A 50,565-nucleotide genomic window follows, 5' to 3' on the forward strand; every position below is an offset into this window, starting at 1 on the left:
GACCAGACCGACATCGCGATCATCGCCGTGGACCCGGCCTACACCAGCCGCTGGGGCGCCCAGCACTGGCAGAAGCCCCTCACCGGCACCACGCGCAAGACGACCCGCCACGACGCTGCCGCCGTGGCGATCGGACGACGCGCCCAGGGACACCCGATCCGGCGACGGACGACACCGCCCCCACACGACCGGAGTGATCGTGTGGGGCATCGGACCGTCCAGGCCGACCGGCGTGCCGCTGGGCGTGAGGAAACCCGCCCTCCCGTTCCCGGACCACGCACCGGATGCGTGCCGCCGGACCGCGGAGCGAACGCGGGCGACCAGAACGCCCAACACCGTTCGGGGCGTTCGGCTGAGCATGAATCCTGGCAACAGGACTCACTCCTGCCCAGTCTCTAGGAACGGTGAGGGACTGCGGGCCGCTCAACTCGTAGGTGGCCCCCGCGTGTTCGGCCGTCGAGGTCAGTGCCGGAGCCGCGATCTCCGCCAGGTCCGCCGGGTCGATGCTCGCCGCCGGGCGGTCCGCGAAGGGGATCGCCACCTCGTCGCCGGCCCGCAACTGCCCCGCCCACTGCAGGGCGTTGGACATGAAGCGGCCGGGGCGCAGCAGGGTCCAGGCGAAGCCGCGGGCCGGGTCGGTCACCGCCGCCTCCGCCGTCCGCTGCCAGCGGGCGATCGGGTCGTCGCCCGTCCCGCCGTCCAGGACAGCTTCACGACTCGGCTCACCCCCGCCCGATGCGCCGCCGCGGCGAGCGCGAGGTCGTGGGTGGGTTCGGGAGCCGTGCCCACCGCCTGCGCCGACATCAGGAAGACGCCGTCCACGCCCGCGAAGGCCGCCTCCAGGCTCGCCGGGTCCGCCGCGTCTACACCGCCTCGGCGCCCGCGGGAAGCCGGGCCTCGGCCGGCCGCCGGGTCATCGCGCGCACCGGCTCCCCGGCCGCCGCGAGCCGCCGTACCAGCTCGCTTCCCACATGGCCTGTCGCTCCGGTCACCAGGATCATCGCCGTCTCCCCTCATGGATGCCTCACGGATGCCTCATGGGCGACTCGTGGACGACCCCAGCCTGCGCGCGACGGCGGCGGCCGGCGTCGCACCGGGGGAGGCGGTGCGGCTGCTCCCGCGGGAGTAGCCGGGGAGAAATGTGGCATTCAGGCATATTCTGAGACCGTGCATCTCTGCCTGTCGATCTGGAGAAGGTGAGTGCGATGCGCGTACTGCTCAAGGTGTGCATGGACACGGAGAAGGCGAACGATGCCATCAGCCACGGCACCCTGCCGAAGCTGATCGAGCAGTCGATGGAGCAGATCAAGCCCGAAGCGGCCTACTTCACCGCCGAGGACGGCCAGCGCACCGCCTACCTGGTCTTCGACATGCAGGACAGCTCACTGATGCCGGTGATCAGTGAGCCGTTCTTCATGAACCTGGGCGCGAAGATCACGTACACCCCGGTGATGAACTACGACGACGTCCAGAAGGGCCTCGCCCAGCTCGGGCGTTGACCGTCGATCGCGTCAGCTGAAGATGATCATCGAGCCCTGGGCGAGACTCCGGGTCGCCGCCGCGTGCAGCCCCAGCCAGACATGGCGTTCGCGGGCGAAGGGACTGGGGTCGTACGGCGCGGGAACGGCCGGCTCCTCCAGCTCCGTGGGGGCGCGTGGCGGCTCGGGGGGCGCCGGCGGGTTGGCCGGGTCGATGCCGATCACCGGGGCCACGAACTCCAGCTCCCGCAGCAGGGCCTGAGAGGATCCCAACGGGCCACCGCCCGCGAGGAGTTCGTCGTTGGCCAGGGGATGCGGGAAGTCGACGGGGACGTACGCGCCCGCGTGGTCGTAGTGCCAGACCAGATGGGACTGCTGGGCCGTCGCCTCGAACATCTCCAGCAACTGCTCGTAGTCCCCGCCCAGTTCGTCCACGGGGGTGACCGGGAGCCCGCACACCTGGAGCAGATAGGCGCGGCGCAGGAAGTGCAGCGCGTCGTAGTCGAAACCGGCCACCGGGGCGACCTCGCCGGACAGTCCCGGCATGTACTGGTACACCGGCACCGGCGGCAACCCGGCCTCGGTGAGCACCTTGTTGTATTGCGCGAGTTCCTCGGCGAACGGGTTGTCCGGGGTGTGGCACAACACGTCGACAAGCGGCACCAGCCACAGGTCACAGGCCAAAAGACAGCTCCTCGGATACTCGCGGTGCGCGGATATCGTCACACGGTGGTCAGGGAAGGGTAGTCGCTGCGGCCCCGGGTCGGGGCCCCTTGTGCGGGTCGTGGTGGTCCCTTACCCCTGCCGGGGGCCGTCAGTCGGCGGTGAGGCCCTCGATGAGGGTCAGATAGTGGCCGTTGTAGGCGGTGAGGAGTTCGCGGGCGGCCGCGGTGTCCTGCCGGTACAGGGCGTCGGCGACCTCGGGGTGCGCGGACCACAGGCTGCCGCGCAGATCGGTGAGCCGGCGCAGGTGCTGGACCGTGCACACCCAGGTCTGCACGCGTAGCCGGTGCAGGAAGTCGGCGAGGTAGGGATTGCCGAACAGGACGCTCAGTTCGCGCCAGAAGCGCAGGTCGTAGCCGATCAGCACGGTCAGGTCGCCTGCGGCGGCGGCCCGCTGGGCCTCCTCGCCGCGCCGCCGTACGCCCGCCACGGCCGCCGCGGTACGGGGTTCGTCGAGCTCCTGGAGGATGCGGTGGCCGGCGTCGAGCGCCTGGAACATGCCGTCCGTGACCAGGCTGCGGGCCTCGATCATGCCGCGGAAGTCGTCGAGGGAGTACTCGTGCACATGGAAGCCGCGGTGCTGGTCGGCCTCCAGGAGCCCCTGCGCGGACAGGTCCACGAGGGCCTCGCGGACCGGGGTCGCGGAGACGCCGTACTGCTCGGCGATCTCCTTGACGGTGAACTCCTGCCCCGGCTGGAGCCGCCCGGCCAGTACCTCGTCGCGCAGCGCGTCCGCGATCTGCTGCCGCAGCGTGCTGCGGGTGACGGCACCGTTGCCGCTGCTGCCGGGCATGGTCGGGGCGCCTCTCTCGCGCAGGTGCAAATGGCGTGCTCGTACATATGTCTACGAGCACGCCACCTTACGCGTTCGGAGGCCGGGAGGATTTACTCCGTGTGTTCGTCCGCCACGCAGAGCGCGGTGTCCAGGGCGGCGAGCCCCTCCTTCAGCTCCGCCTCGCTGACGTTGCACGGCGGCACGACATGGGTCCGGTTCATGTTGACGAACGGCCAGATGCCCTGCTTCTTCGCGGCGGCCGCGAACGCGGCCATCGGGGCGTTCGCCTCACCCGCCGCGTTGTAGGGCACGAGAGGCTCGCGGGTCTCCTTGTCCTTCACGAGTTCAAGGGCCCAGAACATGCCCACACCGCGCACCTCGCCGACGCTCGGATGCCGCTCGGCGAGCTCCCGCAGCGCCGGCTCCAGGACGGCCGTACCGAGGTGCTTGGCGTTGTCGACGACCCCTTCCTCCGCCATCACGTTGATGGTCGCGACGGCGGCGGCGCAGGCGAGCGGGTGCCCGGAGTAGGTCAGCCCGCCGGGGTACGGCCGCTTGCCGAAGGTGTCGGCGATCTTCTGCGAGATGGCGACACCGCCGAGCGGCACGTATCCGCTGTTGACGCCCTTGGCGAAGGTCATGAGGTCGGGCGTGACGTCGAAGAGGTCGGCGGCGAACCACTCGCCGGTGCGTCCGAACCCGGCCATGACCTCGTCCAGGACGAAGACGATGCCGTACTTGTCGCAGATCTCGCGGACCCCGGCGAGGTAGCCGGGCGGCGGGACCATGATTCCGGCGGTGCCGGGGATGGTCTCCAGGACGATCGCGGCGACGGTGGCCGGGCCCTCGAAGGCGATGGTCGTCTCCAGGTGCTCCAGCGCCCGCGCGGTCTCCTGCTCCTCGGTCTCGGCGTAGAAGCGGGACCGGTACAGGAAGGGCGCCCAGAAGTGCACGACCCCGGCGGAGGCGCTGTCGGAGGCCCAGCGCCGCGGGTCACCGGTGAGGTTGACGGCCTGCTGCGTGCCGCCGTGGTACGAGCGGTAGGCGGAGAGCACCTTGGGCCGCCCGGTGTGCAGCCGGGCCATGCGCACGGCGTGCTCGACGGCGTCCGCGCCGGCATTGGTGAAGAAGATCTTGTCCAGGTCCCCGGGCGTCCGCTCGGCGATCAGCCGGGCCGCCTCGGAGCGGGCCTCGATCGCGAAGGCGGGCGCGAAGGTCGTCATCTTCGCCGCCTGCTCCTGGATCGCGGCGACGACCTTCGGGTGCTGGTAGCCGATGTTGGTGTAGACGAGCCCGCTGGTGAAGTCGAGATAGCGGTTCCCGTCGTAGTCCCAGAAGTACGAGCCCTCCGCACCGGCGACGGCCAGCGGGTCGATGAGCTCCTGCGCGGACCAGGAGTGGAACACATGAGCACGGTCCGCGGCCTTCACGGCGGCGCCGACCTCTGGGTGTGGCTGAGGGGTCATACGAGTGAGCGTAAATGTCCGCGATGCGGAAGCGGTATCGGCGTCCTGTCTGTGGACGGGGGCATTACGCGACAGGGTGTCCAGGGCCGAACGATTGACAGCCTACTGTCGAAATGACAGCATGTTGTCATGAATGCCAACCCCGTGCACCACGCCGTGTACGACACCTATGCCGACTGGGAGACGGGACACGCCACGGCCTACCTCGCCCGCGCCGGGTACGAGATCCGCACGGTCGGCCCGTCGCGCGAGCCGGTGACCTCCATCGGGGGCCTGCGGGTGCAGCCGGCATGCGCCCTGGACGACGTACGGCCCTCCGAGAGTTCCCTGCTGATCCTGCCGGGCGCCGACCTCTGGGACGCCGGCGACGACCTCGCCCCCTTCGCCCGCAAGGCGCGGGAGTTCCTCGACGCCGGGGTTCCCGTCGCCGCGATCTGCGGGGCCACCGCCGGGCTCGCGCGTGAGGGGCTGCTCGACGACCGGGAGCACACCGGCGCCGTGTCCTTCTATCTGGCGGCCACCGGGTACGGCGGCGGCGGGCGGTACGTCGACGCGGACGCCGTGACCGACGGCGGGCTGATCACCGCCGGACCCACCGAACCCGTCGCGTTCGCCCGGGAGATCTTCCGGCTGCTCGGGATCTACGAGGGCGAGGTGCTGGACGCCTGGTACCGGCTCTTCCACGACTCCGACCCGCAGGCCTACGCCGTGCTGGAGAAGGCGACCGCGCGGTGAGCCGGGAGCGGCAGGAGCTGCTCAGCCGCAGCGCGCTCGGGGTGTTCCGGCTCAACGGCCGGTTCCTCGCCGTCGCCGAGGAGCTGGCGCGCCCCGCCCATCTCACCGCCGCCTGGTGGCAGGTGCTCGGCGCGGTGCTCCCGGAGCCGCTCCCGGTCGCCGGGATCGCCCGGGAGATGGGCATCACCCGGCAGAGCGTGCAGCGGATCGCCGATCTCCTGGTGGAGCGGGGACTGGCCGCTTACCGGCCCAACCCCGCCCACCGGCGCGCCAAGCTCCTCGCGCCGACCGAGGAGGGACGGGCCGCCGTACGGCGGATCGGTCCGGGGCACGCGGCCTTCGCCGACCGGCTCGCGGAGGCCTTCGGGGAGGCCGAACTCGCCGAAGCCGTAGGGGTGCTGGAGCGGCTGTCCAAGGTGCTCGACCAGATCTCGACGGACGGCGGACGGACGTAGACACTGGTCTTCTGTCGCGCAGGTGTGCGGGCGCGCGGTCTCGGGGGAGGGCCTGCCATGGAGGAACACGGCTCCGCCGACCCGGCGGACGGCGAGGGACGGGGTCATGCCCGGGAGCGCCCCTCGCCCGGCACCTATCTGACGCCGTACCCGTCGGAGCCGGGCCCCTTGCCGGGGGACCGCAGCCGTGCCGTCACGCTGGCGCTCCTCGCGGTCGCGCTCGTGGTGGCGTTGGGTGCCGGCGGCTCGGTCTACGCCGTCCTGGACGACGAGAGTCCCGGCGCGGCGCCGACGGCCCCTCCTGCCTCGCCCTGAAGTCCCCGTCCGCGTACGTCGGTTGAACGTCACGCGAACTTCGCCTCACCGTCCCGCCGGGTCCGCTCGCACAGCCGTACGGTGGTCGGACGAGCGAACTGCGGGAGTTGCGGGGGCACCCACAGTGCAGTGGTGGAGCGCGGAGAACGTCGTGGCGGTGGGGACCGCCGTCCTCGGTGTCGTCGCGTCCGGGGTCATGGTCTGGTACGAGCGCAGGGTGCCGCGCCGCTGGGGGCACCGCCCACGCCCTTAAGGCGGTGGGGGAGGATCGGCTACCGCGTGCAGATGGACAACCGCGGTGGGGGAGGATCGGCTACCGCGTGCAGATGGACAACCCGATCGGCGACGACGTCCGGCGGGGCCGGGCCAACGTCAGACTCGGGCTCTTCGACGAGGCTCCCGACATGTCGGACGCCACCCTGGTCCTCCTGCGCATCGAGAACGACGGCTCGCAGGGCATCGACCGCGACGACTACACGGGCCCCGAACGGCACGGCCTGACCGCGGTGTTCAGCGACCGGACCGTGCGCGGGGTCTCGGTCACCCAGCCGATCGACACCGACCACCTCATGGACCACTTCACCCCGGAACGGGGCTTCGGCTACGAGGGCAACCGGCTGCGTGTTCCCCGTGTCCCCCTCAACCGCGGCGAGCACTACAAACTCCTCGTGCTGCTGTCCGGCGGTGACGTGGGCCGTCCGATCCGGATGACTGGCGGCATCCGGGAGGGCGAGGTGCACCCCAACCGCGCCACCCCGGACGAGATCCCGCCCGTCCTCAGCCCGGCGGCACGGATCTTCACCGGGCTGCTCACCCATCCGTCCTGGTCCTCGCCACGATCGTGGTCGCCCGCGACGACACCCCGCCCCCGCTCGGCTGCGAGACGGGAAGCCTCACGGTGACCGGCTCCACCGCCTTCGCCCCGGTGATCGAGACGCTCGCGAAGGAGTACGAGAAGGACTGCGAGGGCGCGGACATCACGGTCGAGGCGCGCGGCAGCGAGGCCGGGGTGGCCGGGCTCGGCGCCAGCGGTGCCCGCTCGGCGAAGGAGGCGCGGTCCGTGATCGCCTTCTCGGACGGTCCGATGGGCGACCGGCTGGGCCTGCACGGCGAGAAGATCGCCCTGTCGGTCTTCACCCTCGTCGTCAACGACGGCATCGATCTCGGCGCGCGCGGGCTGACCCGGGCCGAGGTGGAGCGCCTGTACCGGGGCGAGGTCGGCCGCTGGAGCGACCTGAACGCCTCCCGCCCCGCCGGCCTCCCGCACCTGCCCGGCCTGCCGGTCGTGCTGGTGAGCCGGGACGCGTACTCGGGCACCCGGCAGATCTTCCAGGAACGGGTGCTCGCGGGTGCCTGGGAGATGACCCCCACGACGTCCCTGGACTGCGACCCGGTGAAGGACAAGGCGGTGGCCGCGGCCGCGCGTTCCGCCGTCACCCGCTGCGAACTCGCCTCCACCGAGGACGTGCTGGACAAGGTCGCCGCCCAGCCCGGCGCCCTCGGCTACAGTCGAACTCACCCTGGCCACCGGTCACAAGGGAGTGCGCCGGGTGCCGCTGGACGGTGCGGCGGCCTCGGTCGACCACCTGGGCCGGTACCCCTACCGCGGTGTCGAGTACGCCTACACCTACCGTTCCCCGGCCCCCGGTTCCCTCGCCGCCGGCTTCCTCGCCTACCTCGACGAGGGCACGAGCCAGGACGTGATCCGGGAGCAGGGGCATCTGCCGTGCCTGCGGGCGGCGACGCTGTGCGACTGACGGGTTGTCCCGACGACCGCCCCGAGGGTCGCCCCGAGCCGGCTCACCGGGGCTCCGGCGGCCGCTGCCGGGGCATGTTCGGGCGGGCCGGCGGGCCCGGGGGGAGCGGGAAGCGTCCCTGAGCGCCCCCGGAGTCCTGGCGTCCCCCGGACGTCACCGCGCCCTGGATGCCCATCGGCGCGGACCCGTTGCGGAACTCCACGATCCAGTCGGCCGTCTCCACCCGGATCAGCTCCGTGACGTCCTCCGAGAAGCGGCGCAGGACGCCCAGGCAGCGTTCGGTGGCCTCGGCGGCCGTGCCCTCCGTGGGGCCGAGCACCTCGCGGACGCTCTCCGAGGCCCAGTCGAACTGGAGGGCCTGGAGGCGCCGCTGCACGGCCTGCGCGGTGGCCACGTCCCTTATCCAGCCGGAGGTCACACCGAAGAAGCGGTCCACGGCCACGCAGGCCACCGCGAGGAGCAGGGCGAGATAGCCCCAGGGTGTGGCCCCGGCCCCCACCACTCCCGTCAGCCCCAGCAAGGGCAGCACGGCCCCGGTCACCGCCCCCACCGCGGCCCCGCCCCGCAGGGCCCGCGCACAGCGCCGTTTGCCCACCCGGTCCGCGAGATACCAGGACGCCGTCTCCAGCGCTCCGTGCTCCACCCACCGGTACAGCTCGTCCAGCCGTACGGCGGGCTCGCCCCAGTCACCGAGCGGAAACGTCCGCCCGGCCAGATCGGCCCGTCCGTCCTGAGGCGGGCCCTCGGGCTGCATCTCCGGCTGACCCACCCGGCGCTCCCTACTGATCGGTCACCCTGCGTGACGCCTGATGCTGATGTGCGGGGATCCTTCCTACCGCCCAATGGGTGGCGAAGGGGGTGCTTTGGTTGCTTTTCCGCTCGGAAGAGGGCCTTGATCAGGTATAGGACTCCAGGCCGACTCACTCGAAAGAGTGCTGGGGCGACGCCCGTCCCGACCACGTAGGCTCGTGCCAGGGAGGAAAAACCTCGCCCGCACAGCCGTACCGACACAGGAGCTGATCGTGATCCCCGGTGGTGGCCAGCCCAACATGCAGCAGCTGCTCCAGCAGGCCCAGAAGATGCAGCAGGACCTGGCGAACGCGCAGGAGGAACTCGCCAGGACCGAGGTCGACGGCCAGGCGGGCGGCGGTCTGGTGAGGGCCACCGTCACCGGTGCCGGCGAACTGCGTGCGCTGAAGATCGACCCGAAGGCGGTGGACCCGGAGGACACGGAGACCCTCGCCGACCTGATCGTGGCGGCCGTACAGGCGGCGAACGAGAACGCGCAGACGCTCCAGCAGCAGAAGCTCGGCCCGCTCGCCCAGGGCCTCGGCGGCGGCGGCATCCCCGGGCTGCCCTTCTAGGAGGGGCCCCGTCTATCTAAGGCGGGTGTCGGCCAACTAGCGTACGTACCGCAAGGAACCCAGGAAGGACGGCAGTCCGTTGTACGAAGGCGTGGTCCAGGACCTGATCGACGAACTGGGGCGGCTGCCCGGCGTCGGTCCCAAGAGCGCCCAGCGGATCGCCTTCCACATCCTCCAGGCGGAGCCGACGGACGTACGGCGTCTCGCGCAGTGCCTGATGGAGGTCAAGGCGAAGGTCCGCTTCTGCGCGACCTGCGGCAACGTGGCGCAGGAAGAGCTGTGCAACATCTGCCGCGACACCCGCCGCGACCTCTCCGTCATCTGCGTGGTGGAGGAGCCGAAGGACGTGGTCGCGATCGAGCGCACCCGGGAGTTCCGTGGCAAGTACCACGTGCTCGGCGGCGCGATCAGCCCGATCGAGGGCGTCGGTCCGGACGACCTGCGGATACGAGAACTTCTCGCGCGGTTGGCCGACGGGACGGTCACGGAGCTGATCCTGGCCACCGACCCGAACCTGGAGGGCGAGGCCACAGCGACGTACCTCGCCCGCATGATCAAGCCCATGGGCCTCAAGGTCACCCGCCTGGCCAGCGGCCTCCCGGTGGGTGGCGACCTGGAATACGCGGACGAGGTGACCCTCGGCCGCGCCTTCGAGGGGAGACGACTTCTAGATGTCTGACGCCGCACTGCACGAGACCGCCCAGGACCCCGACGACTTCGCGGTCCAGATCGCCGACCAGGTCGAGAGCTTCCTGGTGGCCGTCATGGAGGTGGCGAAGGGCGACGAACCCGACTCCGCCGTCCCCTTCCTGCTCCTGGAGGTCTCCCAGCTCCTGCTGGCCGGCGGCCGCCTGGGCGCCCACGAGGACATCGTCCCCGACGAGCGCTACGAGCCCGACACGGGCCCGGACGCCGACGTGGACGAACTCCGCGAGAACCTGGCCCGGCTGCTGGAACCGATCGACGTCTACTCCGAGGTCTTCGACCCCTACGAGCCCCGTAAGGCGCCGGTCCCGGCCCGTATCTCCGACGACCTGACCGACGTCATCACCGACCTGCGCCACGGCATGGCCCACTACCGCGCGGGCCGCACCTCGGAGGCCCTGTGGTGGTGGCAGTTCTCCTACTTCTCCAACTGGGGCTCCACGGCGTCCGCGACCCTGCGCGCGCTCCAGTCGATCGTGGCCCATGTCCGCCTGAACCAGCCCCTGGAGGAGCTGGACGGGCTCGACACCGACCAGGCGATGGGTGACGAGACGCTGGAGATCGAGGCGGGCAGGGTGATGGTGGAGGAGATCGCCGGTCCGCTGGGGCTGCACCAGCCCAAGTAGCGCCCATGTGACGGGTGTCATACGAGGTGGCTTCCAAAGCGGCGTAATGCGCGGGCACCTGGGGTGGTCTCACTGCACAACGGCCACACCCGGCCCGTGTCCCCGCCGACTTGGAGCCCCTCATGCACGTCACCCTCCAGCAGCCGACAGGCGCCCGCCTGATCACGGCCACGGGCCAGGAGCTCGCGATCCCGGCGACCCTGCGCTTCACCTCCGCCGACCCGCCGGCCGTGCACATCGACTTCCCGCCGCATGTCACGGTCGACGGCGAGGTCACGACGTGGACGTTCGACCGGGTCCTGCTGGGCGAGGGACTGCGGGCGCCGGCCGGCATCGGCAACGTCCGTGTCCGCCCGGCCGGTTCGGCCCACACCTATGTGGAGTTCCACGCCGCGCAGGGCGTCGCCGTCCTCAGATTCGTCACCGCGGACCTGACCCGCTTCCTGGCCCGCACGTACACGGTCGTCGCCGCGGGCGAGGAGACCGTGGGAGCGGAACTGGACCACGGGCTGGTGGCGCTGTACGGGGGGCGGGTGTGAGCCGCGGGTCGGGAGGCGCTCCGGGTGCGGGGACCGCTCACAGTGCCCACAGTCCCTTTCCGACGGCCGTGATCCCGCCCGTCAGGGCCAGCAGCAGGACGAGCAGACGGGCCCGCTTCTCCGGTATCCGGGATGCCAGCCCCCTGCCGATCAGTCCGCCCGCTCCCATCGCCGCGATCACCAGCACCCACTGGGACCCCCGCAGTCCCGGCACCCCGTTCGACGCCACCGAGAACGCGTTCACGATCACGCCGTAGAACATCGCGTTCGGGACGAACTCCCGTACCGTCCAGCCCGCGTTGACGGCGTAGAGGGAGAAAGGCGGGCCGCCGACCCCCGCCGCGGAGTTCATGAATCCGCCCGCCGCGCCCGCGAACACGGCACCCCGGGTGTCGCGCAGGGCAGCCACTCGGGCGCCCCGCATGACGAGCAGGACCGCCGTCGTCACCAGGGCACCCATCACCAACAGGAGCCAGGGCTGGGGGAGTCGGTGGGTCACCCAGGTGCCCGCCGGGACCGTGCAGGCCGCGGCCGCGCACAGCGGCACCATCGCGCGCGGCCGCACCAGGCGCCGGCCGCCGGCCAGCCCCACCAGACAGATCGCCCCGGCCGCGCAGTTGGCCAGGACGACACCTTGTGCCGGGCCGAGCAGCAGGATCAGCGCGGGTACGGCGACCAGGGCGAAGCCCATCCCCGTCAGCCACTGCACGCAGGAGCCCAGCAGCACGATCACCGTCAGAAGCACATCCGCCGTCACGGTCATGGTGTACCTCACCGCGCGGACGGACACGACGGGTGAACGCGGTCGTACTCCTTGGGCGCCAGCGGCACCTTCTCGCCGTCGAGACGGACCCGCGCGCGCTGATCACGATGATCGGCACGTCACCGCGCTCGCGCAGCACCTCGCACACGTGGAAACTTGATTCACTGTTGTCACAGGGCTCCCACACGGCCATGTGACGCGGTGCACTTTTCCCGAGGTCCGCGAATGGGCATGCGCTGACCTGGGCGTCCGAATCTCACGATGCGATACCGCGGAGGTGGATTTCGGGCGCTCGTTAAACTGAGCCGACACACACGGACTGAGCGAGGAGCGCACGTGGGCCTTGTCGTGCAGAAGTACGGAGGCTCCTCCGTAGCCGATGCCGAAGGCATCAAGCGCGTCGCCAAGCGAATCGTCGAAGCGAAGAAGAACGGCCACCAGGTGGTCGTCGTCGTTTCCGCGATGGGCGACACGACGGACGAGCTGATCGATCTCGCCGAGCAGGTATCTCCCATGCCTGCCGGGCGTGAGTTCGACATGCTGCTGACCGCCGGGGAGCGTATCTCCATGGCGCTGCTGGCCATGGCGATCAAAAACCTGGGCCACGAGGCCCAGTCCTTCACCGGCAGCCAGGCCGGCGTCATCACCGACTCGGTCCACAACAAAGCCCGGATCATCGACGTCACGCCGGGCCGTATCCGTACGGCCCTCGACGAGGGCAACATCGCCATCGTCGCCGGCTTCCAGGGCGTCAGCCAGGACAAGAAGGACATCACCACGCTCGGGCGCGGTGGCTCCGACACCACGGCCGTCGCGCTCGCCGCCGCCCTCGACGCCGAGGTGTGCGAGATCTACACCGACGTCGACGGCGTGTTCACCGCCGACCCGCGGGTGGTGAAGAAGGCGAAGAAGATCGACTGGATCTCCTTCGAGGACATGCTGGAGCTCGCCGCCTCCGGCTCGAAGGTGCTGCTCCACCGCTGTGTGGAGTACGCCCGTCGCTACAACATCCCGATCCACGTCCGGTCGTCCTTCAGCGGGCTGCAGGGCACGTGGGTGAGCAGTGAGCCGATCGAGCAAGGGGACAAGCAGGTGGAGCAGGCCATCATCTCCGGTGTCGCGCACGACACCTCCGAGGCCAAGGTCACGGTCGTCGGCGTGCCGGACAAGCCGGGTGAGGCCGCGGTGATCTTCCGCACCATCGCGGACGCCGAGATCAACATCGACATGATCGTGCAGAACGTCTCCGCCGCCTCCACCGGGCTGACGGACATCTCCTTCACGCTCCCCAAGGCCGAGGGCCGCAAGGCCATCGACGCCCTGGAGAAGAACAAGTCCGGCATCGGCTTCGACTCGCTGCGCTACGACGACCAGATCGGCAAGATCTCGCTCGTGGGCGCCGGCATGAAGACCAACCCGGGCGTCACGGCCGACTTCTTCACCGCCTTGTCCGACGCCGGTGTGAACATCGAGCTGATCTCGACCTCCGAGATCCGTATCTCGGTCGTCACCCGCGCCGACGACGTGGCCGAGGCCGTGCGCGCCGTGCACAGCGCGTTCGGGCTCGACTCCGACAGCGACGAGGCCGTGGTCTACGGAGGCACCGGCCGATGACCGTACGTCCGACGCTCGCGGTCGTAGGCGCGACCGGGGCCGTCGGCACGGTCATGCTCCAGATCCTGTCCCAGCACGCGGACATCTGGGGCGAGATCCGACTGATCGCCTCCCCGCGTTCGGCCGGCCGCAAGCTGGCCGTGCGCGGGGAGCAGGTCGAGGTGGTGGCCCTGTCGGAGGAGGCCTTCGACGGGGTCGACGTCGCCATGTTCGACGTACCGGACGAGGTGGCCGCGCAGTGGGCGCCGGTCGCCGCCGCGCGCGGTGCCGTCGTCGTGGACAACTCCGGCGCCTTCCGGATGGACCCGGACGTGCCCCTGGTGGTGCCCGAGGTCAATCCGCACGCGGCCCGGATGCGGCCGCGCGGGATCATCGCCAACCCCAACTGCACGACCCTCTCCATGATCGTGGCCCTGGGCGCGCTGCACGCCGAGTTCGGGCTGCGGGAGCTGGTGGTGTCCTCGTACCAGGCGGTGAGCGGCGCGGGCCGGGCCGGCGTCGAGACCCTGAGGCGGCAGCTGTCCATGGTCGCGGGCACCGAGCTCGGCACGCACCCAGGTGACGTACGGCGGGCCGTCGGCGACCACACCGGGCCGTTCCCGGAGCCCGTCGCCCTCAACGTCGTACCGTGGGCCGGTTCCCTGCGCGAGGACGGGTGGTCCTCGGAGGAGATGAAGGTGCGGGACGAGTCCCGCAAGATCCTGGGCCTGCCCACGCTGCCGGTCGCCGTGACCTGTGTGCGGGTCCCGGTGGTCACCGTGCACTCCCTCACCGTCCACGCCCGCTTCGAGGGCGAGGTCACCGTCCGCAAGGCGCGCGAGATCATCGCGACCGCCCCCGGGGTCGTCCTCTTCGACGATCCGGCGGCCGGGGAGTTCCCCACCCCCGCCGACGTCGTCGGCACCGATCCCACCTGGGTGGGGCGGGTCCGGCGGGCCCTCGACGACCCCACCGCGCTCGAACTCTTCGTGTGCGGGGACAACCTGCGCAAGGGTGCCGCGCTCAACACCGCGCAGATCGCGGAGCTCGTCGCCGCCGAGTTCGGGTGACGTCCGTCCGCCGCCGGATCTGTCGTACGCAGTTGTGCGTACCGGAAAAGTCCTGGCCATGGCCGGAACCCTTTGTAGGATCTGTGTGCGACATGTGGTGCGACTAATGGTCCGTACCACTTGATCCCGGCGCCTGGACGTCCGAAGATTTTCCTCCCCGCTCTCCGCAACCGTGCGAAGGGCGGGGAGCGTCTTTGCGAACGCCCTTTCAGGGGCGCGGGGATGCTTGCGAGGCGTGGGGACGCCTCGGCCATTCAGGACACAGGGGAAGAGCGGGTAGGCATGAGCGCGTTTGACGCACGGTCAGTTGTGCTGCCTGAGAGAAGATGGACGGCCGCGTACAACCCTCACCGGGGTGAGCGTGTCCAACTGTCGTGGCTCAGGTACTCGACTTCCCTGCCGCGCCGAGCGGCGCGGCTGTCCTCCGGCCCCGCAGGCCCGGGGCGCCCGGTGGCATGCCGGTGATCGCGCCCATGCCCGCAGCGCGGCCCGCCCGCATACCCAGTCAGCGTGACGGAGCCGAGTTCGCCGAGGACACCGCGGCAGCCGGAACCACCGTCGACCACCTCACCGAGACCTACCGGGCGCACTACCGCTCCCTGCTGGGACTCGCGGCCCTCCTGCTCGACGACACCGCCTCCTGCGAGGACGTCGTCCAGGAGGCGTTCATCCGCGTCCACTCGGCGCGCAAACGCGTCCGCGACCCGGAGAAGACGCTCGCGTACCTGCGCCAGACGGTCGTCAACCTCTCCCGCTCGGCCCTGCGCCGGCGCATCCTCGGACTCAAGCTGCTGTCCAAGCCGATGCCCGACATGGCGAGCGCCGAGGAGGGGGCCTACGACCAGCTGGAGCGCGACTCGCTCATCAAGGCCATGAAGGGCCTGCAGCGCCGCCAGCGCGAGGTCCTGGTCCTGCGCTACTTCGCGGACATGACCGAGGCCCAGGTCGCCGATACGCTCGGCATCTCGCTGGGCTCGGTGAAGGCGTACGGCTCCCGCGGGATCGCCGCCCTGCGGGTCGCGATGGAGGAGCCGGTGTGAGCGGCGAGGGTGATTCCGAGGGACGGCGCCACGAGCCTTACGCGTGGCATGAGCCGACCGGGGAAGGCAAGCACGAGCCGACCTGGGCGGCGCGGCAAGAGCACAAGCAATCGCACGCTGGGAACGGAACTGTGAATCAGGGCCCCGACGATCTGAGCTCCACGGGGGAGTTCGACTCGGACGAGCTGGCACTGCGACGACTGCTGCACCAGGCGGTCCAGGAGATGGAGCCGCGCGACGGCACCCTGGACCATCTGCGCAAGGCGGTGCCCGCACGACGGGCACGCAAGCGGCAGGCCGTCGTCGGCATGGCGGCCGCGGCCCTCTTCTTCGGGACCGCGATCCCCGCCGTCGTGCACGTCTCCTCCACCGGCACCAGTGCCAACACCTCCAACGCGGGGCACACCTCCCAGATGCAGGGCGGCGCGGGCCAGGGCAAGCAGGAGAACGGCGGCGAGTCCACCTCCGGCGGCTCCGCGGGCAAGACCGAGGACAAGGGCAAGGGCGGCTCGAAGGACCAGGACAAGGGCAAGACCGCGGGCGCGAGCACCGGCGCGAGCAGCGGCACCGACCCGTCGGCCACGACCTCCACGAGCGCAGCGGTCTGTACGGCCGCCCAGCTCGGCACCCCCACGGCGAGCACCGCCGTGCCCGACGCCTCCGGGACGGTCTACGGCACGTTCCACGTCACCAACGGCTCCACCGCCGCCTGTACGGTCACGGGGCCCGGCATCGTGACGACGAGCGCGCAGGGCGCGGCCGACAGCAGCAAGATCGGCGCGCTCCGGCACGTGTCCGGTGACGCGGCCTCGGCCGGGCTGCCCGACCCGTCCCAGGAGGTCTCCCAGCTGGTGCTCCAGCCGGGCTCCTCCTACGACGTGAAGTTCGCCTGGGTGCCGTCCGAGACCTGTCCCACCTCGGAACCCTCGACCGACCCCAGCCCCGATCCCTCGACCTCCCCGGACACCTCCACCAGCGAGGGCTCCTCCACCGGCGGCGACACCGGCACCTCCACCCAGCTCCTCACGGAGGGCGGCACCCTCGACGGCAGCGTCCTGGTGACGAACACGGCGGAGGGCGGCGGACCGTCGGTGTCCACGACCGTGTCCAACGCGTGCGCGGGAGTCGTGTACTGGACGGGCGTGCTCCCGTCGTCGTGAGGGGCGGCGCGGCCCCGGCGTGAACGGGCCTGGCGTGAACGGGCCTCGACGGGCGAAGAGCGTCGGGTGACGCCCGGGTTCAGGCGGTCGCCGTCTCCTGGGACTGCTCCTCGGACCGCTGCCCGTAGTCGTCCGGGACGATCCCCAGCTCCGCGTCCCGGATGGACTCCACCTCGCGGCGCACCAGACGGAACCACATGAAGACCACGAACCCGGCGAAGACGAACCACTCGCCGGTGTAGCCGAGGTTCTGGAAGGCCTTGAGGTCCAGCCCGCTGTCCGCGGGCGCCGTCGCGGGCACCGCCTTCATCCCGGAGTCACCGGTGTTGAGGGTGACCCACGCGTCGTACACGCCGTACGGCACCAGGTTGATCAGGGAGGCCGCGCTGATCGCCGAGGTCTGCCCGGCCGGAAGCCCGCCCCGCGCACTGACGCCGTTGTCCCCCGGGGTCTCCGACCCCTGGAGCGCGCCGGTCACGGTGACCTCGCCCTTCGGCGCGGCCGGGACCTTCGCCGGGTCGGGGGTGCCCGGCAGCCAGCCCCGGACCACCGGCAGGGCCTTGCCGCCGTCGGTGCGCAGCAGCGTCAGGACGTAGTACCCCTCGTGGTCGTCCACCTGCCGGTCGGGGACGAGCAGCTGCTTGTCGTACCGGCCGCTCGCGGTGACCTGCTTGCCGGAGGTCGCCTTGTCCACCGGCAGCAGCTCGGCCAGCGGCCGCGCGGCCTCCCGCTCGTCGGTGACGACCGACTGCTTCGCGTCCCGGCTCTCCGACATCCGGTCCTCGAACCGGCTCAGCTGCCACGACCCCAGGAAGATGCAGAACGGGATGGCGAGCAGCACGAAGACGTTGATGCCAAACCAGCGAGGTGTCAGCAGAAACCGGTACACACTCCCACGGTACGGGGCCGCTCCTGGGCGCCGGGGCGCGGGGTCAGTAGCGCTCGCTGAGGTGGTCGCGCCCCGCCGGGGGCTCGTACGGCTCCGGCCAGAAGTCGGTGACGGTGGCTATACGGCCGCTGCCGTCCCCGGTGAAGAACGAGATGCCGTACATCTCCTCCAGACCCACCGTGACGTGCACCCAGGTGACGACCTGGCCCGGCTCGGCGACGATCCGCTCCGTCCGCAGATGCCAGTCGCCCGGGTACTCGCGGTTGAACTCGACGTACCGCTTTCGTCCGCTGACGCGCTCGCGGGTCTGCGGCAGGGTGTAGACGACGTCCTCGGCCAGGGTGTCCGCGAACGCGGTCCAGTCGCGGGCCTCGGCGAGGGCCCAGAAACGCTCCACGGTCTCGCGCAGATCGGTCATGGGGACGAGTCTGCACCCCGCCACTGACAACGGGCCCGGGACGGCCCTTCCGACCTGGTCGCACCGGGTTCGGGTAAGCGGCTGGTAGAAGTTTTCCACAGGCTGGGGACCTCGTCTGCGGATTGTCTGTGAGGGCAGGCAGTATGGGGTCATGACTGAGAGCAACGGGTCCGCCGCGGCCGAGCGGAACGACGAGATGCCGGACTGGGAGAAGCGCTTCCGGGCGCCCCGGGTGTCGCTGCCCGACTGGGCGGAGGACGCCCCCGACCGCTCCCTGTTCGTCTCCAACGCCACGGGGACGTACGAGCTGTACGCCTGGGACCGGGCCACCGGCGTCCAGCGGCAGGTCACGGACCGGCCCAACGGCACCACGGACGGCGTGCTCTCCCCGGACGGCGCGTGGATCTGGTGGTTCGACGACAAGGACGGCGACGAGTTCGGCGTCTGGCGCCGCCAGCCCTTCGAGGGCGGCGCGGACGAGCTCGCCGCGCCGGGCCTGGACGCCTCCTACCCGGCGGGCGTGGCCCTGGGCCGGGACGGCCGTACGGCGGTCGTGGGCCGCTCCACCGACGACGAGGGCACCTCCATCCACCTGGTGCGCACCGGCGAGGAGCCGGTGGAGATCTACCGGCACCGTGAGTCGGCCGGCGTCGGCGACCTCTCCCACGACGGCTCGCTGATCGCGATCGAGCACACCGAGCACGGCGACGCGATGCACTCGGCGCTGCGCGTGGTGCGTCCCGACGGCAGGGCGGTCGCCGAGCTCGACGACACCCGGGGCGGCACCGAGGAGCTGGGCCTGGAGGTCCTGGGCTTCGCCCCGGTCGACGGCGACACCCGGCTGCTCATCGGGCATCAGCGGCGGGGCCGTTGGGAGCCGCTGGTGTGGGATGTGGCCACGGGCGAGGAGACCGACCTCGCCCTGGACCTGCCCGGTGACGTGGGCGCCGAGTGGTACCCGGACGGCACGGGCCTGCTCATCGCGCACAGCTTCGAGGCCCGCAGCGAGCTCTTCCGGTACGACCTGGAGAGCGGCAAGCTGGAGAAGGTCCCGACCCCGCCCGGATCGGTCTCCGGGGCGACGGCCCGCCCCGACGGCAGCGTGGAGTACCTGTGGTCCTCGGCCGCCGAGCCGTCGGCGGTGCGCTCGACGACGGGCGAGGTGGTCCTGGACCCGCCGGGTCTGAAGTCCCCCGGTTCGGTGCCGGTCCAGGACGTGTGGGTGGAGGGCCCGGGCGGCCGGATCCACGCCCTGGTCCAGAAGCCGGCGGGGACCACGGGACCGCTGCCGACGGTCTTCGACATCCACGGCGGCCCGACCTGGCACGACAGCGACTCGTTCGCCGCGGGTCCGGCGGCGTGGGTGGACCACGGGTACGCGGTCGTCCGGGTCAACTACCGCGGCTCCACGGGCTACGGGCGCGAGTGGACCGACGCGCTGAAGCACCGGGTCGGCCTGATCGAGCTGGAGGACATCGCGGCGGTGCGGGAATGGGCGGTCACGTCCGGCCTCGCCGACCCCGGCCGTCTGATCCTCACGGGCGGTTCCTGGGGCGGCTATCTCACACTCCTCGGCCTGGGCACCCAGCCGGACGCGTGGGCCCTCGGGATCGCGGCGGTGCCGGTCGCCGACTACGTCACGGCGTACCACGACGAGATGGAAGCGCTCAAGGCGATGGACCGGACACTGCTGGGCGGCACGCCGGAGGAGGTGCCGGAGCGCTTCGAGGCGTCGTCGCCCTTGACGTACGTGGACCAGGTGAAGGCCCCGGTGTACATCTCGGCGGGCGTCAACGACCCGCGGTGCCCCATCCGCCAGGTCGACAACTACGTGAAGCGGCTGGAGTCGAGGGGTGCGGTGCACGAGGTGTACCGGTACGACGCGGGTCACGGCTCACTGGTGGTGGACGAGCGGATCAAGCAGGTGCAGCTGGAACTGGACTTCGCGGAGAGGCACTTGGGATAGGCACGAGCGTGGGTTGGTGCGGGTGCGGGTGCGGGTGCGGGTGCGGGGTCGCGGGGGCCGGTCGCGCCTGTGCGGCGGGGCCGCACAGTGATGCAGCCCCGCGCCTCGCGCCCCGCACCCCTAACCGCGTGACCCGGTCCTGCGTCCGAGCAGTTCCGCCAGTCCCCGCCTGGTCGCCGCCAGCAGCACGCGGTCCGTGTCGCGCAGGACGTATGTGTCCGGCAGGTCCCACACCAGGGCGGAGTCCCCGCCGGTCGCCGTGTCCAGAGCCAGCACCCGCCAGAACCCTGCCCGGAACGCCTCCCCGACTGTTCTTCCCTCCAGTTGGGGATGGCCGCCCACGTCCACCGCCGCGAACAGCAGCACCCGCCGCTCGACCGGGAAAGCCCCCAGGATCTGGCGGCCCATCATCGCCCCGGCGAAGGCGGGGGCGGCCAGGTGGGAGACGCTTCGGCTGCGGGTGGAGGCCCGGGGGTGGGCGGCCCTCAGGGTCCGGTACACCGCCGTCGCGAAGTCGTCGTCGTACAGCCGCAGCACCACCCGCAGGTCGGGGCGGACGGCCCGGGCGTACAGCACGGCCTCCAGGTTCGTCGTGTCCGCGCTGGTCACCGCGAGCAGTGCGTGCGCGCGGTGGATCTTGGCGGCCTCCAGGACCCCCTCCTGGGTGACGTCCCCGAGCACCACCGGCACCCGCAGCCGCCGTGCCGTGGCGAGTCCGCGGGCCTCGGGGTCGGACTCGACGCACACCACGGGGATGTTCAGCTCCCGCAGCCGGGTCAGCACCCGGGTGCCGATCTTGCCGAGCCCGAGCAGCACGACGTGGCCGCCGAGGCCCCGGGGCGGTTTGCGCAGGGAGGACGTGGTGCGGAAGGTGCCGAGGGCCTCCAGGACCGCCGCGAGGAGCACCGGCAGGAGCAGCAGTCCGGCGAGTCCGGAAAGGAGTTGGAGGATCTGCCGTCCGACGGACTGGCCGATCGCGGGGTCGTCGATCGCGAACAGGTCGAGCAGGGTCAGATAGAAGGCGCGCAGCGGATGGATCCCGGTCACCAGCCACAGTGCGACGGCGAGTGCGACCACGCACCCGACCATCCCGGCCAGCGACCACCGCAGCCGCCGCGAGAACAGCGAGGCGAACCAGGGCATCACCCCCCGCCCGTCGGGCAGCGCGGGCCCGGCGTACGACACCTGCTCCAGGACGACGGTCGTACGTTCGCCGCCGTCCCGTACCGCCGCCGCGTCCGGCAGCAGGGTCGGGCCCTGGTCGCCGCCGAGCCCGGCGCTGTCGGTCGGCGAGAGCAGGGCGAGCGTGGCAAGACCCGGAGCGGCGCTCCCCCCGGCCCCGGCGGGCGGCCGTTCGACCGCTCGCAGCAGCAGGCCGCCGGTCTGGAGGACCTTGCTGGTGCCGGTGAGGGCGGTGGCGGCCAGTGCGGGCGCGGCGGTGTCGGCGTCGGAGAGCACGGTCGTGGAGGCGTCGAAGCCGGTTCCGTCGGCCGGGCCGCCGGTGGCCAACGTGGCGGCCTGGTCGAGGAGTTCCTCGATGTGCTGGCCCAGGCGCCGGTTGTAGAGCCGCAGGACGAGCCGCAGCCGGGGGTTGAGGCGGCGGGCGGTGAGGGCGGCGCGGATGTTGGTCTCGTCGTCGTCGTACACGAGCGCGAGGGCGTCCGCGCGTTCCACGCCCGCCCCGGCGAGGGCCGCCTCGTTGGGCTCGGCGGCCTCCATCAGCCGTATGCCGTTCGGGGGTTCACCGGCTGCGGTGACAGCGCCGCCGCCGTTGCCGGTCAGGCCGGCGGCCGCGGTCACCACCCGGTCGAGCAGCGCGGACGCGGACCGGGCCCGCACCACCACCGGCGGCCGCACGGTCCGTTCGGAGGCCGGGACGACGAGGGTGACCTGCTCGCCGTAGACACCTCTGAGTTCGGCCGCCAGCCGGTGCGCGAGGCCGTCGTCCCCGCACACCACCATGTGCGCGGCCGCGTCGCCCGGCGGCCCGGGACTCTGGTTCGGAAGGCTCCCCACGAGGGAGAAGACTGCCTCACCGGGACGGATGTCGCCACGTGGGGCAGTTGATGACCCCCCTCGGCCAAGAAATCCCCAAACCGTCGCGCACACTGAGCAATCGGACCTTCCCTGCCGTACGCACGGACAGGGAAACCAGCACCCACCTCCGGAGGGACCCCGGCCGTGTCCGTCACCAAAGCACCTCCGCCCACGCGGGACACCGGCGAGGACCCGCGCCCGGCGCCGCGGGCCGAGGCCGGCCGGCGGCTGAACTCCCCTCTCGTGCTGACCCTGCTCATGCTCCTGGTGGTGCTGTGCCAGGGGCCGATCCGCGGGGCGCTCGGCGCGCCGGTCATGCAGAGCTGGATGACGGTGTTCGTCGCCGTACTCGTCCAGGCGCTGCCCTTCCTGGTGCTCGGGGTGCTGCTGTCGGCGGCGATCGCGGTGTTCGTGCCGCCGTCGTTCTTCGCCCGCGCCCTGCCGAAGAACCCGGCCCTCGCGGTGCCGGTGGCCGGCGTGGCGGGCGCGGTGCTGCCGGGCTGCGAGTGCGCGTCCGTGCCGGTGGCCGGAGCGCTGGTCCGCAGGGGCGTCACCCCGGCCGCGGCTCTCGCCTTCCTGCTCTCCGCCCCGGCGATCAACCCGATCGTGCTGACGGCGACCGCGGTGGCCTTCCCGCGCGATCCCGAGATGGTGGTGGCCCGGCTGGTCGCGAGCCTGCTGGTGGCGTGCGCGATGGGCTGGCTGTGGCTGCGCCTCGGCCGCACCGACCTGCTGAAACCGCCGGCCCGTCACGCGTACGAGGGTCAGGGCAGGGGCGCCGCGTTCTGGGGCTCGGTCCGGCACGACGTGATGCACGCGGGCGGCTTCCTGGTCGTGGGCGCCATGGCGGCGGCGACCCTGAAGTCCGTCGTCCCGCAGGCGTGGTTGCGTACGGCGGCGGAGAACCCGGTGATCGCCGTGCTCGCGCTCGCCGCCCTCGCCGTGGTGCTGTCGATCTGCTCGGAGGCGGACGCGTTCGTGGCCGCCTCGCTCACCCAGTTCTCGCTGACCGCGCGGCTGACCTTCCTGGTCGTCGGCCCGATGATCGACCTCAAGCTGTTCGCCATGCAGACGGGCACCTTCGGCCGTGCCTTCGCCCTGCGCTTCGCGCCGGCCACCCTCGCCCTGGCGATCGTGGTGTCGGTCCTGACCGGGTGGGTGATGCTGTGAACCGGCAGGCCCAGTCGGCGGTCCTGTTCGTCCTGGGTGCGGCCCTGCTGCACGCGGGCCTCACCGACCTCTACCTCCGTTACGTCAAGGCAGGGCTGCGCCCGCTGGTCCTGGCGGCCGGGGTCGTCCTCATCGCGACGGCGCTGGCGACCGCCTGGTACGAGTGGCGGCACAAGGACCACGGAGAAGGCCCGGGAGAAGGGCATGGAGAAGGTCACGTCCACCGGGAACCCCGCGTCTCCTGGCTCCTCGTCCTCCCCCTCTTCGCCCTGATCCTCGTCGCCCCGCCCGCCCTCGGCTCCTACAGCGCGATGCGGACGGGTACGGCCCTGCAGCAGGCGTACGGCTATCAGAAGCTCCCCGCCGACGGACCCCTGCGGCTCGGTCTCGCCGACTACGCGGGCCGGGCCGTCTACGAGCACGGCCGGGGCCTGGCCGGACGGCAGATCACCATCACCGGGTTCGCCGCCCTGGACCGCTCCGGCGCTCCCTACCTGGTCCGCATGGCCCTCAACTGTTGCGCGGCGGACGCCCAGCCGGTCAAGGTCGGTCTGACCGGGCAGGTCCCGCCGGTCCTCAAGCCGGACGGCTGGCTCCAGGTCACCGGCACCTACACGGCCAAGCGGACCAAGGACTCGGTGAACGGCGGCCCGATCCCGTACCTCCAGGTCACGCGGGCCGAGCCGGTCCCGACGCCGCACGACCCGTACGACGAGACCTGGAACAACTGACGCCCAGCCCCTCGGTCGCGTCGCGCCGACCCGTCCGGCCCTTGCCGATGCGGGTGCCTCGCCCTAGCCTGCAATCTGACGACCCATCAGATACCGGCTAGGGGGCAGGCAATGGCCGTCACCACCGAGAGCGGAACCGGAACGGGACCGGGCACCGGGGACATCCCCAAAGTCATCAGCGTGGACGATCACGTGATCGAGCCCGCGCACCTCTTCGAGACCTGGCTTCCGGCGAAGTACCGGGACAGGGGGCCCAAGCCGCTCACCGCCGGCATCGGGGACCTCGCGTACGTCGGCGGGAAGTACCGGTTCACCACCGATCCGGAGGGCCAGCTCACGGACTGGTGGGAGTACGAGGGCGAGCTCTTCCCGTACAAGCGGATCATCGCGGCCGTCGGCTTCTCGCGGGACGAGATGACCCTCGACGGGATCACCCGCGAGCAGATGCGGCGGGGCTGCTGGGATCCCAAGGCCCGCATCGGGGACATGGAGATGAACCACGTCGAGGCCTCCCTGTGCTTCCCCACCTTCCCGCGGTTCTGCGGGCAGACCTTCGCCGAGGCCAAGGACAAGGAGGTCGGGCTCGCCTGTGTGCGCGCCTACAACGACTGGATGGTCGAGGAGTGGTGCGGGGACAGCGGGGGCCGGCTGATCCCGCTGTGCCTGATCCCGCTGTGGGACATCGAGCTCGCGGTCGCGGAGATCCGCCGCAACGCCGAACGGGGCGTACGGGCCGTCACCTTCAGCGAGATCCCCACCCATCTGGGGCTGCCGTCGATCCACTCCGGTTACTGGGACCCGTTCTTCGCCGCGTGCCAGGAGACCGGGACGGTCGTCAACATGCACATCGGCAGCAGTTCACAGATGCCGGCCGCGTCCCCCGACGCCCCGCCCGCCGTGCAGGCCTCGCTGTCCTTCAACAACGCCATGGCCTCGATGATGGACTTCCTCTTCTCGGGGGTCCTGGTGAAGTTCCCGCGGCTCAAGCTGGCGTACAGCGAGGGCCAGATGGGCTGGATCCCGTACGCCCTGGAACGCGCCGACGACGTCTGGGAGGAGCACCGGGCCTGGGGCGGCGTCAAGGACCTGATCCCGGAGCCGCCGTCGACGTACTACTACCGGCAGATCTTCTGCTGCTTCTTCCGCGACCGGCACGGCATCGAGGCCATCGAGACCGTCGGCGTGGACAACGCGACCTTCGAGACCGACTATCCGCACGTCGACTCGACCTGGCCGCACACCAAGAAGGTCGCCGAGGAGCATGTGGCCGGGCTCCCGGAGGACGTGATCTACAAACTGATGCGGGGCAACGCGATCCGGATGCTGGACCTCGACTTCGACCGGTAGCGGTCCGGTCCCTGGCGCCCGTCGAGGGCGGCCGGCGCTCGTGCCCGCGCCTCCGTCACCGCTGATCGGGCCTCAAGCCCCACCGTGTCGACACGCGCCCTCGCGCATGGGAAGTCCTACGCCTCACCGCCGTTCGTGTGTGCACCGCCCCAGCCCAGGACCTGCTCAGGAACGAAAAGACCCGACCGCTGGCGACGGGGGATGCACCAGCGGTCGGGCTGTGGCCAAGACTAACAAGGCAAATGGAACAGCGGGAGCGGACTGCTCAGCCGGGGTGAGAAGTTGTGATCGGGATCACGTAATGTGCTTTCAGTCGCAGGGAGGATCGTACGAGAGCCGAGGCAGGTACTCCGCCCATTCCTGGCGGGTCAGGACGTTGCCGGTCGTGGCGCAGATGTGGTCGATCGCCTCGTCGACGTCGAGGTCCCACAGCCGGATGGTGTCCGTGCCGCTGGAGATCCCGAGCATCCGGCTGTCGGGGCTGAAGGCAAGGAAGCTGCCGGTCTTGGCGCTGGGGCTCATCGACTGCCCGATGGGGGCGGCCGCGGACGGGTCCGCCACGTCCCAGAGCCGGACCGTGTTGTCGTTGCCGCCGCTGGCCAGCCTCGATCCGTCGCGGGTGTACGTCAGCGACACGACCGCCTCGGTGTGCCCGGTGAGGGGGGCACCCGTCTGCTCGGCGTGCGCGGGGTCGGCCACGTCCCAGAGCCGGACCGTGTCGTCGTCGCCCCCGCTGGCCAGAGTGTGCCCGTCCGGGCTGAAGACGAGCACGTTGACGGGCCCGGTGTGCCCGGTGAGCGGCTTGCCGAGCAGGGTCGGACGGGCCGGGTCCGTCACCTTCCACAGCCGGATCGTGCCGTCCGCGCTGCTGCTGGCCAGAGTGCGTCCGTCCGGGCTGAAGGTGAGGCCGTCGATGTATCCCCGGTGGCCGGCGATCGGGCCGTGGGAGACCGGGTGGGCCGGGTCCGTGACGTCCCACAGCTGGAGGCTGCGGCTGTCGTAGGCGGTGGCCAGGGTGCGTCCGTCCGGGCTGAACGCCAGCGCGTCCGGGCCCATGAACCGGGAGTGCAGGACGAGCGCCGGAGCGCGGGGGACGGGGTGGGCCGGGTCGGTGACGTTCCACAGCTGCACCCTGCCGGTGGTGAGCACCGCGAGAGTGCGGGCGTCGGGGGAGAACAGCACCTGGGAGAACGGGTCGCGCACCACGGGTGTGAACGGCTTGCCCAGGGCCACGGGCCGGGCCGGGTCCGTCACGTTCCACAGCCGGATCCGGCCGTCCCGCCCGGCCGTCGCGAGTACCTTGCCGTCCCGCCGGAACGCCCCGCTGCTGCCCACCAGGTCTCCCGCCGGGATCGACCACAGGCGCACCTTGCTGTCACCGCTGCCGGTCGCGAGCGTACGGCCGTCGGGGCTGAAGCCCAGCGCGTACATCTCACCGCTGCTTCCGGCCAGGGGCTCGCCGACCTGCGAGGGGTATGCCGGGTCGCTCACGTTCCACAGGCTCGCCGTGCTGTCCGCGCTGGCGGCGGCGAGCATCCTGCCGTCCGGGCTGAAGGCCACGGACCAGATCGGACCGGTGTGGCCGGTGAGCGGCGAGCCGACCTGACGCGGGTCGGCCGGGTCCCGCACGTCCCACAGCCGGACGCTGTCGTCCGCGCTGCCGCTGGCCAGCTCGGTCCCGTCCGGACTGAAGGCGACCGAGTGCACCAGACCCGTGTGCCCCTTCAGCACCCTGTCGTACGCCCGGGGCCGCCGCACATCGGTGGTGTTCCACAGGCGGACCGAGTCGTCGTCGCCACCGGCCGCCAGCGTGCGCCCGTCGGGGCTCCACGCCACGGACCGCACGGCGGCACCTGCACCGGTCAGGACGGTCGGCGGCCGCTGCGCGTCGCGCGTGTTCCACAGCCGTACGGTGCGGTCCTCACCGGCGGAGGCCAGCGTGCGCCCGTCCGGGCTGAACGCGATCAGGTAGATGGTCCCGCCATGGCCGGTCAGAGGAGCGCCGAGGGACTTCGGGTGCCGGGGGTCGGCGAGGTCCCACCGCCGGATCCTCCCGTCGTCCCCTGCACTGGCCAGCGTCCTGCCGTCCGGGCTGAAGACCGCGCTGCTCACCCAGCTCGTGCCGCCGGCGAGGGGTTTGCCCAGCGCCTTGGGGTGCCGGCGGTCGCTGACGTCCCACAGCCGGACGGTCCGGTCGTAGCCGGCGGTCGCGAGGAGCTTCCCGTCCGGGCTGAACGAGGTCAGGTACACCGCACCGGTGTGGCCGGTGAGCGGGGTGGCCAGGGGCGCGTTGACGATGGAGATCAGCCGGGTGTTGGTGCCCTCGTCGTCGGGCCGCAGACGGTGCGCGACCAGGTCGATCCGGGCGGACAGCGAGGGATCCGCGTACTGGACGCGGTCCGCCTCCGCGACGACCTGCTCGAACACGGCGTCGTTGCGCTGCTGCCAGGCCACCACCGCCGAACCGACGGCCACCATCGCGAGGACGACCAGCGCCGACACCGCGCCCCGGGCGATCAGGACCGTACGGCGGCGCAGCCGGACCGAGGCGGCCAGGAACTCCACCGCGCTGCGGGTCAGATAGGTGTCCCCGGCGGACTTCGCCCAGGTGCGGGCCTGTTCGAGCCGTGATCCCCGGTACAGGAGCGAGGAGTCGCGGTTCGAGCCCTCCCAGGAACGGCCGTCCTCCTCGATGCGCTGGCGCAGCAGATGGTCGCTGCGGTCCTCGTCGATCCACTCGCGCAGCCGCGGCCACGCCGTCAGCAGCGCCTCGTGGGTGATCTCCACGGTCTCCGCGTCCAGCGTCACCAGACGGGCCCGCACCAGCGCTTCGAGCGACTCCTCCGTCTTGGCCGGGTCCGTCGACTCGGCGGCCAGTTGGCGCCGGGTGCCGCGCCTGCGGGTGGCCTGGGTGTCCTCGCCGAGCCGCACCAGGCGCAGCAGCAGCAGCCGGGCCGCCGTACGCGCCGCCGGGTCCAGACCGGTCCAGGCCCGCTCGGCGGTCGCCGCCACCGCGCCCTGGATTCCGCCGGCCGCGCGATAGCCGGCCAGGGTCAGCCGGCCGGCCTTGCGGCGCTGCCAGGTCGCGAGCAGGGCGTGCGAGAGCAATGGCAGGACGCCCGCGTCATGCGCGCCGCGCGGACCGTCGGCGCCCACCTCGCGCACGATCAGCTCGGCGAGACCCGGCTCCAGCTCCAGGCCCACGGCCCGGGCCGGACCCGTCACGGCCTCGCGCAGTTCCCCGTCGGTGAGCGGTCCGAGCACCATGTGCCGGTGCTGGAGCGCGTCGGCCAGCTCGGGATGGTCGAGGCAGCGCTCGTAGAAGTCGGCGCGGATGCCGAGCAGGACCAGGGCGGGCGCGGGCGAGTCCGGGCCGGCGGGCGTGCACGCGGCGTGCAGCAGCCGGACGAACGTACGCCTGGCCGTCTCGTCCGAGCAGAGCGTGAACGCCTCCTCGAACTGGTCGACGATCACCACCGGCCGGGCGGTGGCGGCCTCGCGCTGAGCCCACGAGGCGACCGCTTCCCGGACGGCGTGCGCGGATTCGGGGGGATGGTCGATGTCCGGCCCGATCGTCTCCATGGCGGAGACGACGGGCTTCAGCTCGGGTATTCGGCAGGTCAGCTCCGTGAGCGGGTCGGCGCCCGGCACCAGCTGGACCGTCCGGCCGCCGTCCGCACCGGCACCGCCGAGCGCGCCCTCCTCCAGGGCGGTCACCAGACCGGCGTTGAGCAGCGAGGACTTGCCCGCACCCGAGGCGCCCACGAGCATCACCAGACCGCCGGTGCCGGTCTCGGCCGCCGAGCGGAGCAGCTTGACGAGAGCCTCCGTGCTCCGTTCCCGGCCGAAGAACCAGCGGGCGTCCTCCTGCCGGTAGGAGGCGAGACCGCGGTAGGGGCAGACTCCGGCCGGGGGCTCGGGCTGGGAGCCTTCGTCCTCGTCCGGCGCCACGGCCCGCTCCCACAGCCGCTGCCACTGGCCGAGGTCGTACAGACCGGCCGAGACGGGGGTGGGACTGATCCGCCGGGCTTCGGGAATGAGGATGTGCAGCACGGCCGCGAGGGCGGTGAACTGAGCGGGCACGTTCCGGGCCCGCCGCCAGTCGCTGATCCGCTGTGCGGAGACCCGGACAGGGCGCCCCCGCTCGTCCACCCGCTGGAGTCGGCCGACTCCCTCGGACACGCGCTTGAGAGGCGGATTGCCTGCCTCCCTGTACAACAGTGCGAGACGCTCCGCGAAGGCCGTACGTGCTCCTGAGTCGGAGCTCAAGGTCTTCCACCCCTTACTTCCCTCGCGGTTGAATCCGGACCGGAAAACTCACTTTATATGCCTGACCTGCGGTAACGCACTGGCTCCGGCACCGGAACCTCCTCTGTGGACCCCCTGGCTGGCAGGATCATGACCTGCGGCGCGGCCAGCGGGCGACGCCATGACAGGCCACCAGCCCGGCGCCCCGCACGCCAACCAGCGCGCCGTACGTTCTCGGCCACATTCCGCCCACGGTCACCCGCTTCCTCCGGTACCGGTCCCCACGAGGGGAGGGACCGGTACCGGACGAAGCGGGACGATCACTGTGCCGCCCCTACACTTGGTCCGACGTTTCGATGACGGGAGAGGGCTGTGGCGAAGATCGTCGGCGGTTTCCAGGACCCGCCGGCGGAGGTGCTCGCCGAGGCGGCCGCCGTGTTCGGGCTCCTCGCGTCCTCGGCCCGGCTGCACATCGTGTGGGCGCTGTCTCAGGGCGAGAGCGACGTCACCCACCTCGCCGACCGGGTCGGCGGCGCGCTGCCCGCGGTCAGCCAGCACCTGGCGAAACTGAAACTCGCCGGGCTCGTGCGTTCGCGCCGCGAGGGGCGCCGGCAGATCTACTACGTCGACGACCCCGACATCGTGACCGTGGTCCGCGTCATGGTCGGCCAGCTGACGGCCCGGGAAACCCCCTCCGCAAGCTCGGACCGACTGCGCGAGGCCGGTGTCTGAGCGGTCGGGGGCGCGAGGGGAGGACGGCGCCCCGTCTGCTGCGCCGGCTGGGCCTGCTGCTTCGGACGGGGCGGGGTCCGGCGGTGCCGTGGGGGATCGGGTCGGGTCCAGGAGTGCCGTGCCGGACGGACCGCCCGCTGAACCGGCTGGGGCGTTGGCTGAGCTGGGTGCCGGGGGCGGGGCGCTGTCGCCCGCGTCTGCTCTTGAGGCCGGGCTGCCGGGCGATTCGGCCGCTTCCGGCCCTGTGCCCATGGGTCCGGTTGGGTCGGTGTCCGGATCCTTCGTCGTGGTTCCGTCTGCGTCTGCTGCTGAGGATGGTCCGACGGGCGATTCGGCCGCTTCCGGCGCTGTGCCCGCGGGTCTGGTTGGGTCGGTGTCCGGGCCCTTCGTCGTGGTTCCGCCCGCGTCTGCTCCTGGGGCCGGGCTGACAGGCGATCCGGCCGCTCCCGGCCCACCGAGTCGCGCTGCCCCCACCCCCGTCCCCGCGCATCCGGTCGCCCAGGACACCGCGCCCGCTTCCTCCTCGCCCGGTCCTCCTGTCCTGCGTGCTCTTCCTCCCGCGGCCGGTGCGGTCGGCCCAGGCGGCACCCCCGTCGCGGGCCTCCTCGAAGTTCTCCGTCGGCTGGACAGTGGGCCGCGCGGGCTGACCGAGGGGCAGGCGGCGGAGCGGTTGGCGCGGGTCGGTGGGAATGTGGTTCCGGATGCCCGGGACCCCTCCTGGCCCCGCCTGTTCGCACGGAGTCTGCGGGACCCCTTCACCGCGGTGCTGCTCTGTCTGGGACTGGTGTCGGCAGCCGTCCTCGCCTGGGGCACCGCCTCGGTGATCCTCCTGCTGGTCGTCGTGAGCTGCGTCCTGCGGGCGTCCGGCGAACACCGGGCCGACCGCTCCACGGCCGGACTGCGCCGCCTGGTGGCGACCACCGCCACGGTCCAGCGCCGGACCGACGAGGACACGGCCCCGGTCACCCGCGAGATCCCGGTCGAGGAACTCGTCCCCGGCGACGTCGTACGGCTCGGCCCCGGCGACCTGGTCCCCGCGGACGTACGGCTGCTGCGGTCGACCGGACTCACCGTCCACCAGGCCGCGCTCACCGGCGAGTCCGCACCGGTGGAGAAGGACGCGGGGGACGACCCCGGGGACGGCGGTGTCCTCCAAGACCTCCGGTACTGCTTCCAGGGCAGCAGCGTCGCCTCCGGCAGCGCCACCGCCGTGGTCACCGCGACCGCCGGCGACACCCGTTTCGCCGCCGACCGCCGGCGCACCGGAAAACCCCCGGCGACCAGCTTCGAACGCTCCGTCCAGGGCGTCTCCTGGATCCTGATCCGGTTCGCGCTGCTGACCCCGCCCCTGGTCCTCATGGCCAACGCCGCCCTGCGCGGCCGCGGTCTGGAGACCCTCCCCTTCGCCGTCGCGGTGGCGGTCGGGCTGACCCCGGAGATGCTGCCGGTCGTCGTCACCACCTGCCTGGCCCGCGGTGCCGCCCTCCTGGCCCGTACCCACGGCGTCATCGTGCGACGGCTTCCCGCCCTGCACGACATCGGCGCCATGGACGTCCTGTGCGTGGACAAGACCGGCACCCTCACCCAGGACCGCCCGGTCGTCCACCGCGCGCTGGACGCGGACGGCCACGACGACCCCGAGGTACTGCGCTGGGCGGCGGCCGCCGCCTGGTGGTCCCTCCAGCTCGCCGACCTCCCGGCCCCCGACGCCCTGGACGAGGCCCTGCTCGCCGCCGCCGCCGCCGACGACGACGACGAGGACGAGGACGAGGACTCCCTCACGTCGTACGACGGTGTCACGACCCTTCCCTTCGACCCGGTCCGCCGCCTGGCCACCGTGGTCGTCCGCACCCCCGGCCGGTTCGGCACCCACACCCTGATCACCAAGGGCGCCGTGGAGGCCGTACTGGGACGGTGTGCGCTGTCCGACGACGAGCGCGCCCGGGTGCGCGACCTGGCCGACGCACAGGCCGCGGACGGGCTGCGCGTCCTCGCCGTCGCCACCACCGAACGCCCCGCCGGGGACCGCCCCCGCGAACGCGGCCTCACCTTCCGCGGACTGCTCACCTTCCGGGACGACCTCGCCCCCGCCGCCGCCGAGGCCCTCGCCGGACTGGCCGGGCGGGGCGTCACCGTCAAGATCCTCACCGGCGACCATCCGGGCACCGCGGTCCGGGCCTGCCGTGATCTGGGGGTCCCGGTGGCCGGTGTCCTGACCGCCGACCGCCTCGACACCCTCACCGACCCCGAGCTCACCGAACTGGCCCGCCGTACGACCGTCTTCGCCCGCTGCACCCCCGAGCACAAGACCCGTGTCACCCGGGCCCTCCAGGCCGGCGGCCACACGGTCGGCTTCCTCGGCGACGGCGTCAACGACCTGCCCGTCCTGCGCACCGCCGACGTGGGCATCGCCCCCCGCGACGCGGCCGGGGTGACCAGGGAGAGCGCGGACCTGGTCCTCGCCGGGAAGGATCTCACCGCGATCGGCCACGCGGTGGCCGCGGGCCGTCACGCGGGCGGCAACATCGCCACGTATCTGCGCATCACGCTCTCCTCGAACCTCGGCAACGTGATCGCGATGCTCTCCGCGGGCCTCCTCCTGCCGTTCCTGCCGATGCTCCCGGCCCAGGTCCTCGTCCAGAACCTGTGCTTCGACGCGGCCCAACTGGCCTTCGCCCACGACCGTCCCACCCGGGCCGCCCTGCGCCGGCCGAGCGTCCTGGACCCCCGCGAGCTGCTTCGGTTCATCGTCGGATTCGGTGCCCTGAACGCCGTGGCGGACCTGGCGACCTTTGGTGTCCTGGCCTTCGCCCTGCGGGGCCCGGGCGACGACGAGTCGCTGTTCCACTCGGGCTGGTTCACGGAGAACCTGCTGACGCAGGCCGTGGTGATGGTGCTGCTGTCCCTGGGCTCACCGGGCCGCGCCGGCCGGCGGCCGGGCCCGGTGACCTGGTCCGCCGCCGCACTGGCCGCGATCGGCCTGCTCCTGCCCGCGTCCCCGCCGGGCGCGGCCCTGGGCCTGAGCGCGCTGCCCGGCGTGTACTACGGACTGCTCGCGGCCGTCCTGGCCCTGTACGCCGTGGGCCTGCTGGCGGCGCGGACGCGCTACGAGCGCCGGCGCACGGTTGCGCTCCCGGAGACTGACGCCTCTCAGGGGCAGGCGATGTCGAAGCCGTAGCGCAGGGGTTCGTCCGTCACGCCGTGATCGAGCCGGTAGACGTAGACGCCGTCCACCCGCACCCCGGACGGCGCGCCCTCCGCCCGGCAGGGGTACGACACCTGCACGACCCGGGGCCGGTCCGCGACCTTGACCCGCATCCCGTCGGCCGGTCCGCCGTCGAGGACGGCGACTTCCCACCCGGTCACGTCGGCCGTCTCCACTGTCTCCGCTGCGTCCACGCCGACAGTTTAGAGGTTGCGCAATCGTCGTGGAGGGCTGATGCCGGGACGGGTGCGGCTCTCACATGCCGGATGCGGGCTCTCCCACTGCCGGGTGTGGGCTCTCCCACTGCCGGATGCACCGCGAACAGCCGGGCCGGGAAGCCGGAACCGGCGTACGGCTTGGGCCAGGTGGCGACGACGAGGGCTCCCGACTCGGGGAGCGGGCCGAGGTTGGTCAGCAGTTCGATCTGTCGGCGGTCGCGGGAAGGACGTACGCCTCCAGGACGTACGCCTCCAGGCCGTGGTCGCCCCGCGGAGGCGGCGGCTCCGGGGACCGTGTCGGCCTGCTCGTGGCCGATGGCGGTGACGCCCGCGTCCTCGAAGAGGTACGTCAGAACCTCGGCACATCGGCCGACCAGCCCGGTGCGCGACCGGTCCCCGCCTGGTCCCGGTTGGCCATCGCCACCGGGTGCGGCCAGCGACGGCTCCACCCGGTGCGCAGGGCGGCGAACGCCCCGGGCGGAAGGCATAGGTGAGGTCGGTGCGGACCGTGCCCTCCGTCAGCTCGCGGTACGCCGACCACAGCCGGGGTTCGCCGGAGGTCATCCGGCGTTCTCCAGCGCCGGGCGACGGGTGGCCTTCACGGGTGTGCCCTCCGGGTGCGCCGACGAGTCCGAGACCCCTTCCAAGCCCTGTCCCTGTCCCTGTCCCTGTCCCTGTTCGTCTGCATCTGCATCTGCCTCTTGCTCGCCGGTCCGGGCCGGAGCAGTGGCCGTCGGGCCCTTGCGGCGGGTCATCCCGACTCCCACGAGGACCACGGCCATGCCCAGTACGACCCGGACGCTGAGGCCCTCGCCCAGGACGATCGCGCCGAGGAGCACGGAGACCACGGGCAGCAGGTAGCCGACCACGGCGGCGTTGGTGGCGCCCTCGTCGTTGATGATCCGGTAGGTGAGGTGGAAGGTGATCGCCGTGCAGAAGACGCTGAGGACCAGGGCCGCGACCACGACCACCGGGCCCGGGTCGATCGACTCCAGGCCGCCGACCGGCAGCGCGACGGCGGTCAGCCCGCTCGCGGCGACCAGTTGGGCGGCCGAGAGCGAGATGGTGGGGGTGCCCCTGCGCACCAGGGTGCGGCCCATGTAGGTGAAGGCGACGGCGTAGCTGGCGGCCGCGCCGAGAATGGCGAGGGCTCCCCAGCCGGTGGCCCCGGCCGACTGCCACGGGGCGAGGATGAGGATCGTGCCGGTGAAGCCGAGCAGCAGGCCCGTGAGACGGACCGGGCGCAGTCCGCGTTCCGAGCCGAGGGCCAGGCCGAGGGCGATCGACCACAGCGGGGTCGTGGCGTTCAGGACCCCCGCGAGGCCGGAGTCGACGGTCTGCTGGCCCAGGCTGAACAGGGCGAAGGGCAGCGCGTTGCAGAAAAAGGCCGCGACGACGATGTGACGCCAGACGGTACGGCCACGCGGCAGGCGCCGACCCGACGCGTAGCAGGCGACGGTGAGGACGAGCGCGCCGAGGAGGCAGCGGACGAACGTGACCTGGAGCGGGGAGAGACCGCGCAGCGCCAGTTCGATCCAGAGAAAGGTCGAGCCCCACAGCAGGGCGAGCACGGCCACCCGCACCCCGCCCTGCAGACTCCGTGTCCCACTGCTCACGATGCTTCCTCCGTCCGGCCGACGTGCGGCCCTGGCCCTGTAGGTGGGCCGTTCCGTCCCGTTCTTCGACCATGCCCCAGGTGAACTGTGAGGACAAGCGAATGGTTCTACCTAGTCTGTTAAGCTGTGCTACATGCTTGATGTGAGGCGCCTCCAGGTTCTGCGTGCGGTGGTCACCAGCGGGACGGTCACTGCGGCCGCGGCCCACCTCGGCTACACACCGTCCGCCGTGAGCCAGCAGGTGGCGGCGCTGGAGAAGCAGGCCGGCACCGAACTGCTCGAACGGGTCGGGCGCGGGGTGCGGCCCACCCCCGCCGGTCTGCTGCTCACCGAGCACGCGGCCCTGATCAGCGCGGCGGTCGCCCAGGCGGAGAGCGCCCTCGCCGACCTCCGCGCCGGGCGTATCGGCACCCTGTCCGTCCGGTACTTCGCCACGGCGGGTTCCACGCTGATGGCCCCGGCCCTGGCCCGGCTCCGCGCGGAACACCCCGGGGTCCGGGTCGACCTCGAACTCGCCGACCCGGAGGACCCGTTCCAGGAGGTGGCCGGCGGCCGGGCCGACCTGGCCGTGGTGGTCCGGCCGCGGGGCCGGGTGGGCGACGGGTTCCGTCTCGTCCACCTCCTGGACGACCCGTACGCGGCCGTCCTGCCCCTGGGGCATTCGCTCGCGGGCCGGGAGGTCATCGACCTGCACGAGCTGGCCGGGGAGCAGTGGGTCGGCAGCGAGCCACCCGGCCCCTGCCTGGAACCGGTGATCGACTCCTGCGCGGCGGCCGGGTTCAGCCCCGACTTCGTCATCCGCAGCGAGGACTACGCCACTGCGCAGGGCTTCGTCGCGGCCGGCCTCGGCGTCGGTCTGATGCCGAGGCTGGGGCTGCGCGGCCGCCACCCCGGCGTTGTCGTACGTCCGGTCCGCAACCCCGAACCGGTCCGCGTGATCTCGGCGGTGGCCCGCGAAACCGCCCTCGACCAGCCCGCCCTCCGCGACCTCCTGTCAGCACTCCGGGACGCGGCAGCCACCGACCCACCCACAGGTCCTGCGGCGCACTGACCCCGGCCGGGTGCCCATCCGCACCCGGCCCGGCTCCGTGGAGCCGCGTGGGTCAGGCGCGAGGTCGCGGGGGGTGGTCGTGGTGGTGGGAGCGCCGGCCAGGGTTACGAGGCTGGTGAAGGTCTCGCGATCCTGCCGGCGGGCGCTGCCCCGCACGCGGCCGGGGTCCGTGAGGCGTTCGGTCACCAGAAGGCAGAAGGCAGAAGGCAGAAGGCAGAAGGCAGAAGGCAGAAGGCAGAAGGCAGGAGGCGTCCCTCTCGGCGTACGGGACGACGTCCGAGTCCATGCCCCGTGACGGCCATCGGGTGTGGATGCACGGTGGCCAGCGCGGCGGCCTGGCGGGCGGCCTACGGGGGCAGCAAACCGGGGTCGTGGTCCACGAGGGGGTCGAAGAGCACCGGGTGGGTGGTGTCGACTCTCAGCTGCCAGTGGGCGGGCCGGTCGGTCGCGGCGAGCACCACGTCCTCGAAGCGGTCACGGCCGAAGGGCGACAGACCTGCCGACGGCGGCAGCGGTACGGCGCGCGCTCCGCGCAGCCGGTTGTAGACCGTGCGGTCCTGGATGGTGAAGCGCGAGTGGGCGGTGGCCAGGTGCCGTCCGTCCCGCTCGACCTCGACGGCGGAGGCGCGGTCGCGCCGGTACGTCACGTCGTGGCAGCTGATGTGCGGCTCCAGCTCGGCCCGGTCGCCGTCGGCCTGCGCGGCCGCGAGGTCGAGCGTCCAGCTGAAGTCCTTCCACAGCGGCTGATGTCCGAACAGCACGTGGTAGGCGCCGTGGGACAGCAGGGGCAGCGTCTCGCGCACGGTCTCACTGAGCAGGAGCGGCTCGTACAGGCCCAGGCGGCTGACGAAGAACCGGTGCGCGGCGGCCCGGCGGCCGTCACCGTGAAGGTGTCGGGCCCGGTCCGTCGCCAGCTGCGGAGCAGCATTTCGTCCTGGTCAGTCTTTTGCGTGCCATAGGCCGAACCCGAGGCACGGCCTGGCAGTCGAACCGCCTTGCCTTCGACAGTCTGGTGGTGGCAACCCTGTGCGGCTGACCCTGCCTGACCGAAAACCACTCAGGGATCCGATCCACCAGGCGGATAGGCCCCCCGAACAGCGCGGGTTTCGAAGGGGCGCGGGGAGCGGGTTGGTTCCCAGATGGCTCAGGCGTCCGGACTGGCTGGGCCTCGCCGCGCAGGGCGTGGCCGACCCGAGGGGGCGGCGTTGTTCAGTCTTTGTGTCGCCCGGACGTCGATCGTTGCGATCCTCGATGGCCTCCAAGACCTGCTGACCTGCTGACCTGCTGAACTGCTGGACCGGCCTGTGCACCATGTGCCACCAGCCTTTGGCCCGACCCTGGACCACACACCAATCAGCGAGATCCCCCCGACCTGACGGAGTCCGACCAAGCCGAGAGCCCCTGTTCCCTCAGGGCCGCCGCCGCCGCCGTCCGTTCGGCCACGGCCGCGTCGGCGTCGGTCACCAGGACCCGGGCGCCCGTCGCGTCGGTGAACTCCGTATTTCTCGAAGCGCTTCGTATCGCTCATGAGCCGAACCGGCTGCCGGAACGATCAGCCGGGCCGACACCCCGGCAGGCATGGGCGGCCCGAGCGGCGATGCAGTCGAACCTTGACATTACGTACTAAGTGTCGTATGTATGGATACATCGTAAACTTACGAGCGCAGTGCGGATGGGACGGTGAGAAGGCAGCCCTCCAGCCGCACGGAGTGCGTGGTGATCGACATGACGACGAGTTGCGACCGGCCCTTCCCGAGCCCCCTTCGCCGGCAACCCGAGCCGGGAGCCCCGAGGGTGACGGCGCTCGTACCCGCCTACAGGGAGACGGACTCGCTCCCCCAAGTCCTCGATGCGCTGCAGACGCAGACACGTCCCGCGGACCGCATCATCGTGACTCTGGATCCGCACCAGGACAGCGGTCGAACCGAAGAACTGGAGCGAATTGCCCGAGAGGCGGGCGCCGAAGTCTGGCATTCGGTCGGCAACAGGCATAAGAAGGCCGGCAATCTCAACGGAGCGCTGGACAGATTGCTGCCGAACATGGCAGACGGCGACGCAATCCTCATCCAGGACGCCGACACCTATCTGGATCCTCACTTCATCGAGGTGACCACCCGGAAGTTGGGGCAGGGCTACGGCGCCGTGGGCGGGAACTTCCGGGGTCGTGCGGGCGGCAGGCTCTGTGGCGTCTTCCAACGCAATGAGTTCGCCCGGTATGCCCGGGACACGGCTCGAAAGAACGGCAAGGTACTTTGCCTGACAGGCACCGCCTGCCTATTCAAGGCCGCCGCTCTGAAAGGTGTGCTCGCCGCCCGAGAATCTGGTCTTCTGCCACCGGCCGACGGAGTGTACGACACGAAGGCACTGACCGAGGACAACGAGCTCACGCTCGCTCTGAAGCATCTCGGATTCCGCATCGTCGCTCCGGCCCGCGCGACCATGAGTACTGAAGTCATGGAAACATGGCGAGCCCTTGCGAAGCAGCGGCTTCGCTGGAAGCGCGGAGCGCTCGAGAATCTGATCGGCTACGGCGTGACTCGTTACACCGCAGAAGGTTGGGGCAGGCAGGTCGTGGCGTTCCTCGGGGTATCCGTGTCGACCGTATATGTAGGTTCGGTCCTGTGGTTTCTCGCTACTGGATCGGGCCTGAGAATTGCTCCGTTCTGGATTGCCTTCACCGCCTTCTACTCGATTGAGCGGGCGATCACCGCAAAATCCAGGGGTTGGCGTGTGTCGATTGCCTCGATGCTGGTCATACCGGAATGGTTCTACGACCTGTTTCTGCAGGGAGTGCACCTCCGTGCGCTCGTCGATACAGCTCTTCAACGAGACCGAAACTGGTAGTTCCAAGCAGTCCCCGGAAAGGGACCGAACAGACAGAGGAGACGATCATGGCAAACTATGCAGGCGCAGGGGCCACAATGGGCGGAACCAGCGGGGCAGGGGTTCTGCCCCTCACGGGCGGCCCGGGAAGCATCTGGTTCTGGATCGTCGTGTTCGTTCTGATCTCGTCGGGATTCGCTGTGCTGCGGCTGTTTCCCCGAAAGGTCAAGGACGACTCCTGACCGGGGTCGCACATGAAAAAGGCAAGTCAACTTCTGGGTATCGGCCTGATACTCGTCGGTTTGCTCCTGGGAGGCTTCACGCTTCTCAAGACCTGGCACTCGGACAATCAGTACAGAGCCATCCAGCAGACACTGCACAAAGAGATCAAGACGTCGGCCGAGGCCCCTCACGAAGGCGGCGCGCTCGCGACGCTGAGGATTCCTCGATTCGGCTCGGGCTATGACCCCGTGATCGTTGAGGGCGTGTCTCAGAGTGCTCTTGCGAAGGGCCCCGGGCACTTTCCGGGGACGGCCATGCCGGGCGAAATCGGCAACTTTGCGATTGCCGGTCACCGCACGGGGTGGGGGCAGCCGTTTCATCGGCTGCCGGACCTGACAAAGGGCGACGAAATCAAGGTCTATTGGCACCGTAAGGCATACACCTACCGGGTCACCCGGACCGAGGTCGTCAAGCCCTCCGACGTCGGCGTCGTGCTTCCCGTTCCCAACAGGCCGGGTGCCAGGCCGGACAAGGCTCGGATCACGCTCACCACCTGTACGGACCGCGGTTGGAACGGAACATATATCCACCGGCTCGTCGTATGGGGCGAGCTGGAGAAATGATCACTAGGTGGCATCGACCCCGGCGCCGCGTCGAGCCTTGAGGAGGCAGGCGAATGGCGAACGAATCAGCCGCCGGCGCGGATCGATCCGGCGACCGCGGGCGTCCTGCGAGGCTCAGCCGTGAGCGTGTCCTGGCCAGCGCTTTGGAACTGGTTGATCGCGAAGGCCTCTCCGCACTGAGCATGCGTCTCCTGGGAGCCGATCTCGGGGTGGAGGCCATGAGCCTGTACCGCTACGTGCCCGGCAAGGAAGCCCTGGTGGACGGGCTGGTCGAGGCCCTCTACCTGGAATTGGAGGACCGCCTCGACCAGGCGCCCGTCTCGGCCGCGGCACCGACCGCCGGTGACTTCGAGCAGCGAGCCGACCTGCAACGCATCGCTCTGACCATGTACCAGGTCTGCATCGACCACCCCCAGGTGGTGCCGCTGCTGTCCACCCGCATGATGGCGGTCCCGCTGGCCCGCAGGCCGCTGCCCGTCCTCAGGGATCACGAACGGGTGCTCACCCTGCTCCGCGACGCCGGACTGGACGAGGCCCAAAGCGCCACAGTCCTCCGCGCCTTCACCGCCTGGGTGCTCGGGTATACGTCGGTGGACCTGCGCGCCATGGTGGACAATCCAGAGGAACCGGACCCTGCGTTCCGGTTCGGCCTGCATCGCCTTCCCGCCAAGGACCTGCCCAGGCTGCGCGAGAGCACCCCCGCCCTCGCCGAACGCGGCGGCCCGGAAGGTCTGGCAGCCGGATTGGACGCACTGCTCGACCGCTTCTCCGGGCCACACGAGTAAGTCCCCGACCAAGCACGCACCGGCGGCATGCGGGTCACCGATATCCGGTCGTGCCCGCCGGTTTGCCCGCGTCCTGCACCTCGACGAGGTAGCGCAAGGAGTCGGGGCGGCTGCCGTCGAGGTCCGTGAAGCCGTAGAGGGACCAGCCGTTGAACTGCGCCACGTCGCGAGGGCGACGGCGCGCCCCACGAAGCGCGGCGGGAGCACCACACCGCGACGTGCGGGATGCCGAAGATCAGGAAGAGGGGGACACGGAAGACCAGGAGGAGGGCGACGCGGTGGCCTGACGGAATTCGGTTGGCCCCCTGTTTGGCCCTCCGGGCACGGAAGAGGGCACCTACTCAAGTAGTAGATGCCCTCTGACCTGTGTCGGGGTGGCGGGATTTGAACCCACGACCTCTTCGTCCCGAATGAGGATCGGTTAATGATCTTTCCTGCCCGGATTGTGTTTGCGCAGGTCAGGTGGGTGGTCCCGGTTGGTCTCGGGTGGTGTGGAGGGGGTTTCGGGAGTGGGTCGGCTCCCAGATGGCTCCCAGAAGCGCCGGGGGTACCGATCGATCTGCAGGGTGTCCCTGGGGGCGCGTTTGTGTATGCGGTGGCCCGTCTCGGCGGGATGGCGTGTGACCCGGGCGAGTCAGCCAGGCCGCTTCGTGAGACAGGCGGTCGCGCTCTCAGGCGTGCAGGTGAAGCGCGAGCAGGCTGGTTGCGCGGTCGAGCAGCCAACGCAGGGTCGCCTCACCTACTCCTCCTCGAGCAGTACAGCCTCAGCGATCTTCTGCGCGATGTCCTCCACAGAGTCGTATTCGGTGCTGAAGCCCGCCTGGTCGCGGAGGAAGCTACTGAACTTCCCGACATCCCCGAAGCTCACGCCGTGGAGTACGGGGATAACCGTGTCCTTGTGCAGCAGAGCGCCCAGCTCGCGCTCGGTCCAGAAGCGTCGCCCCAGGTACGCCTCGGTAAGCAGCGCCACACCGGCTCGCGCTCGGGTAAGTCCGTCATCCATCTGACGGGAAAGACTCTTCCCGGGGCGGATGGCCACCTCGTCGAACCAGACTGTGATGCCGAGGGATTCAAGCTCGCTACGCAGCTGTTCGGCTACATCGGCTCCGTCGGAACGTGCGTAACTGAGGAAGACGTCGTACTCGCGCTCGTCCTGCTCGGCGACGGCGCTCTGCACCCGGTCGACAAGGTGCTGCTCTTCCACCGTGAACGAGACCGACGTGCCGCTGCTCTGCCTGAGCTTGGCGAGCTGCTGACGGTTGTGTCGTTCAGCCGTGCGGTTGTAGTCCGTCACAGCCTTCTTGACCTGACTCTCGAACTTGCGCTGGGCCCTCTTGGCGTCCTGCTCTGCTTTGCGCTGGGTGCTTCTGAGCTGCTGGCGCATGGAGCTCGCGCTGATCCTCTTGACCATTGGTCCTCCGGAAACCACTGAAGCGTCTGCCTCCTCATGAGGCTCCGGTGGACCACGCTAGATCATGGGTCTGACAGTGGAACCAAACGCCAAAGATGCTTCCATTGCGGTCCTTGCAGCGGGTCGCAGTCGCGATCGGTGATGAGAGAGTCCGGTCTGCGGTGGGCCGTCCGACCCGGCCGCGGACCGGTGGGATCGCGTCGAGCACAGGGAGTAGCTGAACGAAGTCGCTACGGTTGCCGGCGGTTAGCAGGGCCGCAGCTCTCCCCGTCCGCCGGGGGTGTTCCGCCGGGCAGCGTACTGACGCGGGGGTGGCGGAGCGGGCAGTGATGTGTCGTGCGTCCGGCGGCATGCCGTAGCCCTCCGCTGGTAGAAACGTTGCACGCAGCGGAGGGGACGCCAGCCCGGTGCGGGCTGGCAGCGTCTCGTGAGGCAGGGGGCTCGCCGGTAGCGGGCGGGGGTCAGCGTTGCTTCTCCCCGAGGGCTGCTCGCAGCCAGTCCAGAGAACCGGTCGCCAGGACCGCGTCGGCGAGTTCGTTGGCCGATTTCGTGGTGAGTCGGCCGCGGCTGTTGTCGATCCAACGCTGGGCGTGCTCGTAGCCCTGGGCCTTGTACTCGATGCCCTGGATCATGCACTCCAGCTTGTCGGCGTCCCGGGCGCAGATGGCCTCCTGGGACTCCTTGGCCTCGTACTCGGCGACGAGCTCGCGCACGGCGGAGGCCAGGACCTCGGGCATGCCCGCGACCTGGTCGTCGGTGACCGCGCGCGGGTCCGCCTGAGGCGCGTACTTCTTGCCCAGGTGGTTCACGTCCCCGGTGCGGGTCTCCTGCGAGTCGTGCCACACCGCCAGGTAAGCGGCCCGCGCGGGGTCGGCGCCTTCGAGCTTCGCGATGATCGTCGCGAGGAGAGCGGTGCGCCAGGAGTGCTCCGCGACTGACTCCGGATCGCGTACGCCGGCCATCCACCAGCCGGTGCGCTTGGTCTGCTTCAGCGTCCCCGCCTCGTACAGAAAACGCGCTACCGCGGACAGGTCTTCAGCCACCGTCGGACTCCTCTCACGCCTCGGCGAGGCGGATCGCGTACCGGATGCTCTCCAGTTCCCGGCGCCCGCGCGCCGAAAGCTCCCGGCTATCCAACATCACGGGCAGCCTGTCGCGCAGGACACGGTCCGCTGCGCCGGATCGCAGCAGGTTGGGCCGTACCCGGAGCAGGGACCACACCGAGTGGATGTTGAGGTCGACATAGCCGTGATGCGGCGCGAGACCGTGAGCGAGGTGGGCGAGGAGTCTGTCACCCGGCCACGGCCCCGGGGCGCGGGCGGCAATGAAGTCGTCACTCAGCTCCAGATGCGCGGTCTCGCCGATCCAGTACGCCCAGTAGTTCAGGTTCGCGGCCTCGCCGGCATCGTCGTCGATGAGGGCGGTGTCGATGAAGTGGCTCATCCGGTCCCGGTCTCCTTGCCGGGCCGAGACGGCGGCAACGGACCTGGAGTTGAGCCAACGCGTGAGCCAGTCGCCGGGGCGTTCGGTGGCCTGCTGGTGGGCGAGCCACTCCGACGTGTCGGCTTGGTCGTCGTACCCGGAGAGGTAGAGGGCCTGGCGGCGGAGCAGGAACTGGTCCTCCCCCCGGGCCTGCTCCGCGGTCCGCCGCATCTGCGTGAAGAACCGTGCCCGGTCGGCAGCCGACAGCTCCGGCCCGGTCGGCGCGGGTCCTCGGCGCTTGCGGGGCGGATCGGGCAGGTCGCGGACGGGCTGTGGTGGTACGTGGTTGAGGGGCCACGCGAGGACCTCGACGAGGTCGCGCTGCATCACCCAGGCCCCGAGCGGGCTTTCCTCGATGTCGGTCTCGTTGTCGAGAGCCTCGGCGAGGAGGACGTCCGCCTCCAGGGCGCGGTCCAGGGCTTGCAGGAGTGCGGGGGCAGTGCCCATCTGCATCAGCCGGTGACGGTGCACGAGCATCTGCCCGACCGGCACGGCGGTCAGGGGGCGGCGGCCGGACTCCCACCCCGCGATCGTGTCCGCGGACACCCGCAGCTGCTCAGCCGCTTCCTCCTGGGTGCGTCCCTGCTGCTCTCGGATGAGCCGGAAGACGTAGCCGGCGATGACGCCCACGCGTGGGCGCCCGGAAAATCCCTGACTGCCGGTCAGGGTTTGTCGCGAACTCGACCGCATGAACAGACCCTTTCCCCGGTATTCGCAGCAAACCACTTGTACTCGCGGTCACTTCAGGCAGTGATCACGGTTCTCTACCGTCGTATGCATCACCGAACGAGCCTAGTAGGGCGGCTGTCACGGTGGGCTTCGTTACCGAGGCTCCCGAGTCAGCCTCCGTAGGCGACAACGCCGAAGGGTTGCTGCTCACCCAGGCCACGGGGCCGGACCGAGCAACGGCGGGCGTGCGTCCTTCGCACACAGCCCTGACGGTCGGTGGTTGGGCTACACACGGAATGCGAGCACCCCCGAGGGACGCGACGATGACCATGACGGCTGCAACGGTGGGACCACAGCGCTACCAGGAGCGGTACGCGGCGAGGCTGGAAGCCGCTGCTCAGGCGCGTCGGGACATAGCGCTGGTGCTGGAGACCTGGGGCCTGCCTCAGCTAGTGGACGTCGCGGAGCAGGTCGTCACGGAGCTGGTGGCCAACGCGGTGGAGCACACCGACGCCGCCACGGTCGGTGCCTCGATCACACGGACAGGCAAGGAGTCCGCGCGGATCGTTGTGACCGACACGTCCCGCACCAGACCCACCCCTGGCGCGCCGTCCCTGGACGATGAGCACGGCCGCGGACTACTCCTCGTCGAAGCTCTGGCCCACGACTGGGGCAGCGAGCCGGTGCACGGCGGGAAACGCGTCTGGGCAGAGCTGCGCGCGGGCGGCACGTGGTGACCGCTCCTCCCACGGCCACCTTGCCGCGCGTCGAACGGCTCACTCCGCGGCAGCAGATGGCCGTGGACTGTGCGCACTGCGCCCGCCGGTTGGGGATGGCCGGCCAGGTGTGGGGCGAAGTGCGCCACCGGGGCCTGCTGTTCCGGCTCTGGATCTGCGCGCCCGAATGCCCACCGTCCCTTGCCGGTGGCGTTGCATGAGCCGCCGCCCGGCGCCGGAGCCCGATGCCCAGTGCCGGGCGCTGCACAACCCGCTCTGCGTCTGCATGACCGGCTTCCCGGCCGGAGCGGAGCGGCCCCGCGAGACCCTCGGCCGTGCCCTCGCGCACGGGTGAGTCAGAGAACAGTCCGAGCACCAGCAACCACAAGGAGGCATCCATGCCCACGGCAACGCTCGTCCCGTTCGGCGCCCGCGCCGAGCGTGCCCCGTACACCGTGACCCTGGAAGCGGGATCGTTCGTGTACGACCCGGCCCGGCAGGCCAACGTCCTGACCGACGGCTCTGGAGCCCTGCGGAGCCGCTCCACCTCGCTGGCCGGGAGCTGCACGAACACCAACTGGGACAGCAAGAACGACGACACGTCCGACCCGTACCTGATGCGGTGAAACAGCACCTGTCCGGCGGCCCGGTGCTGGTCGTCACCAAGGAACGGGACCCCGCGGCGGGCCGGGTCGTCGACGAACTGACGATCCGGCGTGTGCCGGTGATGCGGTTCGACATGGGGGACTTCCCCTGTCCATGTCCCTGTCCGCCGAGCACGCTGCAGCACCCTGGACGGGGGTCTTGGCTGACGAGTACCGCTCCGTGCGGCTGGAGGAGGTGAGGGCCGTCTACTACAGGCAGCCCCGCCTTCCCGCCGTCTCCGAGCGCATGGAGGAGCCCCACCGCATGTGGGCCAAGGAGCAGGCGCTGGCCGGACTGCTCGGCACTGGCGCAGCGACTACGACGCACTCACTTACGACGTGTGCCAAGTCCCGGACGACGTCCGGGCGGGCGTGCTGAGCTGGCTGGAGCACTTCCGTCTCAACTTCGGGGCGTTCGACTTCGCCGTCACCCCCCGCCGGGGACTGGGTGATGTTCGAGTGCAACCCGTCCGGAGAGTGGTCCTGGATCCAGAACAGGACGGGCCTGCCCATCGCCACGCACATTGCTGATCTACTCGCCGAGGGACGACCATGACGACACACACCGAAGAACGCGCCACCCAGTTGCGCACGACGTTGGCCGACGTCCTGGAGGCCAACGGGCAACTGTCCGACCCGACATGGCGGAAGGTGTTCGAGGCCGTTCCCCGCCATCCGTTCGTGCCGGAGTTCTGGACCCTGGTCGGCGGCGAGCAGCGGCACGTGACCTCCGCCGATTCCGACTGGCTGGACTTGGTGTACTCGGATGACGCGCTGGCCACGCAGCTCACCGACGGCGTGGCCACATCCTCATCAACAGCACCCGGCCTCATGCTCGTCATGCTCCAGGCCCTCGACGTCGCCGATGGTCACCGCGTGCTGGAGATCGCGACCGGCACCGGCTACAACGCGGCACTCCTGTCCGAACGGCTTGGGAGCCACCAGGTGGTTACGGCTGAGGTCGACCCGGTGCTGGCGCGGCTGGCGGGATCGCGGCTGCGGCGCTGCGGATATACCCCGCTGGTGCAGGCCGGGGACGGTCGTGACGGCTACCCGGCCAAGGCCCCGTACGACCGGCTGATCGCCACCTGTGGCTTCACCACGATCCCGACGGCCTGGCTGGAGCAGGTGCGGCCCGCCGGCCTCATTGTGTGCCCTGTCGGCTGGGGGACCGCGCGCCTGGTCGTCGCCGACGATGGCCGCGCCGAGGGCCGTTTTCTGCCCGGCGGTTCTTGCTTCATGGCCGTACGCGACGCCGGTGCCACCGGCGCTCCGGCACACCCAGGTAGGCCGAGCGCGACGAGCGGCCGACTCACTGGCCTGGACCTGGCCGTGGTCGCCGGGGACGATGCGTTCCGCTTCGTGCTCTCGCTGGTCACGCCGGACACGGCTTTCGCTTCCGAGCGCGATGGCGACGGCCGGGTGACGGCGGTGGAGTTGTGGAGTGCTGACGGCGCGTGGGCGCGCGCCGAGGACGGCGCGGTACGACAGGCCGGGCCGCGCCTGCTGTGGGACGCGGTAGAGGAGGCACACGAGTTGTACGTCGAGAACGACAAGCCGGACCGGGAGCGCTTCGGCGTGACCTTCACCGCCGAGGGGCAACGCATCTGGCTCGATGCCCCCAGCTGTCCCGTACCGGTTGCCCTCGCCGTGACCTAGGTGTATTGCCCTGAGCGGTTCGGAACGCGGCTGGCGGGTGGCTGGCCCTTCAGCGCGGTGTGTCCGCGGTGGTGATTGTAGGTGTGCAGCCACTGGGGGAAGGCATCGCGTCGTTGCTGTTCCGACCGATAGGGGCGGGTGTAGGCCCACTCGTCGAGCAGGGTGCGGTTGAACCGCTCGACCTTGCCGTTGGTCTGCGGCCGGTAGGGCCGGGTGCGCTTGTGCGTGATCCCGGCCGCGGCCAGGGCATCGCGCCACAGACGGGACTTGTAGCAGGAGCCGTTGTCGGTCAGCACGCGCTCGACGCTGATCCCGCAGGAGGCGAAGAACGCCTGCGCCCGTCCCCAGAAGGCGACGGCGGTCTCCTGTTTCTCGTCGGTGAGGATCTCGCTGTAGGTGAGGCGGGAGTGGTCATCGACGGCGGTGTGCACATAGCTGTAGCCGGCGCCGGACCGCTTCTTGCGGCCCTTCTGGCGTCCAAGGACCTTGTGGCCGCCGCCGTCGGGGATGTTGCCGAGCTTCTTGATGTCCACGTGCACCAGCTCGCCGGGACGATCGCGTTCGTAGCGGCGTATGACACGGCCGGTGGCCCGGTCCAGGTGCGAGAGGCGGGCCAGGCCATAGCGGGTCAGCACCCGGTGCACGGTGGAGGGCACCAGACGGAGCAGGACCGCGATCCGTGCCGGTCCCCAGCGGCGCAGCACGCGCACCTTGATGATCCGCCGCTCGGTACGCGTCGGGGTCCGTCATGGGCTGGCATGCGGGCGGCTGGAGCGGTCGGCCATGCCCGCCTCGCCGTGCTGCCGGTAGCGGTCGGCCCATCGCTTGGCCGTGCTCGCGGAGACCTGGAAGCGTTCCGCGGCCCGCCGCAAAGGCCAGTTGTCGTCCACGATGCAGCGGGCCAGCCGCAGGCGGCCGGTCTCCGTCACGGGTGCATTACGGTGGGGCACGAGGGTCCTTCTGGTCGCCGGTGCAGATGTCGCAATCCACACCAGGCCAGAAGGCCCTCACCCATTTCAAGATCACTCAACCGTGGCGTCCGTCACCAACCTCCGTGGACAGAACACCTAGGACGGCGGTGGGTCCTCGGAGAACCCAGACTGCCGTAGAGCGGCCACGTGAGCGGGCGCCGCCTGGCAGCCCGCGGCCGTCGCCGTGCGCTGCCGGAACCACACCACTTCAGCCGCCAACTGGGAGTGCCCGCGTGAGTGATCAGCACGACAAGCCGCTCCTCCAGATCGTCGTCTGCGCGGCCGGGGTCGCCGCCGACGTCGGCCGGTGATCACCGCAGCACAGGGGCGGCACTGGGACGTCGGCGTCACCGCCACCCCGCAGGGACTCGGCTTCCTCGATGCGGAGGCGGTCGAGGCCCAGACCGGCCGCCCCATCCGCTCGGCCTGGCGGTCACCGGGGGAGCCGCGCCCGGCTCGGCCCGCGGACGCGGTCGCGGTCGCCCCGGCCACCTTCAACACGGTCAACAAGTGGGCGGCAGGGATCTCCGACAATCTCGCGCTGGGCGTCCTGTGCGAAGCGCCCGCCATGGACATCCCGGTCGCTGTGCTGCCGTACCTGAACTCGGCCCAGGCCGCCCACCCCGCATACCGGCAGAGTCTGGACCGGCTGCGCGAGATGGGCGTCCTGATCGGCTCATACGAGCCGCACCGGCCGAAGACCGGCGGCGGAGCCGACCGTTACCGCTGGGAGGAAGTGCTGGAACTGCTCGCCCCTCGGTTGTCCCTCCGGCCGTGATCAGCGCCGCCGTCCTCAAGGGGCTCACCCCTTGAGGCGAGTCGCGCACCGAACTCCGCCGCGCGGCTTCTGCCGGCTGCCGGGGCTTCTCCCTTTGTCCGGCGATCACGTCTTCATTGCCGTCGGCCGGCCGGGCGCCTGCCCGGCCGGGCCTGGCGCGAGGAGTTACAGATCAACAGCCTGCTCACCCTTTGCAGGGAGCGGGAGTAGCTTTCGTGGAAGCACCGCCCAAGTACAACCGCAGTGCACCGCCTCCCCTTCGGTCACAGATTCATCACGCAACGTTTTCAGGGCCTTGACCCCTGATGTTGGACACACGAGACACTGGATCCTGAGGATCTGAGAACGGACATCTCGTGGTCATGAAGAACTACCCGCCGGAGTTCAAGGCGGACGCGGTCGCGCTGTACGAGTCGCGGCCCGAAGCGACGATCAGGTCGGTCGCCGCTGATCTGGGGATCAATCCGGAGACGCTGCGGAACTGGGTGAGGGCCGCAGGAGTAAGCCGTCCGCGGGGACGCCGGACGCAGGAACCGGTCCAGCCGCCGACCCCGCTGGAGGCTGAGAACGCGGCCTTGCGGAAGAAGGTCCGTGAGCTGGAGGAGGAACGCGAGATCCTCCGCAAAGCGGCAAAGTATTTCGCCGGGGAGACGCGCTGGTGAACCGCTTCCAGTGTGTCGCCGATCTCCACCGCCGCTACGGCGTGAAGCGGCTGTGCGGCATCCTCGGCATCAGCCGCTCGAGCTTCTACTACTGGCGCCGGACAGCTGCGGACCGGGCCGCCCGGCAGGCGGCCGACGCAAGGCTGGCCGCCCGGATACGGGCCGTGCACCAGGACTCGGACGGCACGTACGGAGCCCCGAGAATCACCGCCGAACTCCGCGAGACGAGCGGAGAGGCACTCAACCACAAGCGCGTCGCCAGGATCATGCGGGCGTTCGGCATCGAAGGGGTCCGGTTGCGCCGCCGGCACCGCACCACCGTCGCAGACCCAGTGGCGGCCAAGGCGCCGGACCTGATCGGCCGCGACTTCACCGCCACGGCTCCGAACACGAAGTACGTCGGCGACATCACCTACCTGCCCATCGAGGGCGGGAAGTTCTGCTACCTGGCGACCGTCATCGACCTCGCCTCCCGCCGTCTCGCCGGCTGGGCGATCGCCGACCACATGCGAACCGACCTTGTGACCGACGCCCTGGCCGCAGCGGTCCGCACCCGAGGCAGCCTGGCCGGATCGATCATGCACACCGACCACGGAGCTCAGTACACGAGCAGGGCCTTCGCCGAAGCCTGCAGGTCAGCAGGGGTGCGGAGGAGCATGAGCGCGGTCGGATCCAGCGCGGACAACGCACTCGCCGAGTCCTTCAACGCGACCTTCAAACGCGAGACCCTGCAAGGACGAAAGAGCTGGCCAGGCGAGCGTGAGGCCCGCCTCGACGCGTTCCGATGGCTCAACCGCTACAACACCCGACGCCGACACTCCCGCCTCGGGCAACGATCACCGATCGCCTTCGAGAACGCCTTCTACCGCACACCAACTACGCTGGCACGAGTCGCATAACCCGTGTTCAGGATTCGGGGTCAAGGCCC

46 protein-coding genes and 6 pseudogenes are annotated in these 50,565 nt (G+C 70.8%); 33 read left to right on the forward strand and 19 right to left on the reverse strand.

The window, feature by feature from the left end; genetic code table 11:
- Nucleotides 1-399: pseudogene (locus H293_RS59655) on the forward strand (IS200/IS605 family accessory protein TnpB-related protein); the annotation flags it as partial.
- A 464-nt stretch (nt 400-863) separates the two neighbouring features.
- On the opposite strand, the gene H293_RS60885 reads toward H293_RS59655, so the two are convergent.
- Nucleotides 864-1,001, reverse strand: coding sequence for an NAD-dependent epimerase/dehydratase family protein (locus H293_RS60885; protein WP_020124021.1), 138 nt, complete (start codon nt 999-1,001; stop codon nt 864-866).
- A 204-nt stretch (nt 1,002-1,205) separates the two neighbouring features.
- On the opposite strand from H293_RS60885, the gene H293_RS0143340 reads away from it, so the two are divergent.
- Nucleotides 1,206-1,499: a hypothetical protein gene (locus tag H293_RS0143340; protein ID WP_020124022.1), complete on the forward strand. Its 294-nt coding sequence runs from the start codon at nt 1,206-1,208 to the stop codon at nt 1,497-1,499.
- Between the two features lie 12 nt (nt 1,500-1,511).
- On the opposite strand, the gene H293_RS0143345 is transcribed toward H293_RS0143340, so the two are convergent.
- The 3 genes from H293_RS0143345 to H293_RS0143355 form a co-directional block, all read right to left on the reverse strand.
- Nucleotides 1,512-2,162, reverse strand: a complete 651-nt coding sequence (locus tag H293_RS0143345; RefSeq protein WP_020124023.1) for a hypothetical protein — start codon at nt 2,160-2,162, stop codon at nt 1,512-1,514.
- A 130-nt stretch (nt 2,163-2,292) separates the two neighbouring features.
- The gene (locus H293_RS0143350) at nt 2,293-2,994 is read right to left on the reverse strand and encodes a GntR family transcriptional regulator (RefSeq protein WP_020124024.1); all 702 of its coding nucleotides are present in this window, start codon (nt 2,992-2,994) and stop codon (nt 2,293-2,295) included.
- 92 nt (nt 2,995-3,086) lie between these two features.
- Entirely contained in the window at nt 3,087-4,442 is a 1,356-nt protein-coding gene (locus H293_RS0143355; protein WP_028808718.1) for an aspartate aminotransferase family protein, read from the reverse strand.
- A 129-nt stretch (nt 4,443-4,571) separates the two neighbouring features.
- Between H293_RS0143355 and H293_RS0143360 the strand changes: the two genes are divergently transcribed.
- The 4 genes and pseudogenes from H293_RS0143360 to H293_RS53305 all read left to right on the forward strand — a co-directional run bounded on the left by H293_RS0143360 (nt 4,572) and on the right by H293_RS53305 (nt 7,704).
- On the forward strand, nt 4,572-5,177 hold the full coding sequence (locus H293_RS0143360) for a type 1 glutamine amidotransferase family protein (RefSeq protein WP_020124026.1): 606 nt from the start codon (nt 4,572-4,574) through the stop codon (nt 5,175-5,177).
- Nucleotides 5,174-5,632: a MarR family winged helix-turn-helix transcriptional regulator gene (locus H293_RS0143365; RefSeq protein ID WP_020124027.1), complete on the forward strand. Its 459-nt coding sequence runs from the start codon at nt 5,174-5,176 to the stop codon at nt 5,630-5,632. Before H293_RS0143360 ends, H293_RS0143365 begins: the two co-directional genes overlap by 4 nt.
- Before the next feature lie 57 nt (nt 5,633-5,689).
- A complete protein-coding gene (locus H293_RS0143370) occupies nt 5,690-5,947 on the forward strand; it encodes a hypothetical protein (RefSeq protein WP_020124028.1) in 258 nt (85 codons plus the stop codon).
- A gap of 124 nt (nt 5,948-6,071) precedes the next feature.
- Nucleotides 6,072-7,704 (forward strand): annotated as a pseudogene (locus tag H293_RS53305) (substrate-binding domain-containing protein).
- 43 nt (nt 7,705-7,747) lie between these two features.
- On the opposite strand, the gene H293_RS0143385 reads toward H293_RS53305, so the two are convergent.
- The gene (locus H293_RS0143385; RefSeq protein ID WP_020124029.1) at nt 7,748-8,473 is read right to left on the reverse strand and encodes an SLATT domain-containing protein; all 726 of its coding nucleotides are present in this window, start codon (nt 8,471-8,473) and stop codon (nt 7,748-7,750) included.
- Nucleotides 8,474-8,726: 253 nt separating this feature from the next.
- On the opposite strand from H293_RS0143385, the gene H293_RS0143390 reads away from it, so the two are divergent.
- The 4 genes from H293_RS0143390 to H293_RS0143405 all read left to right on the forward strand — a co-directional run bounded on the left by H293_RS0143390 (nt 8,727) and on the right by H293_RS0143405 (nt 10,938).
- Nucleotides 8,727-9,068, forward strand: a complete 342-nt coding sequence (locus H293_RS0143390; RefSeq protein WP_020124030.1) for a YbaB/EbfC family nucleoid-associated protein — start codon at nt 8,727-8,729, stop codon at nt 9,066-9,068.
- A gap of 79 nt (nt 9,069-9,147) precedes the next feature.
- Entirely contained in the window at nt 9,148-9,747 is a 600-nt protein-coding gene (gene recR, locus H293_RS0143395; protein ID WP_020124031.1) for a recombination mediator RecR, read from the forward strand.
- Nucleotides 9,740-10,399 carry a DUF5063 domain-containing protein gene (locus tag H293_RS0143400; protein ID WP_020124032.1) on the forward strand — a complete coding sequence of 220 codons (660 nt, stop codon included), beginning with the start codon at nt 9,740-9,742 and terminating at the stop codon, nt 10,397-10,399. Before recR ends, H293_RS0143400 begins: the two co-directional genes overlap by 8 nt.
- Before the next feature lie 122 nt (nt 10,400-10,521).
- The gene (locus H293_RS0143405) at nt 10,522-10,938 is read left to right on the forward strand and encodes an SsgA family sporulation/cell division regulator (protein WP_020124033.1); all 417 of its coding nucleotides are present in this window, start codon (nt 10,522-10,524) and stop codon (nt 10,936-10,938) included.
- Nucleotides 10,939-10,975: 37 nt separating this feature from the next.
- Here the strand turns inward: H293_RS0143405 and H293_RS0143410 are convergent, their stop codons facing one another.
- A complete protein-coding gene (locus H293_RS0143410) occupies nt 10,976-11,701 on the reverse strand; it encodes a sulfite exporter TauE/SafE family protein (protein ID WP_033416452.1) in 726 nt (241 codons plus the stop codon).
- Nucleotides 11,702-12,037: 336 nt separating this feature from the next.
- Between H293_RS0143410 and H293_RS0143420 the strand changes: the two genes are divergently transcribed.
- From H293_RS0143420 to H293_RS0143435, 4 genes are all read left to right on the forward strand, one after another.
- Nucleotides 12,038-13,315: an aspartate kinase gene (locus H293_RS0143420; protein ID WP_020124036.1), complete on the forward strand. Its 1,278-nt coding sequence runs from the start codon at nt 12,038-12,040 to the stop codon at nt 13,313-13,315.
- Nucleotides 13,312-14,364 carry an aspartate-semialdehyde dehydrogenase gene (locus tag H293_RS0143425; protein WP_020124037.1) on the forward strand — a complete coding sequence of 351 codons (1,053 nt, stop codon included), beginning with the start codon at nt 13,312-13,314 and terminating at the stop codon, nt 14,362-14,364. Before H293_RS0143420 ends, H293_RS0143425 begins: the two co-directional genes overlap by 4 nt.
- A 374-nt stretch (nt 14,365-14,738) precedes the next feature.
- Entirely contained in the window at nt 14,739-15,404 is a 666-nt protein-coding gene (locus H293_RS0143430) for a SigE family RNA polymerase sigma factor (RefSeq protein WP_078612869.1), read from the forward strand.
- 131 nt (nt 15,405-15,535) lie between these two features.
- Entirely contained in the window at nt 15,536-16,564 is a 1,029-nt protein-coding gene (locus H293_RS0143435) for a serine-rich family protein (RefSeq protein WP_020124039.1), read from the forward strand.
- A 79-nt stretch (nt 16,565-16,643) separates the two neighbouring features.
- On the opposite strand, the gene H293_RS0143440 is transcribed toward H293_RS0143435, so the two are convergent.
- Together H293_RS0143440 and H293_RS0143445 are read right to left on the reverse strand one after the other, a co-directional pair.
- On the reverse strand, nt 16,644-17,453 hold the full coding sequence (locus H293_RS0143440; protein WP_020124040.1) for an SURF1 family protein: 810 nt from the start codon (nt 17,451-17,453) through the stop codon (nt 16,644-16,646).
- A gap of 43 nt (nt 17,454-17,496) precedes the next feature.
- A complete protein-coding gene (locus H293_RS0143445) occupies nt 17,497-17,871 on the reverse strand; it encodes a nuclear transport factor 2 family protein (RefSeq protein WP_020124041.1) in 375 nt (124 codons plus the stop codon).
- Nucleotides 17,872-18,022: 151 nt separating this feature from the next.
- Here H293_RS0143445 and H293_RS0143450 point away from each other — a divergent pair, with 151 nt between their 5' ends.
- On the forward strand, nt 18,023-19,837 hold the full coding sequence (locus tag H293_RS0143450; RefSeq protein ID WP_020124042.1) for a S9 family peptidase: 1,815 nt from the start codon (nt 18,023-18,025) through the stop codon (nt 19,835-19,837).
- Nucleotides 19,838-19,957: 120 nt separating this feature from the next.
- Here H293_RS0143450 and H293_RS0143455 read toward each other — a convergent pair whose 3' ends face one another.
- Nucleotides 19,958-21,799, reverse strand: a complete 1,842-nt coding sequence (locus tag H293_RS0143455) for an NAD-binding protein (RefSeq protein ID WP_020124043.1) — start codon at nt 21,797-21,799, stop codon at nt 19,958-19,960.
- Between the two features lie 219 nt (nt 21,800-22,018).
- Here H293_RS0143455 and H293_RS0143460 point away from each other — a divergent pair, with 219 nt between their 5' ends.
- The 3 genes from H293_RS0143460 to H293_RS0143470 all read left to right on the forward strand — a co-directional run bounded on the left by H293_RS0143460 (nt 22,019) and on the right by H293_RS0143470 (nt 25,122).
- The gene (locus tag H293_RS0143460; RefSeq protein WP_020124044.1) at nt 22,019-23,044 is read left to right on the forward strand and encodes a permease; all 1,026 of its coding nucleotides are present in this window, start codon (nt 22,019-22,021) and stop codon (nt 23,042-23,044) included.
- The gene (locus tag H293_RS0143465; RefSeq protein WP_020124045.1) at nt 23,041-23,775 is read left to right on the forward strand and encodes a TIGR03943 family putative permease subunit; all 735 of its coding nucleotides are present in this window, start codon (nt 23,041-23,043) and stop codon (nt 23,773-23,775) included. The genes H293_RS0143460 and H293_RS0143465 overlap by 4 nt, the downstream gene beginning before the upstream one ends.
- Before the next feature lie 111 nt (nt 23,776-23,886).
- The gene (locus H293_RS0143470) at nt 23,887-25,122 is read left to right on the forward strand and encodes an amidohydrolase family protein (protein ID WP_020124046.1); all 1,236 of its coding nucleotides are present in this window, start codon (nt 23,887-23,889) and stop codon (nt 25,120-25,122) included.
- 309 nt (nt 25,123-25,431) lie between these two features.
- Here H293_RS0143470 and H293_RS0143475 read toward each other — a convergent pair whose 3' ends face one another.
- Nucleotides 25,432-29,391: a WD40 repeat domain-containing protein gene (locus tag H293_RS0143475; protein ID WP_028808721.1), complete on the reverse strand. Its 3,960-nt coding sequence runs from the start codon at nt 29,389-29,391 to the stop codon at nt 25,432-25,434.
- A gap of 351 nt (nt 29,392-29,742) precedes the next feature.
- On the opposite strand from H293_RS0143475, the gene H293_RS0143480 reads away from it, so the two are divergent.
- Nucleotides 29,743-30,102, forward strand: coding sequence for an ArsR/SmtB family transcription factor (locus H293_RS0143480; RefSeq protein WP_020124048.1), 360 nt, complete (start codon nt 29,743-29,745; stop codon nt 30,100-30,102).
- A 541-nt stretch (nt 30,103-30,643) separates the two neighbouring features.
- Nucleotides 30,644-33,280, forward strand: a complete 2,637-nt coding sequence (gene mgtA / locus H293_RS0143485; protein ID WP_051138253.1) for a magnesium-translocating P-type ATPase — start codon at nt 30,644-30,646, stop codon at nt 33,278-33,280.
- On the opposite strand, the gene H293_RS0143490 is transcribed toward mgtA, so the two are convergent.
- A complete protein-coding gene (locus H293_RS0143490) occupies nt 33,253-33,483 on the reverse strand; it encodes a hypothetical protein (RefSeq protein ID WP_020124050.1) in 231 nt (76 codons plus the stop codon). The genes mgtA and H293_RS0143490 overlap by 28 nt on opposite strands.
- A gap of 134 nt (nt 33,484-33,617) precedes the next feature.
- Between H293_RS0143490 and H293_RS58760 the strand changes: the two genes are divergently transcribed.
- Nucleotides 33,618-34,019, forward strand: coding sequence for a hypothetical protein (locus H293_RS58760; RefSeq protein ID WP_158694534.1), 402 nt, complete (start codon nt 33,618-33,620; stop codon nt 34,017-34,019).
- A gap of 66 nt (nt 34,020-34,085) precedes the next feature.
- Here H293_RS58760 and H293_RS0143495 read toward each other — a convergent pair whose 3' ends face one another.
- Nucleotides 34,086-35,141, reverse strand: coding sequence for a DMT family transporter (locus tag H293_RS0143495; RefSeq protein WP_033416451.1), 1,056 nt, complete (start codon nt 35,139-35,141; stop codon nt 34,086-34,088).
- A gap of 133 nt (nt 35,142-35,274) precedes the next feature.
- Between H293_RS0143495 and H293_RS0143500 the strand changes: the two genes are divergently transcribed.
- Nucleotides 35,275-36,192: a LysR family transcriptional regulator gene (locus H293_RS0143500; RefSeq protein WP_028808723.1), complete on the forward strand. Its 918-nt coding sequence runs from the start codon at nt 35,275-35,277 to the stop codon at nt 36,190-36,192.
- Between the two features lie 347 nt (nt 36,193-36,539).
- Here H293_RS0143500 and H293_RS53310 read toward each other — a convergent pair whose 3' ends face one another.
- Nucleotides 36,540-37,106, reverse strand: coding sequence for an AfsA-related hotdog domain-containing protein (locus H293_RS53310; RefSeq protein WP_106968573.1), 567 nt, complete (start codon nt 37,104-37,106; stop codon nt 36,540-36,542).
- A gap of 880 nt (nt 37,107-37,986) precedes the next feature.
- Here H293_RS53310 and H293_RS0143510 point away from each other — a divergent pair.
- The 4 genes from H293_RS0143510 to H293_RS0143525 are packed head-to-tail and all read left to right on the forward strand — an operon-like array spanning nt 37,987 to nt 40,645.
- Nucleotides 37,987-39,036: a glycosyltransferase family 2 protein gene (locus H293_RS0143510; protein ID WP_033416455.1), complete on the forward strand. Its 1,050-nt coding sequence runs from the start codon at nt 37,987-37,989 to the stop codon at nt 39,034-39,036.
- A gap of 47 nt (nt 39,037-39,083) precedes the next feature.
- On the forward strand, nt 39,084-39,257 hold the full coding sequence (locus tag H293_RS58765) for a hypothetical protein (RefSeq protein WP_158694535.1): 174 nt from the start codon (nt 39,084-39,086) through the stop codon (nt 39,255-39,257).
- Nucleotides 39,258-39,269: 12 nt separating this feature from the next.
- Complete coding sequence (locus H293_RS0143520; protein ID WP_020124056.1) at nt 39,270-39,860, forward strand: class E sortase; 591 nt, start codon at nt 39,270-39,272, stop codon at nt 39,858-39,860.
- A gap of 53 nt (nt 39,861-39,913) precedes the next feature.
- Nucleotides 39,914-40,645, forward strand: a complete 732-nt coding sequence (locus tag H293_RS0143525) for a TetR/AcrR family transcriptional regulator (RefSeq protein ID WP_028808725.1) — start codon at nt 39,914-39,916, stop codon at nt 40,643-40,645.
- 34 nt (nt 40,646-40,679) lie between these two features.
- Here H293_RS0143525 and H293_RS59515 read toward each other — a convergent pair.
- From H293_RS59515 to H293_RS0143545, 5 genes and pseudogenes are all read right to left on the reverse strand, one after another.
- Nucleotides 40,680-40,843: pseudogene (locus H293_RS59515) on the reverse strand (short-chain dehydrogenase); the annotation flags it as partial.
- Between the two features lie 541 nt (nt 40,844-41,384).
- Nucleotides 41,385-42,029: a toll/interleukin-1 receptor domain-containing protein gene (locus H293_RS0143535; protein ID WP_158694536.1), complete on the reverse strand. Its 645-nt coding sequence runs from the start codon at nt 42,027-42,029 to the stop codon at nt 41,385-41,387.
- Nucleotides 42,030-42,219: 190 nt separating this feature from the next.
- Nucleotides 42,220-42,315, reverse strand: a pseudogene (locus H293_RS56120) (IS5/IS1182 family transposase); the annotation flags it as partial.
- A 202-nt stretch (nt 42,316-42,517) separates the two neighbouring features.
- Nucleotides 42,518-43,099, reverse strand: coding sequence for an HD domain-containing protein (locus H293_RS0143540; RefSeq protein WP_020124060.1), 582 nt, complete (start codon nt 43,097-43,099; stop codon nt 42,518-42,520).
- Between the two features lie 13 nt (nt 43,100-43,112).
- Entirely contained in the window at nt 43,113-44,228 is a 1,116-nt protein-coding gene (locus H293_RS0143545) for a helix-turn-helix domain-containing protein (protein ID WP_028808726.1), read from the reverse strand.
- Nucleotides 44,229-44,530: 302 nt separating this feature from the next.
- On the opposite strand from H293_RS0143545, the gene H293_RS51455 reads away from it, so the two are divergent.
- The 5 genes from H293_RS51455 (at nt 44,531) to H293_RS0143565 (ending at nt 47,226) form a co-directional block, all read left to right on the forward strand.
- Nucleotides 44,531-44,944, forward strand: coding sequence for an ATP-binding protein (locus H293_RS51455; protein WP_259294678.1), 414 nt, complete (start codon nt 44,531-44,533; stop codon nt 44,942-44,944).
- 196 nt (nt 44,945-45,140) lie between these two features.
- Entirely contained in the window at nt 45,141-45,278 is a 138-nt protein-coding gene (locus H293_RS58770) for a hypothetical protein (protein WP_158694537.1), read from the forward strand.
- Between the two features lie 43 nt (nt 45,279-45,321).
- Entirely contained in the window at nt 45,322-45,549 is a 228-nt protein-coding gene (gene tgmA / locus H293_RS0143555) for a putative ATP-grasp-modified RiPP (protein ID WP_020124063.1), read from the forward strand.
- Nucleotides 45,550-45,727: 178 nt separating this feature from the next.
- Nucleotides 45,728-45,946 carry a hypothetical protein gene (locus tag H293_RS59520; protein ID WP_199790268.1) on the forward strand — a complete coding sequence of 73 codons (219 nt, stop codon included), beginning with the start codon at nt 45,728-45,730 and terminating at the stop codon, nt 45,944-45,946.
- Nucleotides 45,947-46,119: 173 nt separating this feature from the next.
- A complete protein-coding gene (locus H293_RS0143565) occupies nt 46,120-47,226 on the forward strand; it encodes a methyltransferase domain-containing protein (protein WP_020124065.1) in 1,107 nt (368 codons plus the stop codon).
- On the opposite strand, the pseudogene H293_RS53315 reads toward H293_RS0143565, so the two are convergent.
- Nucleotides 47,223-48,176, reverse strand: a pseudogene (locus H293_RS53315) (IS481 family transposase). The gene H293_RS0143565 and the pseudogene H293_RS53315 overlap by 4 nt on opposite strands.
- A 254-nt stretch (nt 48,177-48,430) precedes the next feature.
- Between H293_RS53315 and H293_RS53320 the strand changes: the two are divergent.
- Together H293_RS53320 and H293_RS0143585 are read left to right on the forward strand one after the other, a co-directional pair.
- Nucleotides 48,431-48,975: pseudogene (locus H293_RS53320) on the forward strand (flavoprotein).
- 356 nt (nt 48,976-49,331) lie between these two features.
- A protein-coding gene (locus H293_RS0143585) for an IS3 family transposase (protein WP_106968526.1) occupies nt 49,332-50,536 on the forward strand; the annotation gives its coding sequence in 2 pieces (ribosomal slippage) (nt 49,332-49,623 and nt 49,623-50,536; 1,206 coding nt in all).
- Nucleotides 50,537-50,565: the final 29 nt, after the last annotated feature.

Origin of the sequence: Streptomyces canus 299MFChir4.1 (assembly GCF_000383615.1) — a bacterium.
Lineage (GTDB): Bacteria > Actinomycetota > Actinomycetes > Streptomycetales > Streptomycetaceae > Streptomyces > Streptomyces canus_C.

Coding starts and splice junctions, on each gene's coding strand:
- H293_RS0143455 (WP_020124043.1), bottom strand. CDS start 21,799: ATGGTGGTGTGCGGGGACGACGGCCTCGCGCACCGGCTGGCGGCCGAA.
- H293_RS0143350 (WP_020124024.1), bottom strand. CDS start 2,994: ATGCCCGGCAGCAGCGGCAACGGTGCCGTCACCCGCAGCACGCTGCGG.
- H293_RS0143340 (WP_020124022.1), top strand. CDS start 1,206: ATGCGCGTACTGCTCAAGGTGTGCATGGACACGGAGAAGGCGAACGAT.
- H293_RS0143425 (WP_020124037.1), top strand. CDS start 13,312: ATGACCGTACGTCCGACGCTCGCGGTCGTAGGCGCGACCGGGGCCGTC.
- H293_RS51455 (WP_259294678.1), top strand. CDS start 44,531: ATGACCATGACGGCTGCAACGGTGGGACCACAGCGCTACCAGGAGCGG.
- H293_RS0143355 (WP_028808718.1), bottom strand. CDS start 4,442: ATGACCCCTCAGCCACACCCAGAGGTCGGCGCCGCCGTGAAGGCCGCG.
- H293_RS0143565 (WP_020124065.1), top strand. CDS start 46,120: ATGACGACACACACCGAAGAACGCGCCACCCAGTTGCGCACGACGTTG.
- H293_RS0143405 (WP_020124033.1), top strand. CDS start 10,522: ATGCACGTCACCCTCCAGCAGCCGACAGGCGCCCGCCTGATCACGGCC.
- H293_RS58765 (WP_158694535.1), top strand. CDS start 39,084: ATGGCAAACTATGCAGGCGCAGGGGCCACAATGGGCGGAACCAGCGGG.
- H293_RS0143445 (WP_020124041.1), bottom strand. CDS start 17,871: ATGACCGATCTGCGCGAGACCGTGGAGCGTTTCTGGGCCCTCGCCGAG.
- H293_RS58760 (WP_158694534.1), top strand. CDS start 33,618: ATGCACCGCGAACAGCCGGGCCGGGAAGCCGGAACCGGCGTACGGCTT.
- H293_RS0143450 (WP_020124042.1), top strand. CDS start 18,023: ATGACTGAGAGCAACGGGTCCGCCGCGGCCGAGCGGAACGACGAGATG.
- H293_RS58770 (WP_158694537.1), top strand. CDS start 45,141: ATGAGCCGCCGCCCGGCGCCGGAGCCCGATGCCCAGTGCCGGGCGCTG.
- tgmA (WP_020124063.1), top strand. CDS start 45,322: ATGCCCACGGCAACGCTCGTCCCGTTCGGCGCCCGCGCCGAGCGTGCC.
- H293_RS0143360 (WP_020124026.1), top strand. CDS start 4,572: ATGAATGCCAACCCCGTGCACCACGCCGTGTACGACACCTATGCCGAC.
- H293_RS0143545 (WP_028808726.1), bottom strand. CDS start 44,228: ATGCGGTCGAGTTCGCGACAAACCCTGACCGGCAGTCAGGGATTTTCC.
- H293_RS0143410 (WP_033416452.1), bottom strand. CDS start 11,701: ATGACCGTGACGGCGGATGTGCTTCTGACGGTGATCGTGCTGCTGGGC.
- H293_RS0143535 (WP_158694536.1), bottom strand. CDS start 42,029: ATGCGCCAGCAGCTCAGAAGCACCCAGCGCAAAGCAGAGCAGGACGCC.
- H293_RS0143500 (WP_028808723.1), top strand. CDS start 35,275: ATGCTTGATGTGAGGCGCCTCCAGGTTCTGCGTGCGGTGGTCACCAGC.
- H293_RS0143400 (WP_020124032.1), top strand. CDS start 9,740: ATGTCTGACGCCGCACTGCACGAGACCGCCCAGGACCCCGACGACTTC.
- H293_RS0143370 (WP_020124028.1), top strand. CDS start 5,690: ATGGAGGAACACGGCTCCGCCGACCCGGCGGACGGCGAGGGACGGGGT.
- H293_RS0143520 (WP_020124056.1), top strand. CDS start 39,270: ATGAAAAAGGCAAGTCAACTTCTGGGTATCGGCCTGATACTCGTCGGT.
- H293_RS0143470 (WP_020124046.1), top strand. CDS start 23,887: ATGGCCGTCACCACCGAGAGCGGAACCGGAACGGGACCGGGCACCGGG.
- H293_RS60885 (WP_020124021.1), bottom strand. CDS start 1,001: ATGATCCTGGTGACCGGAGCGACAGGCCATGTGGGAAGCGAGCTGGTA.
- H293_RS0143525 (WP_028808725.1), top strand. CDS start 39,914: ATGGCGAACGAATCAGCCGCCGGCGCGGATCGATCCGGCGACCGCGGG.